General features: G+C 43.5%; 39 protein-coding genes, 1 tRNA gene and 1 pseudogene (1 of these 41 running past the window's edge). 18 read left to right on the top strand and 23 right to left on the bottom strand.

The features are described from left to right. Positions 1–197, bottom strand: a pseudogene (locus tag AC1DP6_RS09205) (hypothetical protein); the annotation flags it as partial. Between the two features lie 222 nt (positions 198–419). Further along, positions 420–818 (bottom strand): hypothetical protein, encoded by a 399-nt coding sequence (locus AC1DP6_RS09210; RefSeq protein ID WP_477054563.1) that lies wholly within the window; start codon positions 816–818, stop codon positions 420–422. Between the two features lie 251 nt (positions 819–1,069). On the opposite strand from AC1DP6_RS09210, the gene AC1DP6_RS09215 reads away from it, so the two are divergent. After that, entirely contained in the window at positions 1,070–2,020 is a 951-nt protein-coding gene (locus tag AC1DP6_RS09215; protein ID WP_477054564.1) for an amidohydrolase family protein, read from the top strand. A 16-nt stretch (positions 2,021–2,036) separates the two neighbouring features. Here the strand turns inward: AC1DP6_RS09215 and AC1DP6_RS09220 are convergent, their stop codons facing one another. From AC1DP6_RS09220 to AC1DP6_RS09230, 3 genes are all read right to left on the bottom strand, one after another. Beyond that, positions 2,037–5,483 (bottom strand): glycoside hydrolase family 38 C-terminal domain-containing protein, encoded by a 3,447-nt coding sequence (locus AC1DP6_RS09220; RefSeq protein ID WP_477054565.1) that lies wholly within the window; start codon positions 5,481–5,483, stop codon positions 2,037–2,039. 115 nt (positions 5,484–5,598) lie between these two features. Further along, entirely contained in the window at positions 5,599–6,975 is a 1,377-nt protein-coding gene (locus tag AC1DP6_RS09225) for a sugar porter family MFS transporter (protein ID WP_477054566.1), read from the bottom strand. Between the two features lie 46 nt (positions 6,976–7,021). Further along, positions 7,022–9,685, bottom strand: coding sequence for an ROK family protein (locus tag AC1DP6_RS09230; protein ID WP_477054567.1), 2,664 nt, complete (start codon positions 9,683–9,685; stop codon positions 7,022–7,024). A 561-nt stretch (positions 9,686–10,246) separates the two neighbouring features. Between AC1DP6_RS09230 and AC1DP6_RS09235 the strand changes: the two genes are divergently transcribed. After that, a complete protein-coding gene (locus tag AC1DP6_RS09235; protein ID WP_477054568.1) occupies positions 10,247–11,536 on the top strand; it encodes a GH36-type glycosyl hydrolase domain-containing protein in 1,290 nt (429 codons plus the stop codon). Between the two features lie 92 nt (positions 11,537–11,628). Here AC1DP6_RS09235 and AC1DP6_RS09240 read toward each other — a convergent pair whose 3' ends face one another. From AC1DP6_RS09240 to AC1DP6_RS09270, 7 genes are all read right to left on the bottom strand, one after another. Next, positions 11,629–12,345 (bottom strand): hypothetical protein, encoded by a 717-nt coding sequence (locus tag AC1DP6_RS09240; RefSeq protein WP_477054569.1) that lies wholly within the window; start codon positions 12,343–12,345, stop codon positions 11,629–11,631. Continuing rightward, entirely contained in the window at positions 12,342–15,515 is a 3,174-nt protein-coding gene (locus AC1DP6_RS09245) for a lantibiotic dehydratase (protein WP_477054570.1), read from the bottom strand. The genes AC1DP6_RS09240 and AC1DP6_RS09245 overlap by 4 nt, the downstream gene beginning before the upstream one ends. Positions 15,516–15,562: 47 nt before the next feature. Then, positions 15,563–15,754, bottom strand: coding sequence for a hypothetical protein (locus AC1DP6_RS09250; protein ID WP_441572906.1), 192 nt, complete (start codon positions 15,752–15,754; stop codon positions 15,563–15,565). A gap of 149 nt (positions 15,755–15,903) precedes the next feature. Further along, a complete protein-coding gene (locus AC1DP6_RS09255; protein ID WP_441572907.1) occupies positions 15,904–16,263 on the bottom strand; it encodes a LytR/AlgR family response regulator transcription factor in 360 nt (119 codons plus the stop codon). Positions 16,264–16,278: 15 nt separating this feature from the next. Then, a complete protein-coding gene (locus AC1DP6_RS09260) occupies positions 16,279–16,476 on the bottom strand; it encodes a hypothetical protein (protein WP_441572908.1) in 198 nt (65 codons plus the stop codon). 141 nt (positions 16,477–16,617) lie between these two features. Then, positions 16,618–17,352, bottom strand: coding sequence for a LytR/AlgR family response regulator transcription factor (locus AC1DP6_RS09265; protein WP_477054571.1), 735 nt, complete (start codon positions 17,350–17,352; stop codon positions 16,618–16,620). Between the two features lie 6 nt (positions 17,353–17,358). Further along, entirely contained in the window at positions 17,359–18,498 is a 1,140-nt protein-coding gene (locus AC1DP6_RS09270) for a sensor histidine kinase (RefSeq protein WP_477054572.1), read from the bottom strand. 270 nt (positions 18,499–18,768) lie between these two features. Between AC1DP6_RS09270 and AC1DP6_RS09275 the strand changes: the two genes are divergently transcribed. From AC1DP6_RS09275 to AC1DP6_RS09320, 10 genes are all read left to right on the top strand, one after another. Continuing rightward, the gene (locus AC1DP6_RS09275; RefSeq protein ID WP_477054573.1) at positions 18,769–20,964 is read left to right on the top strand and encodes a peptidase domain-containing ABC transporter; all 2,196 of its coding nucleotides are present in this window, start codon (positions 18,769–18,771) and stop codon (positions 20,962–20,964) included. Positions 20,965–21,113: 149 nt separating this feature from the next. After that, positions 21,114–23,513: an outer membrane beta-barrel protein gene (locus tag AC1DP6_RS09280; RefSeq protein ID WP_477054574.1), complete on the top strand. Its 2,400-nt coding sequence runs from the start codon at positions 21,114–21,116 to the stop codon at positions 23,511–23,513. A gap of 128 nt (positions 23,514–23,641) precedes the next feature. Further along, positions 23,642–23,842, top strand: a complete 201-nt coding sequence (locus AC1DP6_RS09285) for a hypothetical protein (RefSeq protein WP_441572913.1) — start codon at positions 23,642–23,644, stop codon at positions 23,840–23,842. Positions 23,843–23,991: 149 nt separating this feature from the next. Continuing rightward, positions 23,992–24,198 (top strand): hypothetical protein, encoded by a 207-nt coding sequence (locus tag AC1DP6_RS09290; protein ID WP_441572914.1) that lies wholly within the window; start codon positions 23,992–23,994, stop codon positions 24,196–24,198. Between the two features lie 95 nt (positions 24,199–24,293). Then, complete coding sequence (locus AC1DP6_RS09295; RefSeq protein ID WP_477054575.1) at positions 24,294–25,607, top strand: radical SAM protein; 1,314 nt, start codon at positions 24,294–24,296, stop codon at positions 25,605–25,607. Between the two features lie 18 nt (positions 25,608–25,625). After that, positions 25,626–26,786: a hypothetical protein gene (locus tag AC1DP6_RS09300; protein WP_477054576.1), complete on the top strand. Its 1,161-nt coding sequence runs from the start codon at positions 25,626–25,628 to the stop codon at positions 26,784–26,786. Positions 26,787–26,822: 36 nt separating this feature from the next. Continuing rightward, positions 26,823–27,698, top strand: coding sequence for a hypothetical protein (locus AC1DP6_RS09305; RefSeq protein WP_477054577.1), 876 nt, complete (start codon positions 26,823–26,825; stop codon positions 27,696–27,698). Positions 27,699–27,717: 19 nt separating this feature from the next. After that, positions 27,718–29,466 (top strand): galactosyltransferase-related protein, encoded by a 1,749-nt coding sequence (locus AC1DP6_RS09310; RefSeq protein ID WP_477054578.1) that lies wholly within the window; start codon positions 27,718–27,720, stop codon positions 29,464–29,466. A gap of 15 nt (positions 29,467–29,481) precedes the next feature. Continuing rightward, the gene (locus tag AC1DP6_RS09315; RefSeq protein ID WP_477054579.1) at positions 29,482–30,657 is read left to right on the top strand and encodes a glycoside hydrolase family protein; all 1,176 of its coding nucleotides are present in this window, start codon (positions 29,482–29,484) and stop codon (positions 30,655–30,657) included. Positions 30,658–30,672: 15 nt separating this feature from the next. Next, complete coding sequence (locus tag AC1DP6_RS09320) at positions 30,673–31,824, top strand: glycosyltransferase family protein (RefSeq protein ID WP_477054580.1); 1,152 nt, start codon at positions 30,673–30,675, stop codon at positions 31,822–31,824. A gap of 51 nt (positions 31,825–31,875) precedes the next feature. On the opposite strand, the gene AC1DP6_RS09325 is transcribed toward AC1DP6_RS09320, so the two are convergent. The 4 genes from AC1DP6_RS09325 to AC1DP6_RS09340 all read right to left on the bottom strand — a co-directional run bounded on the left by AC1DP6_RS09325 (position 31,876) and on the right by AC1DP6_RS09340 (position 38,864). Next, complete coding sequence (locus AC1DP6_RS09325) at positions 31,876–33,270, bottom strand: S41 family peptidase (protein ID WP_477054581.1); 1,395 nt, start codon at positions 33,268–33,270, stop codon at positions 31,876–31,878. Positions 33,271–33,411: 141 nt separating this feature from the next. After that, positions 33,412–36,606, bottom strand: a complete 3,195-nt coding sequence (locus tag AC1DP6_RS09330; protein WP_477054582.1) for an error-prone DNA polymerase — start codon at positions 36,604–36,606, stop codon at positions 33,412–33,414. Between the two features lie 19 nt (positions 36,607–36,625). Beyond that, entirely contained in the window at positions 36,626–38,128 is a 1,503-nt protein-coding gene (locus AC1DP6_RS09335; RefSeq protein ID WP_477054583.1) for a Y-family DNA polymerase, read from the bottom strand. A 1-nt stretch (position 38,129) separates the two neighbouring features. Further along, the gene (locus AC1DP6_RS09340; protein ID WP_477054584.1) at positions 38,130–38,864 is read right to left on the bottom strand and encodes an ImuA family protein; all 735 of its coding nucleotides are present in this window, start codon (positions 38,862–38,864) and stop codon (positions 38,130–38,132) included. 317 nt (positions 38,865–39,181) lie between these two features. On the opposite strand from AC1DP6_RS09340, the gene AC1DP6_RS09345 reads away from it, so the two are divergent. The 3 genes from AC1DP6_RS09345 to AC1DP6_RS09355 all read left to right on the top strand — a co-directional run bounded on the left by AC1DP6_RS09345 (position 39,182) and on the right by AC1DP6_RS09355 (position 43,573). Further along, positions 39,182–40,273, top strand: coding sequence for a glycosyltransferase family 2 protein (locus AC1DP6_RS09345; RefSeq protein WP_477054585.1), 1,092 nt, complete (start codon positions 39,182–39,184; stop codon positions 40,271–40,273). A 150-nt stretch (positions 40,274–40,423) separates the two neighbouring features. After that, positions 40,424–41,122: a dTMP kinase gene (tmk, locus tag AC1DP6_RS09350; protein WP_477054586.1), complete on the top strand. Its 699-nt coding sequence runs from the start codon at positions 40,424–40,426 to the stop codon at positions 41,120–41,122. Between the two features lie 183 nt (positions 41,123–41,305). Then, complete coding sequence (locus tag AC1DP6_RS09355; RefSeq protein WP_477054587.1) at positions 41,306–43,573, top strand: TonB-dependent receptor; 2,268 nt, start codon at positions 41,306–41,308, stop codon at positions 43,571–43,573. 59 nt (positions 43,574–43,632) lie between these two features. Here the strand turns inward: AC1DP6_RS09355 and AC1DP6_RS09360 are convergent, their stop codons facing one another. Next, entirely contained in the window at positions 43,633–44,523 is an 891-nt protein-coding gene (locus AC1DP6_RS09360; protein ID WP_477054588.1) for an amidohydrolase family protein, read from the bottom strand. Positions 44,524–44,873: 350 nt separating this feature from the next. Here AC1DP6_RS09360 and AC1DP6_RS09365 point away from each other — a divergent pair, with 350 nt between their 5' ends. Then, positions 44,874–46,055 (top strand): glycoside hydrolase family 76 protein, encoded by a 1,182-nt coding sequence (locus AC1DP6_RS09365; RefSeq protein WP_477054589.1) that lies wholly within the window; start codon positions 44,874–44,876, stop codon positions 46,053–46,055. Positions 46,056–46,141: 86 nt separating this feature from the next. Here AC1DP6_RS09365 and recB read toward each other — a convergent pair whose 3' ends face one another. Genes recB through recD form a run of 3 tightly spaced genes read right to left on the bottom strand, consistent with a single transcriptional unit; the run spans position 46,142 to position 54,645 of the window. Continuing rightward, positions 46,142–49,576, bottom strand: a complete 3,435-nt coding sequence (gene recB, locus AC1DP6_RS09370) for an exodeoxyribonuclease V subunit beta (RefSeq protein WP_477054590.1) — start codon at positions 49,574–49,576, stop codon at positions 46,142–46,144. Further along, on the bottom strand, positions 49,573–52,782 hold the full coding sequence (gene recC / locus AC1DP6_RS09375; RefSeq protein WP_477054591.1) for an exodeoxyribonuclease V subunit gamma: 3,210 nt from the start codon (positions 52,780–52,782) through the stop codon (positions 49,573–49,575). The genes recB and recC overlap by 4 nt, the downstream gene beginning before the upstream one ends. A 45-nt stretch (positions 52,783–52,827) precedes the next feature. Continuing rightward, the gene (gene recD, locus AC1DP6_RS09380; RefSeq protein WP_477054592.1) at positions 52,828–54,645 is read right to left on the bottom strand and encodes an exodeoxyribonuclease V subunit alpha; all 1,818 of its coding nucleotides are present in this window, start codon (positions 54,643–54,645) and stop codon (positions 52,828–52,830) included. Positions 54,646–54,815: 170 nt separating this feature from the next. Here recD and AC1DP6_RS09385 point away from each other — a divergent pair, with 170 nt between their 5' ends. Further along, positions 54,816–55,301: a hypothetical protein gene (locus tag AC1DP6_RS09385; protein ID WP_477054593.1), complete on the top strand. Its 486-nt coding sequence runs from the start codon at positions 54,816–54,818 to the stop codon at positions 55,299–55,301. A gap of 30 nt (positions 55,302–55,331) precedes the next feature. Then, the gene (gene pth2 / locus AC1DP6_RS09390; protein WP_441572935.1) at positions 55,332–55,727 is read left to right on the top strand and encodes an aminoacyl-tRNA hydrolase; all 396 of its coding nucleotides are present in this window, start codon (positions 55,332–55,334) and stop codon (positions 55,725–55,727) included. Here pth2 and AC1DP6_RS09395 read toward each other — a convergent pair. The 3 genes from AC1DP6_RS09395 to AC1DP6_RS09405 all read right to left on the bottom strand — a co-directional run. Further along, the gene (locus AC1DP6_RS09395; RefSeq protein WP_331957838.1) at positions 55,724–55,933 is read right to left on the bottom strand and encodes a YwbE family protein; all 210 of its coding nucleotides are present in this window, start codon (positions 55,931–55,933) and stop codon (positions 55,724–55,726) included. The two genes, pth2 and AC1DP6_RS09395, sit on opposite strands and share 4 nt — an antisense overlap. A gap of 98 nt (positions 55,934–56,031) precedes the next feature. Continuing rightward, the gene (locus tag AC1DP6_RS09400) at positions 56,032–57,126 is read right to left on the bottom strand and encodes a slipin family protein (RefSeq protein WP_477054594.1); all 1,095 of its coding nucleotides are present in this window, start codon (positions 57,124–57,126) and stop codon (positions 56,032–56,034) included. Positions 57,127–57,630: 504 nt separating this feature from the next. After that, positions 57,631–57,671, bottom strand: a tRNA-Phe gene (locus tag AC1DP6_RS09405) (it continues 34 nt past the right edge of the window).

Genomic DNA, 57,671 nt, shown 5'->3' on the forward strand with positions numbered 1-57,671 from the left:
AGGTGGGGGTAGAAAGCATGCCGGATAAAAGCGCCTTTCCTGCTGGCGATGCCAAAGCGCCGGGATGCGCGGCGGGTAGCAGCCGTTTGCTGCACGCTTTGCGGCATGGAGCGCAGGAAGTAGTTGCCATTGCGCTTATACCCAATGAGAGGGCCGAGTTTTCCCGTAAAGGGAATGATAGACATTTGTTTTGCCATGAGAGATAATTTTGATTACTATAAATATAACATAATCCGGCGAACCTGTTTGGGGGACAGATTGAAGATTATCTAAAGCCAGTGTATTGCGTATTGTATAATATTCAAAGCTAGTGCAGTGGGGATTTGAGAATGACAAACGCGAGTGTATGGGCATTTAGAGAATATTGAAAAAAGGATATTCCCCAGATTTTTAACCTGATCCGCTTAGTGGTATTGCAGTTAAAAAGTGTTCAAAATTTCCGTTGCTAGATTTGTCAATTCCGGGAAAGTGGCAACCTTAAGATCAACTATGTTTAATCCCGCAATGGCAGCCGAATACCAGGCGGGATAAGAATTTGTATGGGGTGTTAAAGCCCAGATCAAAGCACTGTACGGACTTACCTTCTCGTTCGGGAGTCTATTTTGTAGTTCCTCCTGGTAAGATTTACACTTTTGTAATGAAACATGATCTGATGTAAGTTGTTCTATAACTTTAAGCGCATTTTTACCAAGGTCATCCAAGTCCTTCTCCATTAATAAACAAAACTTATAAGCAATTATCCGCTGCTTCCTTTCGGCAAGAGGCTGAACTTTAGTCCTGAAAACTTCCCAATATTGGTCTACTTCTTTCTGTTCCATTGAATGAGAGTTGACTTTGCGGATGATCGATTATCACCTACAATAGCAGCAAGATACTATTTACTTTTTTTTAAGTAGGTGGGCTCAAGTTGCCATTCGGGTAAACCTGCCAGTAAACTTTTTGTGATGAGGCAAGAGCTAATTTGAAATGTTTTAATCCTTCGTCAAAAGATGTACTTTCATCTCTGTAAACCCAATTTGCGTCGAATGGTCGTTTCAATTTGGATTTTTGTCGTAATAGATTGTATAAAATGCGTACTATCACAATAGAAGAACATTTTGCCACCCCTCTTTTTCTTGCAGGGCCAGGTAACAGTATCACCCAATATCCCGAAATTGCTGAAAAATTGCTCGATCTGGGCGAAAAAAGGATCGCTGAAATGGATAGTGCCGGCATTGATATGCAGGTGTTGTCGATTACTCCGCCGGGGGTAGAGCAAAGTTCAGGCACGGAAGCCATCTCCTTAGCCAAAGAAATCAATGACAAGCTGGCCCTGGCCATGGCTGCCCATCCTGATCGTTTTTCCGGGTTCGCTGCTATACCAACTTCCGATCCCCAAGCGGCAGTTGCAGAATTAGAACGGGCAGTTGGATCACTGGGATTTAAAGGGGTTATGATTAACGGCCATGTGAACGGACGTTACCTGGATGACAAATATTTTTGGCCGATATTCGAACGTGTGCAGTCATTGGGCGTACCAATTTACCTGCATCCTACCAAACCGCCTAAAGCCATCAGCGATATCTATTACAGCGGTTTTTCACCTGTCATTGATGAATTTTTTGCAAGTGCCGGTTATGGCTGGCATATTGAAACAGGAATACATGTAATGAGGTTAATCCTGGGTGGCGTGTTTGACCGTTTCCCTGATCTGCAAATAATCATAGGGCACCTGGGTGAGTCATTACCTTTTATGCAGCAGCGGATGAACAGGCTGTTTACAACAGAAAGAACGGGACTGGAACGCTCCATAAGTGCCTATTTAAAAGAGAATATCCATTACACTATCGGCGGCTTTAATTATGAAGCGCCTTTCCGGAATTTATTTATCGAGGTCGGTGCGGAACGTATCCTGTTTTCCGCCGACTATCCCTGGGCTACTATGGCCAATGCAAAGGATTTTCTGAAAGCGCTTCCAGTCAATGATAGCGAGCGGCAAATGATCGCCTACCAGAATGCGGAGGCGTTATTGAAAATTTAGATCAGTTTGGGTTCTATTATTCTATTATTAATGTTGTTATTCCATATGGCAACATATTAATTGAATCGCCCACTTTTTCGCCAGGTACTTCGTCTGCAATGCAGGTTCGTATCGATGTTGGCATGAATGAAGGGAAGGTCAGCGTTACGTTTTCAGGTTTTTCAGATAAGGATCGAAGCCGGATAATCATAGCATTACCATCTGCGGATGTTTTAACAATCGATATGAAAATCTTATCATTATTTATTTTAACCAGGGGCTTGATATCTACCTTTTCTCTAACTGGGGTAGCTATTAGTGGTTGTGATTGTTCGAGTCCAAAACGATTAGCTTTAACAGCATCATAGGCATGTTGATGTGGTAAAATCCGGTAACGGAAATTCAGTTTTCCTTCCTGAAAAAGGGGGAAGTTTGTATGCCAATGATTATTAAGGGCCCACGAATATATCGTGGAACTTAAAGGCAGATGCTGAATCCATTGGGGGGAATGAAAAGCGCCTCCGATAATATTGGCGGTCATATTACCACTTTCAAAGATAGGGGCATCCAGTGAGCACCAGGTTACTCCCTTATCTTCATTTGATATATCAAGCCAACGTTGAAAAGCCATCCAATTACGGTTTGCAGCGGGGAGTTGGTCCGCTTCCATTTCTACTACGCCCCAGGGAATATCCATTTTCGTACGTCCGTCAGGGATATCAAAGGCAAAACCAAAATGAATGCCTTCTTTTTGAGTAGTTGCTATTTTATCTACCAGGTTATTTATTTCAATTTCAGGTTCATCTGCAATAACGCGAACTTCCCGTGTTAATGCATTGCAACCCTCTGCTTTTGATGTTATCAGTATGGATGCTACAAGCGGCCCGTTTTCTTTAATGACTGTTTTTACCATTGTTGGCCCCGAGGCTTTAACAGTATCCTTAGACAAACTATTAGCGGATGCATCGTTTGATGCAGCATACTGTGGTCCGCTGGCTGCTGGTTTCCCGCTTCCAGGCAGATATCGGAAGCTGTTTACTTTGCTTGCATCATTCCTGCTGACAAAATCGTTACCTGTTTTATCTTTTATACTAGTTATATCTCCGGTTACGGGATCTATCAAAACTTTAAACAAACCATTTTCCAGGGTATTTCCATTGGCCATTTTGGCTTTGGAACCCGCCACGGTTTTTGTACTTAATGTATAGTTTTTTGCTCCCAGTGCAGGTATGTCATTAGCCATAAACACTAATTCACCCGTGCTTAATCGTTGGGAGAGAACTATTTTATTATTTTCATCCATCACTGAGGAGATGCCTTTGCTTTGTTCTGCTGAAAGTGTAATTAACCCGCTTCGCTGCCAGCCGAGGGTATTAAATACCGCAACAGTATTTGATGTTTCAGTTGATAGCGGCTTTAGTGCGTGGGAAAGCAGGCGGATGCTGCTATCTTCGGCGCTCTTGAAGAAGTTTTGCTTTACTTTCCATATTTCATTCTGCATATCGGCCTGGTTGGGGTTCATATAACACCAGGTATGTTCTGAGCCCATCAACACATTCCGCCATGCTTCATTCAGTGCTGTGCGAGGTGCTTTTTCACCACGATGAAGCATAGACCAAAGCATATCGGCTTGAATTAACCGCTCTTTGGATTTACGGTTCATGGCTGTTTCTTTTGCTGCTGAACCCAGACCATCTGTCCAATATTCAGTGAAATCGCCTCTATAGGAAGGAATGATAGCGCCATATTTTTTTTCAAATGCAGACATAATATCTGTTGAACCTGAAATGATCAAATGGGGAAAAGCGTATTCTTCATTCCAGCTTTTAACGGCGTCAGGAAGATCGGCATCTATAGGGGTATTATCTGCCATCGCCCATGTCATTGGAAATAAATCATAGGGATAATCTCCATCCCCTTCCAATTCTTTGAGTTTTGACCACAAATAATCATCAATAAAATTTTCACGGGGATGATCCGTTTTAACAATTTGCAATAGTTTACCGGGATCTTTTTGACCCGCCATTAAAGGCCAGTATTTATATCCTTTTGCTCTTGCTCCGGGAGTGTAATCACCCGGTTGCAGGAACAATACTTTTGAAGTGCCATCCTGTCCAATCCACCAAAATGGTTTGAAATTAAGTTTGTCAGCTAACCCAATGCGGTCGGATCCGTTGAAATCTGCAAAGACATACTTTATCCCAAATTGCGCCGCCATTGGTACAATCCCCCATGTCATGCCGGGAACATCCGTTTGAACAATTGTTTTTACTGGTATGCCTGTTAATTTTTCCAGGCTCTTTGCATCTCCAAAATACCTCGGAAATTCTTCGTCCGCCGTAACACTGGTATTATCATTTATATATCCGGCATCCAGATGTATATAACCTTTCCGGATAGCCTCCAATAATTCACTTTTTTCGGTTGGCGTTGCATCTTTTAAATAACGTTCCACCGGCCAGATAACTTCCGGGTTCCAAACATACCTTGCTCCTTCCGGATAGTTGGACGTTTCTTTTGCCAGCCTCATTCCGTTAACAAGATTCCGTTTATGAATGATCTCTACATTGGCCTGTGTGTTTGTATATCCTATATCCACATGGGAGTGAGGATAAATATAAACAGTCCATTGTCTTTGTTTAGGTAGCATAAATGATTTTCTTATGACCCTGCTACCTGATTTTAGTTTTATGAACGCCTGTATCTCCTTCTCTACACCCACTTCAGAAGGGAGTAGCACTTTTGCTGTTTCATAGCCATATTTGTTGAATGGAAGTAAGGTAGTTTCTGTACGGCCATCAACAGTTACTTCGATTTCTGAAGATTGATATAAATTGTTTCCCTGAAATGTGAGTATTATTTCTCTTCCTGGTTTGCCATCTTTGCAATGCCGGTACACACTTGTAGAGGCACAGGTTATATCGAGGGGATGTGGAAGTTGGGCATCTTTTAATTCAAGTTTAGAGCTAAATTCCACTTCACTTAATCCATATACATCGCCTCCCCAGTTAGATTGGGCTGCGATAATGACGGCTGTCAACGGTTTTTTTTCATCAATGGCAATTTCAGTTGCCTGACCATTCAGCTTCCTGGCATCTGGCAATTCAAGTTGTTTCAACATAAACCAATTGATCCCATCAGTTGTTCCATATATTTTTGTTGACCGGAAGCCACGGTTGGACAGGTTATGTTGATTGTGGTTCCAGATTAATATAGTGTTGACAGATGTTGACGTTGAAAAATCAAACCTCACCCAGGCCGGAAATGCCGGTAGTCCTTTAGCCGGTACACTTGGAGCAGGATTCAAATGAGTATGCCACATGGTACGTGCGCTGCCATCATTATCATGCAGGTTATCATGAATACCTGAACCATCTGTTAAATGGTTAACACTTTGATCCGGACCAAAGCTGCCGGATGCAGATAAGCTGATTTCACTGGCCCTGATATTTTTAACTATCCTGAATGCAGCTTGCTGCGCCAAAGTGTTAAGGCAAATAAGGGTAAGTAATAAACTGAATGATATGCAGGGCTTGAATAGTTTCATTACCGTCTATTTATTGAGTTATTATGCTGAAATATTGCTGCTCCGGCTTATGCTAGGCGAGCATTTTTTCAATCTCCTCCAGACTTTTTCCTTTCGTTTCCATCAGTTTACTTTTAGCATAGAAAAAGGACAGTAAACAGAAAAAGGCGAAAATGAAAAAGGTTACCGCTATACCCAGGCCGTCTCTCATGACAGGGAACAGCAGGTTGACGAACCAATCCGATATCCACATAGTCATAATGCAAACCGATACCGCCGTACCACGTATATGTGTTGGAAATATTTCTGTAGAGATAACAAATTTTAAAGGGCCCAGTGAGAGCGCAAAAAAGAGCAGAAAGAGAATAATAGCCCCGAGCATTAACCACCCTGTTATGCCCATTAAAAAGCAACAACCGGTCAATAGCAATGCCAGTGCAGCAAACAAGGAGCCATACAGGTATAATGGACGGCGCCCCCAGCTATCTACTTTCACAATGGCAATAATGGTAAAAAGGGTGTTCGCCAGCCCCAGTATTACCTGGTAAAACAGTGCATCACTGGTAACGATACCGGCCGATTTCATGATAGTGGGGCCATAAAAGATAATACCATTGATGCCGCTGAGCTGTGACAAGGCTGTGAGTATCATGGCCAGTGCCAGCAATTTTCTTAAGGGCAAACGCATTAGCTCGGCAAAGCCACCTTTTTGCCTGGATGCCGCTTCCTGGATGGCTTTTAGCTCGGACACGGCCTCCTGTTCACCGCAGGTTTTTATTAACACCGCCATCGCCTTTTCTGTTTGTCCATACTGCACCAACCACCGGGGACTTTCCGGTACTATCAACAGTAATAGTGCAAATATCATTGCGGGGATCACCGCCACCAGGAACATGCCACGCCACACCTCTTTTATAAACAGCCAGTGTAACAGGCTTTCGCCAGCACCTACGTAGGCAGCCGCATTCCTTTGTATAAAGAGATTGCTCAAATAGGCACATAGCACGCCAATGGTGATGGCCAGCTGGTAAAAGGTGACCAGGGCCCCGCGTTTATGTCCGGGAGCTATCTCTGAAATGTATAGTGGCGACACGTTGGAAGCTACGCCTACTGCCATCCCTGCCAGGATGCGATAGAAGATTAATACAGCATATTCTTTTGAAAACGCAAAACCGACTGCACTGATGAGAAAAAGAAAAGCGGCAATAAACAACACCTTTCTCCTTCCTATCTTATCACTGAGATAGCCGGAGAATGCCACCCCGGCAATACAGCCCAATAGTGCACAGGAAACAAACAGGCCTTCCTGCGATGAGGATAATCCATACTGTAATTTAACAGGTTCAATAATGCCACTCACCACGGCCATATCAAAGCCAAAAAGAAATCCTCCCAGCGCTGCAATAAGCGTGATGAATGCAATAAACCGGCTTGTTTTTACCTGCGTCATATATTTTGGTTGTCGGATGATGAATTATATTTTTTTAGAAACCAGTTCAGCAATATTCATCTTTTACATGTGCCACTACTACAAATGCACTGCCATTACCCTTATTGGTTATTTCATAATTTCCAGTAGCAGCGGGTACTACAAACGTTTCGGCATAGTGAAAGTCAGCAAATTTTCCATCGCTGCCAACCGATATTTTTTCTCCTTCCACCAACATACAAATATGACATTGGTTATTGGTATTGATACGAATGCTGCCTGTAAATTCATACCGGTAAACGCTGTAAAAATGCTCCTCATGCGTAGGGAGTTGTATTTTTCTGCCACCCTCCCATTCTTCTTCCACTACCGGATGAGATATTAATTTATTGGCTACATAATCACCTTTCCTGTCGAAGCAAAGGTTATTCATGCCATGTTCGATGTTAATCGGGCGGGGTTGGCCATTGAGCCCTACCCGCAGCCAATCGTATTGTTTGAAGGTAAAAATATACGGGGTACTGCTGATCTCAAGCACCATGTTGTTTTTTCCGGAGGCGTGTATGGTGCCACTGGGAATGAGGAACAAATCATGTTTATGTGCAGAAAACTTTTGTACATACTTCTCCACTTCCATCTCGATACCGTTTTCCTGTGCATCTACCAATGCCGTTTTAAATTCTTCCGGATCGATCTGATCCTGAAAACCCAGGTAAACAGCAGCATCCTGTTCACAATCGAGGATATAATAGGTTTCGTCCTGTGTAAAATTCTCTCCGAAATGTTCTTTTGCATATGCGGGTCTGGGATGGCACTGAATAGAGAGATTACCGCCATCAAAGGTATCCAGGAAGTCAAAACGGATGGGAAACTCGGTTCCAAATCTTTCAGCAGCCTTGCCTAGTAATTTTTGATTATCTGCATAAAGGAGGTAATCAAAAGATACTTCCAGTAAATTATTTTCACCTTCTATTACAATGCCATTTTCAGGTGTAATCAGTTCAAAAGACCATGCATAGTTAATCTCGTCCTGATTCAATTGGGGAATATGTTTTTTCATCCAGTCACCTCCCCAGATGCCCGCTTCAAACCAGGGTCTTGCCCGGAAAGGCTGTTCCAGCATTTGATTCAGCGTGCTTCTGAATGCATCTCCGCTCATCCAGGTAATCTCCTGTATACGTTGTTCGTCAATAATAGTGTTTATATGAGGGAGTAGTTTGGCTTTATGGTGGCTCAGCACGGGCCAGTCAACAAAATAAAACCTTTTATACATCTGCGAATGCTCTGCTGTATTATTGGCGCCAAGATTGGTAATGCTGCCCGCCCGCATACGATACTGGATTTCATTCTTGGGTACATCTGCATAAAGCAGTTTTCCTTTGACACCGGCTAATGCGGCCCCTGTTCCGTAAACAATCGAAATGTCTGCAGCCGGGTCAGGACTGATCAGTTTTAATTTCTTTTCATCAAAGAAATCCGACAGGTCACCAGTGTATCTTTTCCCAAAAACCGGATCATCTCCATTCAGGCTGGCTGCTATCATGATATCTATTTCACTGGCCGGTTTCAGACAGGTATTGATATCATACCAGAATATATTTTTGTTTTCGGCCTTCAGTGCCGCATGCAACTGCTCCCTGAATTCTTCCCACAATACACCGCCATAACCATCAATAACTATTACCTTTTCGTTACGTACATCTGCTGCAAGCGAAGCAAATCCTTTATAAACTTTTTCGCCTGAAGAAAAGGAAGGATATATATCGTAGATGCCCGTATCTGTTGATGATGCACTTGATGGTAGTAGTTCCTGCGAAGTTTTTCTCATTATCTTGTTACTATTTGAAAGTTGATCGTTGTCAGCTAGAATAGCTGCACCGGTAATAATACAGTTCTCTGTGTCTTCACACAATTCAATATGTATGCTCTCTGCGAGAGATCCTATTTCTCTTTTTATGGAAGGTCCGAACAATGGAAAGGCTTTGGCAATATTCCCGCCAATGACCAGTTCATCACATTGAAATTTTTGTAACCAGGGCAACAAAAAACGTCCGATATTTTCGCCATACTGGCTTAATATAGTATGGGCAATGTCTGGATCGCTTTCCACTAAATCCTTTACAGCCGAAATAGTTGTTCCATTGATTTCCGCATAGGTATTTAGTATCCACCTGGTAGAAAAATAATCATCGGCTTTGGCATCTGAAAAATCCTGGTCATAAAAGCCGCCCRAGGAGGGGATGTCAGGATGGTTGTGTAACAATACGCCATCCAGCATGAAAGCGGAGCCAAATCCTGTGCCCAGTGTAATGAAAATCGTTCGTTTGCTTTTAAGCTGGTGTAGTTGGTAAGCGCCGGCTGCAAAACAATGTGCGTCATTTGAAAATTTGAAGCGTGTATTGTGAAGACCGGTAAAGTCTTTTAACGCCTGTTCCATATGCAGGCCAAATGTTTTCTCAAACTTCCCTCCTACATTCATAACAGCGCAAATGCCTTTCTCATAATCGAAAGGGCCCGGGAAAGCGATACCCACTGCTTCCATGTCATTTTTTCCAGTAAGAAGTTCTTTAATACAATTTCCCAGGGCAACAATAATATTATAGGCGCTGTCGTGAGAATTAAGCGCTATCCTGGTTTTAAGAGCAGGTTCTCCGTCTATTTCACTGATAAGGGTTGCCGATATATGACTGCCACCCACATCCATTCCTATTTTTCTATTCCTCCTTTTCATCTGTTTCTGAAGGTTTAATGCTATACAATAGGTAACAAATCCGGGAATCCTGTTCCTTCGGGGAACAGCTCACCTTCTCTCATTTGGTTCGTTTTGCCTGTAAGTAAGGCAGAACGGAGCAATGGGTATTCAGTGATAGGAATATGTCCATATGTACAAACATATTGCTAAATTAATAATTTCCAAAATACTTCCTCAAAATTGTTATTTAACTATATGAAAAATAATGATGTCCTGCATGTTTCAATTTTATCCGAAAATTCTTTGTATTTCCGCTACTGTGGCTACTTGATATCTTTACGGGAAGATTTGCTGTCCGAATATGCTTAAAATTGCCTCCCTATGGCCTGCTCTAATGGTCACATAGATGGAATAAGGCTACCAGGTTACTTTTTTCAGATGGTTTTGATGGAAATGTAGCTATTTCCTCTAGATGCGAATAAATTTTGTCATTATGTATATATGTATATACATTTGAGAAATTGTTTAGGTTAGTTATATTGTTTCGATGGGTATGCTAACCCTTATTGATATCTGTTAATTAAACTAATAGACATATAGATGAGAAAGTACTATTCACTGATGTTGCTGTTTCCTGGTTTTCTTGCCACCGCACAGGTAAAAGAAACAAACAGCAACATACTTACGGAAGAAATAAAGAGCAATCAATACTTCGCCTTTACAAAAAACAAGGCACTGGAAGTAATGAAAACAGGGTTCAATGCCGGTGATGGCTACCGCGAAGTGTGGATACGTGATTACAACACATTTATTGAACTGGCAGCACAAGTGTATCCAAAAGAAGTGCTGAAAGAAAACCTGCTTGTTTTCTTTAGAATGCAGGGAGATGATGGGAATATTATCGATGGCTTTACTCCGGCAGAAAAAATCGGTAAAGGCGAAACCGATTTTTCCTACTCAAAACTGGAGCCCCGTTATGCCGGGCATAAAAACACGGTAGAAACCGACCAGGAAACCTCCCTGGTGCAGGCAGTCTATAAATACATTCAGCTTACAGGAGATAAAACTATCCTGGATGAAAAGATTGGCGATAAAACTGTTGGCAAAAGACTGGAGTGGGCAATGGATTTTCTGATGAAACACCGGTTTAACAAGCAATATGGATTAATTRTAGGGGCTACCACGGCCGATTGGGGAGATGTGCAACCAGAAGCCGGCTGGGGAGTTGATCTGGATGCCAATACACATCCTGCGATCGATATCTATGATAATGCCATGTTTGTCATCGCACTGAATAACCTGATGGAAATAATGCCTTCCTCAAAACAACAGTGGAATGTTATCAAGAACAAGGTTGCAGCGAACTGCAAAAAATATTTATGGGATAGCCAGCAACAGAAATTCATTCCTCATATTTACTTGAAAGGCTCTCCTTTTCCTGCTGATTTTGATGAACGTAATATCTATTATTTCGGAGGAACTGCCGTTGCCATCGAAGCCGGATTGTTAAACAAGGCAGAGATCAAAGCATCCCTGGATGAAATGGTGAGTAGAGTGAAACAGGCTGGTGCCCCTTCTATAGGTCTCACCCTTTATCCACCCTATCCGGACGGTTATTTTAAGAATAAAATTATGAACCCGGTTTACAGTTACCAGAATGGTGGCGACTGGACATGGTTTGGAGCCAGGATGATACAACAATTGATTAAATACGGATTTACAGCAGCGGCATATGAACAGATACAGCCTATGGTAAAACGTGTAAAAGACAACAATGGCTTTTACGAATGGTATTCAGTGGATAATAAACCCAGAGGTTCGGGAACTTTCAGAGGAGAAGCCGGTGTTTTATATACTGCCATTGTGATGTTGGAGAATTTAAAAAAATAAATACCACGATTCGGAAAATATTAATAGCATCATACATAGGTCTACTCTTGCAGGAGGGCTTATGTATGATGTTATCCGGGGGAAATTCACCATTATAACCGGAAGGTCTTTTCTACAAATGTGGTGAAAACACTTTTTTCGGATAACGTTATTTCCAGCATGCCTTTACAAGCAGGAGTAAACGTAGTATCGTTCGCCAGCTGCCGGTTGGACGAAGGAGATAGTATACCACTAAAAGCACAACTGCCATTTATTGCAATAGCCGCTATTTCTGTAAGATCGCCTTGCAGGGTAAGGATATTGCTGGTAAGATTGTTCTCCTGCACCAGTAGTTTTACTTTTATAGGTTGTTTACCTGAGCTTATCAACCTAGCAGGTAGGTTGCCATTGAATGTATAGCTGGCTTGCTGAGGAATAAGAATCGCCAGGGTATCAGGAGTTGCAGCCCCTTCACGTTTTACTGATTTAATGGGCACAATAGTGCCGGTGTAGGCAGCCGTAATGATACGCGACTGGCCACTGTCTGCCGATGCAACAGCAATAGTTCCATTTCCTGTTATAGGTCCGGTAGATTGCTGAAATGAAATCCTTTCATTTCCGGATTGTATGATGTACTGTGGTGGGGTATCCAATGAAATATGTACCGGGTATTGGGCTGTAACCGGATAAACGATGAACATACTTAATATCAGCAATAAACACATTGTAATAGCAAAAGCAAGAATTCCCCAACGCACCATCCACGCAGGAGCTTTCCCTATTATTTCCTGTACTTCGAAAGAATGCTGATAAGTATGATTGTCTATCATGATAGCAGGTTATTTGTTGTTTTTGTTTTGTTTCTTGCCAATACAGAAGTATAATGTTTCATCAGGTAATGATATATCACGAGCTCGTGTAGCCGCTGGTTAGCTACGAATAGCCTGTTCAGGAACAGATGTATATAATCTGGTACTAAATGTCTTAAAGCTTCTGTGGCAGCCTTTTGCTGTTCATTCGACGGATCGTTATGCTGGCGGATAGCATTAGTGGCAATGGATCTTGCATGGAATATATCAATCACCGTTGCAGGTATCAGCAATGATTCGGCCAGCAGTTTGTCAATCGCTTTGCTGTTGTCCCGGTATTTATTATTCAACTGGTACAGGAGTGATCCATCACCATTAAATTCCCTGAAGAAATTTTGTTGAAGCTGTTGTAATAAGTGTAATTTTTGTGCTGTTGTATAGCCAAAATCATTTAGCAGGCAGTCCACTCCTTTCAACGCAAACAGCCAGCGATGCTGTTCATTTCCACTTGATTGTATGATTGGCAGCAATTGTATAACGGCTTCGCTGTCGTGAAAAAAGAATTGCTCACTCAGTTCAATATTCACTTTCCCATATCGTTCTATTTCCCGTACATAGGTATCGAACTGTATCTTATGTACAATATCATTTGCTATATAGTCTTCAAAAATTTGATGCAGTCTGCTGATTACCTGTTGACTGAATGCAGGATCTATGGTGTTTCTAAAGCGTATCCGCAGGTGACTGTCCGGATCCTGGTATCGGATATAAAACCACTGCGTAATGATTTTTTCCTGTTTTAACTCCGTCAACAGTGGTAGCAACTCTTTTGTTAATAACTTATCCATCCACTTTGCACCGCAATATATTTTAGCATACAGCCATTCGCTGCCTGCCGCAAAAGATCTGGATGCAGTGAGGGGCTGATGTGTTTTATATGCCGTTAAGGGGATTTCATGGCTGGTATAATAGAACGGGATCACCATTTCATTACAGTGGCTGCCCTCTGAACCCGCTACCAGGTTATTGTTTTCATTCACCAGCGATTCATACAAAACTACATTGTCTTTATGCAGCTTATCTGTTAGCAGTTCCTGTGCATATTCGCAGGAAAGATCCAGGAATAATTCATTGTCGCCTTCTGCCATTACTACCTTTTCCGGCAGATTATATTTTGCCAGCAGTTGCTTCAAACAGTCCGCAGCCGGCGCCGTGGCCAGCAGATCATTAAATTCATTTGAGAACAACAGCCAGCGTGCCCGTTTTAAAATCAGCTGTTTGTAGCTGATACGTGGAAGAAAAGGGGTATTCAAAAATATGTTCCAGTCCCACGTTATATTGAATGGAGCATATTGATTTTGCAGATCACATAAGAACTTATAGATAGACAGGCTTTGCGTATAATTATGCGCACTGGTAAGCCGTGGTATAATTTCCTTGTTGAGGCTTTTGGAACGCAGTATGACCGTATTATTTTTCACCGTCACATACAAATCACTTACCGATAGCTGGTATTTTTCATCCACACTGGCGGTTCCGAGGAAAGGAATTTCGTAGTCATACAGTTGTGGTCTTAGTAATACGTTACCGGTACGGCCTTCAGGCAGGTGTATTACTTCTGCAATGATTTTATCGGGAGATAAGCTTTGTTCATAGTCTACGCATGCTTTCATCTGTTGGGCCAATTCACTGTTTCCGGCTGCAAAGCGGCCCATTAAGGCTAATGCGCCGGGGCCACCGCATGACTTCATGATAAACTGAAAATTGCCTTCGTCCAGTTGTTCATTGTCTGTTGCCAGGAGCGTACCCATTAAGCAGGCGGTTGCGGGCACATTGCTGGTATGACCTGTAGGGGTTATTTTTTGGAGATCTGCATCTGTTATTTCAATGGTGTAAGCGTTTTCTTTCTGGGCAAGTGTAAACTTTTCAAGCACCAGTTTATTATAAACATTCCATACTATTTGTGCCGGCGGCGTATCGCCAGGTACCACCAGGTCGTCTACCAAAGGGGTATAGCAGGTTTTATCGCCTGCAATCATGCCATAGCCTATACCACTTTCACTGTCTAATACCGTCATAAGCGGCATTTCTCTTTCTTCGTAGCGCTGATAGAATTTTTTGCAGAAGTTTTGTAAATCAGGGGGGATGGCAGCCTGGTTTAATACCGTTAGTTGTTGCAGATGACCGGTAATGGTTGCAATTGTTTTGGCTGAAATGTTATTGGCCGTGGTTTTATAGAAAAGATCTACCTGTACCGCATCCTTGCCGGTTATGACAGGAAATTGCTTTTGCAGGATATCACGGATGCCGGCATAATGCCGGGTACCAATACCTGGCTGGTCCAGTAAATATTGTATTTGTTTAAGTAGTAGTGTAAGTCCCGTTTCCCCACTACCTGCTTCCAGTTGGGAAGATAATGTCCTGAAATAATCAGGGCCTGTAATGGTAGGCTGCCACAGGGATACCAGTATCTGATTTTGAATGAGTGCTGTTATAAAATCAGCCGCATCTGCTGCGGGTATTGACATATTGGTCAGCACTTGTATCAGCTGATGCAAACTGGCTCCTTTGCTGGCGGTAGCAATAATTTGTTCCAGGTAAGGCGTATGGGAAAAGGTGCTGAGAAAATAATGCCTCTTCTTATCTTGTAACTTGTATTCGTAGTACCGGTAGGTAGCTCCTGCAAGATATAAGCTGGTGTTGGATTGATATTGCAATTGTGTGCTGATGGTTTCGTCTTGTAGTAGCTCATCTGCCAATGCCGACAAATAATGCATATCCAGACGGGTTACTTTGTGATGAGGATCAGTTGCCAGTGCAATATGGGTGGACTCCTGGCTGATAGTACCAGGTGTACATCCCGCAAATAAGCCATAAGGTGTGCAACGGGTGCACATTCTTACAAGATATTTATAGAGGGTGAGTGCTAACTTATGCTCCTTTTGAGGACGAAGGGGAATCGTGCCAAGCAGCCATTGCTGTAGTGTTGTATACAAGTCGGGACTGGCCAGATAAATGGCCTCCTGCAACAAAGGATCTGCAAAGCGTTTTTTTATGGCTGCAGTTAACTCGTTTGTATCGTTCCTGTAATTGGTATGTAATGATAACAGCGTACTATATGGCAACAACGGCACTCTTAATAGATAAAAATCAAATGCTTTCAACTGGTTATGAGGTTTGTTGTCGTACATATCTTTAGCTTTTATCAATCTACCCTTCCATCAGCCCCGACAGCTTATTACTGCTCGCCGGGCTTTTGGGTACTGTTGTCTTCCAGACCCAATTGCATAGTAATATATGGCCTTGTTTCTTCGCCACCTCCCAATACAGCGGCCATTTCAGCTTCGCTGAAAGGAATGAATCCTCCTGTGGCCGGAATGTCTGTCATGTGGGGTATCCTTTCGGGATGGCTAAAAAGTTGCTTCAGCATACTATTCATTTTTTAATGTTAATGGTTATATTATTTGCCATGAACTTTGAGCTATGTGCAAAGTGCTTACTATTGTACGTTTACGTGTTTTTTTTCGATAAGTATTGTTCTTAACACGACAAAAAGCACATTTTGGTTAATATTTACACCTATAGCCCCAATATTTTTTGCACTTCCTGTTGGAATCTGGTGAAGCTTACGGGCTTGATCAGGTATCCATGGTTCGGGCCTATTGCTATATCTTTGATATGTGATAAGGGGTAGGCCGTAACAATAATAAAATGGCAATTTTTTGTTCTAAGCAGCAGGTTAATACTGTCTCTCTTAACCCCCTTTATATTCACATCCAGTAGGATTAAATCAATCTTATTCTCCAAGATTAGTTGCTCTACGCCTTGCAGTTTATCTGTAGACATGATCAGCTCTACCCTATCTATGCTGCCCAGATAGTTACTGAGCAACTCCACAGCCAGGGGTTCATCGTCTACTATGGCGCATCTGTAAGACATATCAATAAACCTGGTTTAGTGAGCAACGGAAAGGGATAGTGTAAGACCGTTTATGGTAGTGAAGATGGTATCATGGGTATTGGTGGTATCGCTTCCTGAGTTCATCATTTTGGTAATGCTCAGGTTATTAACAGTGCTCATGTCTGTTTTTGCCACGATTTCTTTATCGAGGCTGAGTTTCACGTGGTGCAGGGGAGATGCTGGATGTTTCATATTTGTATGGATTAATGGGTTTTAGTTTACCATACAAAAATGCAATAGTAGAAACAGACACGCGTTTTTTTTAGATAAAAGGGGGAACTGACACGACCAATTCAAATTAATAGGTCACTTTTAGTAATTGCCGGTAGTTTATTACTCCTCATCCGCGCTATCCTGGGCTATTCCCAGCCGCTTATTCAGCTCCTGTTTGTATTGTTTGGAGATAATGATAGAGTGATTATTCAATAATTCGGCCGTGTTACCCATTATGTTTTTAATCGCATTTAATTGTACAATATAGGATTTGTGCGCTCGTGTAAACAGGCTGGTAGGAAGCACGCTCTCCATATATTTCATGCGCTGGTAGATGATATATGTCTTTTGCGCGGTCACAATTTTTATATAGTCTTTCATTCCTTCCACATAGTAGATATCATTAAACACCAGCTTGCACAGCTTCTGTCCATCTTTAATGAACATATAGGTACTGGGTATGGTCTCTTTAACAGGAAGTTGTTTTTTCTGTTGTAGCAGGATTTTCGCTTTATTGAGCGCTTTCAAAAAGCGGTCAAAAGAAAAAGGTTTCATCAGGTAATCCACCACATCCAGCTCAAAGCTTTCTAGTGCATAGTTAGGACTTGCCGTAGTAAATATGACCAGGGGAGCAAAATGAAGGGAGCGTATCATTTCCACGCCATTAATAATGGGCATCTGGATATCGGAAAACAGCAGATCGATAGGTTGTTGCTGTAATACATCGGATGCCTCAAAAGCACTTTCGCAGGCTTGTACCAGTTCCAGCTGGGGTATTTTGGCGATATAGGTGGTCATTAATTCACGGGCAATGGGCTCATCGTCAACAACCAGACATTTAATTTTCTGTTCCATTTGGGTTTAATTGGCAAGTGTTAAGGAGAGGATAACTTTGTAATAGTCTGTTGTATCTTCGATATGGAGCGTATGGCGTCCAGGGTAAAGTAGTTCCAGGCGCTTGCGGGAGTTGGATTGTCCTATCCCTCCTACATCGCTTTTTACCATCGTTTCTTCATTTTTGCTATTGCCGATCTCTATTTTTATTTGCGGGCCTTTTGCCTGAATACTTATCAGTATCTCACATTTCCCGAGTGCATTACTTTGTCCGTATTTAAAAGCATTTTCTACAAATGGAAACATTAAAAGGGGGCCAATCTGTTGATCACTTATTTCATGTTCGTTGCATTCAAACCGGATATCGGCATTTTTACCATAACGTACACGCTCCAGCTCTGTATAGTTCCTCATGAAATCTACTTCATTCTGTAACAGCACTTGTGGTGTATCAGATTCGTAGAGGGTGTAGCGCATCATGGAAGAAAGGTGGAGTATTAAGTTGGATGCCTGCTCATCCCCTTTCAGGGAAAGGGTATAAATATTATTCAGGGTATTAAACAGAAAATGCGGGTTGAGCTGGGCTTTCAGAAAGTCAAGCTCCAGGTCTACCTTATCTCTTTCCATGTTTAGTCTGCGGATAGTAGCTCTGATAATGTCCAGCACCAGTTTAAGGACCGCGCTGGGTGCGGCGGCAGAGGCGAAAAACCAGGCTCCTTTGAGTGTACGGTGAAGTAAGGATACGCCGAATATTCCTTCGTTTACGATCGTCTCAACACTTTCTTTGGTTACCGGGTCATGGACAACCAGGTTGTTGTGAATAAACAGACAGGTGAGGTAATTGAGCAGGCTATGTACGAAGAAGGGGATGGTAAAACATATCACTCCCAGTATAAGCCGGCCTTTTAAAATAAGGGATGGAACTACAAAATATAGTATAAAGTAGAAGAAGAACATGATACCCAGCATGTTCCTTGCCCCAAACGCCAGGCAGGTGGCCAGAGATTCATTGTAATTGACGTAAACAAGCGTAGTCTGTAAAATCAGTATTAACAGCCACATAGTTGCATGCGCTGCCAGCCTGACTCTTTGGGTATAGAACTTTTCAAACTCCCCTGAAATTATCCAGTTCAATATCGGGTTACCTCGTACAATTGTGYTCTCCATTGCGTTACGTCTCGTAGAAGTTGGTATTGGTCGAATAATGTTTCACTGTTACCTAAATTTTTCGTGCTTAGCAGCTAAAATAGGGAAAAAAAATTATCGGCAAATTTTTTTTCTCTATAGGAACCGGGCGCATGGTGTTTTTTATACTTTTTTACCGCAAAAGTCGCATTAGATAGCACTTTAACGACTATAAAGACCAATTCCCGGCCAATGAGAAGACCCCGTAAACAAGATGAGTTTACGCCATTTTAACTAAAAATAACTACCAGGATGGCCATTTTCCCGCATTATAAGCAGCATGATATGATGGACTGCGGTCCCACCTGTTTGCAGATCATAAGTAAGCATTACGGTAAGGTACTTAATATAGAACGTATTCGTAAGCTAAGTGACATCGGTAAAACCGGTGTGTCCCTGCTGGGCATTTCCAGAGCCGCAGAGGCATTGGGTATAAGAGCTCAGGGTGGGAAGATTGCCTTTGAAAGCATTGCCGGTAAATCGGTACTCCCCTGCATTGTGCATTGGCGCCGCAACCATTTTGTGGTAGTATATAAAGTAAGCCGCAACAAAGTATATGTGTCTGATCCCGCCAGTGGCCTGATAAAATACTCTCAGGAAGAATTTATTGAAAACTGGGCTTACGCCTGGCAGGGCAGTAAAGCCATGGGCGTTATTCTCCACCTGAACCCTACTCCTACCTTTTACCAGCAGGAAGATGATATTCCTGTAAAGGGAATGGGGATGCAGTACTTATGGGACCATGTCTGGCATTATAAAAAACTGCTGCTGCAGATAGGGATTGGCTTAGTGGCTGCGAGTGTGATTCAGTTAATATTTCCTTTTCTGACGAAAGGCATTATTGACGTGGGCATACAAAATAAGAGCGTGCACTTTATTTATCTCATGCTCATAGGACAACTACTACTGAGTGCCGGCCAATTCTTTATTGACTTGCTGCGGGGTTGGGTGTTGTTGCATATTACCAGCCGTATCAACATTATGGTACTCAGCGACTTTTTGCATAAGCTGATGCGGTTGCCGTTATCCTTTTTTGATACCAAGCTAACCGGTGACCTGCTGCAACGTATCGAAGATCATAAACGCATCGAAAACCTGTTGACTGGTAATACCATCAATACCTTGTTTTCCCTGATAACGCTCGCATTATTCAGTGGTTTGATGCTGCACTATAGCCTGGATATTTTCATGGTGTTTGTTGTTGGTAGCGCGCTCTATTTAGGTTGGCTCCTGATATTTTTACGCAAGCGTAAAAAGCTTGACTTTAAACGCTTTGAAGCCCGCGCACAAAATCACAGCAAAACCCTGCAGATAATAAACGGTATACACGAAATAAATCTGAACGATAACGGCACGCAAAAAATATGGGAATGGGAAAGGCTACAAGCCAAACTGTTTAACCAGAATATAAAGAGCCTCACCCTTAACCAGAACCAGTCTTTAGGCGCCTTGTTTATTAACCAGGCAAAAGATATTCTGATCGTTTTCCTGGCTGCCAAAGCCGTGCTGGAAGGGCGGGTGAGCGTAGGTGAGATGATGGCGATGCAATTCATAGTTGGTCAGATGAACGGACCGGTGCTGCAGATGGCAGGATTCTTACAAACGTTACAGGATGCCAAAATAAGCATGGAACGTTTGGGACAGATCCATTCCCTGCAGGATGAAGAAGTACCTGAAATGCACCAGCAACACCACCTGCCATCTGCCAGGAGCATAGCACTACATGAAGTGTCTTTTGCCTATCCCGGCGCCGGCAATCAGCTCATATTGAAAGATATCAGCTTTACCATAGAAGAAGGGCATACTACCGCCATTGTAGGCGCCAGCGGCAGCGGTAAAACGACCCTGTTGAAGTTGTTATTAAAAATGTATCCGCCGGTAGAAGGGACTATGCAAATAGGTGGTAACACTGACTTCCGCGGCATCAGTCCTAAATTCTGGCGCAGGCAGTGTGGGATTGTAATGCAGGAAGGATTTATTTTTTCTGATACGATTGCAGGCAATATTATTATGGGCGATGAACAGCCTGATATAGCCCGACTGGAACATGCATTGGCAATTGCCAACCTAACGCAGTTTGTAAACGACCTGCCACTGGGCCTTAATACAAAGATAGGTGCCGAAGGTAAAGGGATCAGTGGAGGGCAAAAACAACGTATACTCATCGCAAGAGTAGTATATAAGAACCCTGAATATATTTTTCTGGATGAAGCTACAAGCGCGTTGGATGCCAATAATGAAAAAATGATTATCCAGCAGTTGAATGAGTTCTGTAAAGGAAAGACAGTAGTGGTGGTAGCGCATAGACTAAGTACAGTTAGGAATGCTGATAACATCATTGTATTGCATAAAGGAGAGATAATAGAGCAGGGATCACATCATGATCTGGTGAATCTGCGCGGTCATTATTATGAGTTAATTAAGAATCAACTGGAGTTGGGAAATTAAAAAGTTGATGAATTTTTGATTTCATCGTGTCGCCTCAGGATTTGGTCTAATAATTTCAGAAAACAAAAGCAGAAATAACAACTTTGAAATAAGCAATGAGACATACAAATAGACGCTTCGTTTCACTGTAAATAAAAACACACTGGACTATGAAATGGTTAACTACAATCCTTATAACGCTTGTCACAGCGGTTGCTGCCAATGCACAAAATGCAGCCATCACCGGTTGGGTTGTAGATAAAACCAATGCGCCGATACAATTTGCCTCTGTTGTATTGCTTTCTCAAAATACTAATAAACCAGTAGCGCAAACTACCTCTGATGAGAAAGGCGCATTTAAACTGGAAGCACAAGCAAGTGAAGCTTATGTGTTGAAAGTATTCCAACTGAATTATGATTTGTACAGCGTAAACATTGCTTCTTTTACAAATGCTGACATGGGTCGTATCACACTTAATATCAAGTCTGATAACTTAAAAGAAGTAACAGTAGTAGGTAACCCTCCTTTAATTACCCGCAAAGTAGACAGAGTAGTGTTGAATGTGCAGAATAATCCGCTGACTGCAGGTAAATCTTCACTGGAGTTATTTAAACTGGCACCAGGCGTATCTGTACTAAACGGCAACATCAGTATCAACGGCATCACACATGCCAGGGTGATGCTGAATGGAAGGATGTTGAATATGGGCGGTGCTGAGTTGATTAATTTTCTTACAACGCTGAGGGCAGAAGAAATAGCCACCATAGAAATAATTGCTAATCCACCGGCGGAATATTCAGCATCGGCGGGAGGCCTCATTAATATCGTGTACAAAAAGCAACGAAAAGACGGATTGAATGGTTCCATCAGCAGTAGCTATGTGCAGGGAAGGTATGCAGGAGCAAGTGAAAGTGCATTGTTGAACTATAAACAGAAAAAGGTGACCCTGTTCGGCAGCTACAGTATGAACTGGGATAACGGATACGGAAGTGACTGGACCACCAGAACAAATGAAAAGGGAGAATTTAATTATAAAGAAAGTTCATTCAGAAAAGATACTTATGCTGGTCGCAGGTTAAGAGTGGGTGGAATCTACGATGTTAATAAGAACCAGTACATGGGAATTGAATATTCCAATTCCACCTGGAAGGATAAGTCGCCCTATCAAACGACTACTACCCTTGGGGGGACTGGCGCCAAAGACATTGTATTGAATGGTATATTCCCTCAGAATCAAGATGCATCATATAACAATCTTGGCTATAATTATCGTATAAAGTTAGACTCACTGGGCACGGCGCTGACCTTTACAACAGACTATACCTGGAATACTTCTACCAAAAAGAACAGTGCAACTTCCAATTATTACGATGAAGTAAACGGAAAATTTGGAGATACCTTATATCGTAATACGATACCGGCTAACTCTCAGGTATATTCGGCCAATGTGAAATTGGAAAAGCCATTATCAAAATCGGCCGCTATCAGCTTGGGAGGCAGGTTAGTAAAGGCTTCCATTGATAATGATGTACAATTCGAAAACTTTAGAAATGCTGCCTGGACAAAGGATCTCACCCAAAGCTATCAATACCGGTACAAAGAAGATATCTATGCGGGGTTCTTAAACTATACAGGCAAGGTTTTTAAAACGGATGTCAAAGTGGGATTACGTGCGGAGTATACCAATACAGACGGACATCTGTTGACAGCTGATACTATCAGAGATAACCGCAAAGGCTACCTGGGATTGTTTCCTAGTCTGTTTATGCAGAGAACCCTGAATGCAAAAGCTGGGAATAGTATTGAGTTCTCTTTCAGAAGGGGTATTGACAGACCTTCTTATACACAACTGAATCCATTTGTAATATATATGGATAACTATACTACGCTGGAAGGGAATCCGTATCTGAGGCCTCAATATGCCAGTACGTTTCAGTTGACATATGTCCATCACGAAGATTATTCCGTATCGTTTATTTATCAGAGAGCCAACGATGTCATCTTCAATATTTTACATACACGTCCCGGAGATGCCCTGTCAGTATATTATGCGCCGGAAAACCTGGACATACGGGATAACTACATTGTTATATTGAATGCGCCACTGGAGGTAGCGAAATGGTGGAGCATGTACAACACTTTTGTGTTTAAACAGGAGAAGATGAGGTTCCAGGACTTCCAGTATAATAAGCCGGTAGTATTTGTACAAACTGCTCAGGATATAACATTGCCGGCTGATCTGAGATTAAGTGTAAATGGATTGTATTATTCAAGCATGATGCAGGGTAATATATCAGTAGATGGGTTTTACAGAATAGATCTTGGATTGCAGAAGTCATTCATGAAAGATAAACTCATAGCCAAAATCAATGTGAACGATGTGTTTAACACAGAAAGAAGCAGAACAAAGACGATCTACCAACACTACATTCAAAATGGTCTGGAAAAAAATCAGACACAAAGCATCGCTCTTCAGCTGATATATAGCTTTAAGCTTGGGAAAGCATTTACTGTAAAGGAGATGGATCGTAGCAACAGTGATGAAAAGAAGCGGTTGGGAGATAAATAAATGCTCCATGACCTCCTGAAGAAGCTTTGATAATAAGTATTAATAAAAGCATTGTTATAACAAGAGGGGGAAGCTGAAAACCCTTGGTAAGAGTAAGCACTAAAACCTTAATTGAAAATCAAATTAACATGTCTACAGAAAAAAAAGACCTGGGCTTAACCCCTCTGAAAGAAAATGAATTAGGGCAAATTGAAGGCGGCTTCGCTGAAGTTGATGGCGCTGAAACTGAGTCACTGGACGATACAAACGTTCTTTGTGGTATCAATATCAGCAAATGTGGTAAAACTACTACTGCCACTCCTCCTCCTACCACTCCTCCTGCTGAGTAATCAGTCATTATTTTTTCAGCATCCCTCTGAACCGTCATTCACCCCTGGTTCCCTTATGCAATATATTAAACCTATTGTTATAGCAAGAGAGGGATGCTGAAAACCCTTCATCAGAGTAAGCACAATCCTTAATTGAAAATCAAATTAACATGTCTACAGAGAAAAAAGACCTGGGTTTAACCCCTTTGCAAGAAAACGAATTAGGCCAGATCGAAGGCGGTTTCGCTGAAGTTGATGGCGCTGAAACTGAGTCGCTTGATGACACAAACGTTCTTTGTGGTATCAACATCAGCAAATGTGGTAAAACTACTACTGCTGCACCTGCACCTACCAATCCTACTCCTACCGTTGAATAGTCGGGTTGTAGTTTTTCAGGTAAATTTCAAATCAAAACACAATAGGATAGGGGTAACTCCCTATCCTATATTTCCGGACCGATAAGAGATGATATATGAAATTAAGCCGTTTTAATAATGCCGTAGGATACAAGGACAAGGTTGTTCTGTATAATTCCCGCAGTAATAATTTCCTGTTGGTAGATCCTATGTTGCAGGAGCTGATGGAGGCCGGCAAAACGTCATCCAATATAGAGGAACTGGCGAATTATCATCCCCAGTTTTATAAAGCACTGCAAACAAAAGGATTTATTGTAGAGGAAACACTGGATGAAATACAGGCAGTAAAAGACTGGAGCGCTCGCGTAGATGGGAACGAAAGTACCTATCACCTTGTGATTAACCCTACCATGAACTGTAATTTCAAGTGCTGGTATTGTTATGAATCCCATATCAAGGACTCCAAAATGTCGGAGTTTACCCTGGATAATATCCGGAAGCATATAGTATCAGTTTTGCAGAATAAACCCGGGTTAAAGTTTTTCCATATAGATTGGTTTGGCGGAGAACCGCTGTTGTTTTTCGACAAAGTGATAGATCCTATATTGGATTATGGCACTAAAATATGCCAGGAATACGGCGTAGCATTCAGCACATCGTTCACTACCAACGCATTTCTGATCAATCCTGCAATGATCGAGCGTTTTAAGTTGTACAAGATAACTGACTTCCAGATTACGCTGGATGGTAACCGTGACACGCACAATAAAGTACGCTTTGTTAACGCCAAAAGAGGCTCCTATGACGAAATAGTAGCTAATGTTGCCGCCTTGTGTACTGCCGGTTTCCATGTAACACAAAGGATAAACTATACCAAAAATACCCTGGATAACCTCGAAAGCATTGCTGACGATCTGCAACAGGTACCAAGAGAATTCCGCCGTAATATTTCTATTTCCCTTCACAAGGTATGGCAGGTAGAGGATGAAACCCTGAACGACCGTGTTACTGAACTGATACAATACTTTATCAGTGCCGGATTTTATGCTGCTTATGGGGGAACGCCTGATAACGTAAAGCACTCCTGTTACGCAGATAAGAAAAATCATGCTACCATTAATTATAACGGAGAAGTGTATAAATGTACTGCCCGTAATTTCTCCAGCGAAACCAGGGAAGGCCTGCTGAATGACGATGGAAGCATTACCTGGAATGAGAAGTTTGAGGAACGCATGAACATCAAGTTTAAAAATAAGCCTTGCCTGAGTTGCCCGATTATGCCTATCTGCAATGGTGGATGTTCTCAGGTGGCATTGGAAAATAAGGGCGAAGATTATTGCGTATATAATTTTAAGGATTATCTGAAGAAAGAGATGGTACTGAATAAATTCCTGGAGACATTAAATTCAAAGGCATTAAAAATTGCTTAATACCATAACCTGCGTCATATGGAACTTAAACTTTCCCGGTATATCGTAGACGTGACTATTCCGCAGTTCGCATCGGAACCAACCGCCGATCGCTTGCTCTACTCTACACGTAGTGGTAAAACAATCCGGTTAAGCCATCGCTATCTGGACATATTGTACACCGCTAACTTTAACCTGCTTCCGGATAAGCTATTTACTATATTGTTTGATAACGAAATACTGATACCCGCAGCTGAAGAAGAAAAAGAAACGCTGTTAACCCGCAACTTATTAGCATTGGAAGATGTAACCGGTAATTCCGCCACGCTGTTGGTACCGGTAAAAGCGCCCCCCGATAATAGTTTCTTCGATGTGTTGATGGTTCARTTGGACAATGTCCTCGCAGCTATCAAAACGAATAATATAAAGGGTTTCAAATATACTGTCCGCCTGTTGTTGGTCATTCAGTATCCTCTTTCGGACCTGGATTGGTTACTTGTGTTGGATACCCGCTTAAAGGAAATTAAATCAACGGTTAAGCTCACCTTTACGTTAAATATGCTGTATGACACCATGGACTATGATAACCTGGTGATCCCTCCCCTGCAGGTATTGACAGTAAACAGGCTCTTTTTTGTTTTCAACGAAGAAAAATACAATCATCTTCAGCATTGTACTGCAGATATTGAAATCATCCAAAGAGATCTCTTAACAGGTCAGCATCACCCAGGCATGAAGCTGCAAATGATATTCAAGGTAACCGGTAAAAGCTGGGACAGCTGGAGAATACCATTTATCTATGTCATCGCCACCAGCGCCAGACACAAGAAAGTAACGATTGAATTTGCCATTGATAAACCGGCATCAGAGATGAAGGAGCAGGAAAAGGAATTAATCTATCTTCTTTCCGATTACAAGATTAAGTGTAAATGGTTGCCCCGGCCCTATCAAATTGGTTTTGCGCCTGCGTTGCAACAGGAAAAATTATCGCAGTCTGGTATACAAATAATTAATACCGACTTAAACCTGGATGGGGAAGAATTATTACAGCTAATCTCGTACTTATCGGAAACAACACCGCATCCTTATCGCCAGCAATTACCGCTGCAGGAGCAATTCGCTGCAACTTATCCCGTTAGCAATATAGAGGAACGGATACTGGCTACAGCTGGCATTCCTTTGCGTGCACAAGAAGTGTAAACCCTACAGAAGATAATACTGATTAAATACTATCATATGCTGCTTTTAACTACAGGCGCTTCTCTCACGCAGGCTGCTGAGAGGCTGGAAGCTTTTTTTAATGATGTATTGTTAGCTAAGCTAACGCCGGAGGATAAGCATACGCTATATCCATTAAATTCCTGGTTTATGAAGGGGCTTAACTATAGTAAGTCCGGAAGTATGGTATTGGCAAAGTATTACTTTGAACAGGGAGAGCGGTATGAACAGTCACTGGCCAAAGATACCTTGCTTTGGCAGGCAGTACAAAATGAATATCTACCTAAAAAAGCCTATTACTTATATAAAACCGGTGAAAGAGACAGCGCCGAAAAAATGCTGCATGAAGTGATGCTTAATATGCAGGCAATGGAGCAGCAAGGATTTGAGTACCTGGTGTTTGGCCGTATCCAACAGTATCATAACCTGGTAAGGATGTATTTTGCTTATGGACAAACAGATGAAGCCGTCGGACTTGCATCGGAAGTAGTTGCATATTTGCTGAGCGGGCATTCCGATAAATTAACAGACCTGAACGTCCCTCTGGCACAACATCCTGAAGAATACGATGTATTTAAATACCTTTTTATATGCCAGGTATTGTTTGAAACATTGAACGTGATGATCGCGTTCCTAAAGGCTCCACAGTTGACGATAAAAGTAAACAGGCTATTAGAAATAATTTTGCCGGCGGCAAAACAATACCAAACATATTCTGACGATGCTCATCTAATAAAACAAACGATTCTCCTTTTTGAATCATTTTATGCAGGTAACTATCAACAGTTTTGTGAAGAAGCTGATTTATTTGTAGCAAATAATCCGGAACAATATATACCGGCAAAGAAATGCCTTGAATTATATGCGGATGTGTGCCGGAAAATAACCATGTAGTCCGTAATAAAATGTATCTATGATATTTCTCTCCGCACAACCTGATGACGTGTTTTTCCTCTGGCAGTTGGAGGTTCTGTTGCATAATTTTAAGCAGGTAGGCATAGATCCGGCCTGTATCCATATATTATTGGGTGTAGATCCACGTGTTGGGCTAAGAGTGGAATATACAGCACTGGTGGCCAGGGAGGACCTGGCCCAATTTTTCATTTACCCGGATAACCGGGCAAATCCCCGGTACGTATCAGGAATAAGACCGCATATCATTAAGCAGCATTTTAATAGTAATCCGTGGTTGGAGCAGGAGACCTTGTTTTACCACGATTGTGATATTATTTTCCGTGAGCTGCCGGATATGCAGGAAATGGAAGCAGGTAATACCTGGTATGTTTCCGACACCAAAAGTTACCTGGACACAAAGTACATACTGAAGTACGGCACTGCAATATTGGATAATATGTGCAGTATTGTAGGCATTGATAAGAACCTGGTAATAGCGAATGATGAAAATGCCGGTGGTGCACAGTATATACTGAAAGGAACAGATTATGCCTTTTGGGATAAGGTGGAGAGCGATGCGGAAAAGTTATTTACACAGCTGGAGGAAACTAATGAAAGCTTTGCCAGATCCCATGTGCAGGAAACCGGAGAAGACCCCGATGCATATGTTGGTATTCAGGCCTGGTGTGCTGATATGTGGGCTGTATTGTGGAATGGATTGTTAAGAGGGAACCCGGTAAATATCAGCGGGGAGCTTGACTTTTGCTGGCCTGTCAATAATATTGAAAGATGGGATGAATGTAAGATATTTCATAATGCAGGCGTAGTTGGAGGGCAGGCGAGAAGGTATTTCTGCAAAGGTACCTACGAACATAAAATACCCCACTTCGAAGTATTTGGCTATGTGGATAAGTCGTCTTGCAGTGTCAAATATGTAGAAGCCATATATAGCTATATTAAATCTACCAAAATAGTTCTCAAAGACACTACTATATTAATACCGGTAAGAATTGATTCACCTGATAGAATGAATAATCTGCATACTATCCTCCGGTATATTGATACTTATTTTGTAACTAATGTAATCGTCCTTGAAATTGATAATTCCCCCAAAGTGAATAGAGATATTATACCATCCTATATGAGGTATAGTTTCCAATATGAGGAGCGTGCTATCTACTATCGCACTTATTATAACAATTTATTGTTGAACATGTGTGAAACTCCTTACGCTGCAATATTTGATACAGATGTTGTAGTGCCTCCCAATCAACTATCCTGGGCAGTGGAATATCTCCGTCATAAAGGAATGTCGCTGGTATATCCTTTTAGTGGCGGCTGCTACTTCGTGGATAATAACTTCAGCAATCTTTTTCGCAGGCAACTGGATTTTGGTGTGCTTAATAATTACAAGGACTCTTTCTATGAAACACCAGTGGATAGCTATGGGGGTGCTTTTGTAGTAAACCTGGCCACTTTTAAAAAGCTGGGTATGGAAAACATCAACCTGGTAGGTTGGGGCCCGGAAGACCAGGAGCGGTATAAGCGCTTTAAGATAGCCGGAGAAAAAATAAAGAGAATTGACGGACCATTGTATCATTTGCATCATATCAGGAAAGAGAATTCAAATTTTCATAATAGCCAGTTGGAGTTGAGCAACAGGCATGAGTTTTTGAAGATATGTAATATGTCCCCGGCGACCTTGCAGGAGTATATTCATGAAATGAAGAGTGAAGGTTATCAACCGCCTGCCTTACGATACATTTAAAAGAATAAATTCATTATGAATACAGTAGCAACAAGTGAAGCCAAACAAACACGGGAAGAGCATCTGGACAGAATTGCCAGATACTTGTTGTTAAATGGCGGGTTTACAAAAAGCATTAGCTTAAACGCTGGTAAAACAGGCATATCATTTTTTATGCTGCATTATGCCAGGTATAAGCAGGTGAAAACATACGATTCCTTTGGAGAAGATCTGCTACAAGAGGTTTTTAGCACCATGAATTTTAAGTCAGGTAAAGGGTTTGGATCCGGACTACCTGGAATAGCATGGACGGTAGAATACCTGTTGCGGCATAACTTAATACGCCTGAATGATTCCTCTCTGGCGATATTAAGCGATATAGACGAAGCGGTGTATTCCTGGAATTATGAGTTGAGCTGGGGATTTTCCGAGGGCTTAACAGGACATGTACTGTACCTGCAAAACCGCATTGATCGTGAAGGATACAATGCCGAGGATCTGGATAAAATTATACGGTATGAGGTGTATATTGGTATGATAGACCGGCTGGAAAGAATTTTCCTGAGAAAATTCAGTGAAGATAGTAATGCCCTTGCCAAATTTATTACCGATAAAAAGTATACCCCTACCGAAAAGAATATAGAGACCTGCCACCATGCAAAAGTAGTTACCGTTCTGGCCAGGAGCCTGCAGTATGACATCTATCCTGTAGTTACAAAGCGTTCGCTGGAAAGAATGGTAGCATGTATCCCTGCTGCTATTGCCGCTATGGAACAAAATATTCCAGGCAATATGCACGATGCATTTATGTATTTTAATATACAGGTAGAATTATGCAGGTCTTGTTGGAATGCCTGGAAGTATACGGGCAATGAAAGTTGGAAAGAGACCGCCAGACAACATTTGTTGTCGGCTATTGATAACTATCTGCCGCTGGTAGGTGCTGCATTTAAGAATATCATCTATCTGCAGAAAACTATTTTTATAGCACAGGTGTACAGACGTGCTTACCTGGAAATGCAGGAACCTGCCTTTGAGCGTGTTTATGACGAAATCACTGATCATTTAATTGGTCTATCATACGCTGCTATTGCAAAAGAAAGCGATAAGTGCATGGGTATAGCAGAAGGCTTGGCGGGCATTGGCCTGGTGCTTTTATCAGGTATAGATGAAGAAACCTGCTGTTGGGATGAATGTTTGTTAATCAGTTAAGATAATCAGCGCTATATGCTATATATTGTTAAAATATTTGACACCACCACTGCCGGTCCATCAGTATTAGATCATCTCCTTACTCCATCATGGAAAAACGGGGAGTACTTATCTTATAATATATATATCGGCAGCAATAAATATGCGGAGTATACAGAACAAGAGATAAATGGCGAAGTATATATTTATATTCCTTTTCCGTTTGCAATAAAATACCTGGCAAACATACCAACACCGGAATTTAAAAAATACTCTCTGCGGATTGCTGACCTGCTGGAACAACGTTTCAGCGGAAAGAGCAACCTTCTTTTCCATTTTGAAAGTTGCAATTGGGGTTACCTCGCACAAAGTATTAAAACAACATTGAATGCTATTATTACATGCGGGTGTGATGGCGCCATATTAACCAACAATGCCATGCAGCAGGCCATGATAAACGCTGCCGACACCATACTTTGTACAAGTCAGGTTGCCCGGGAACAGTTACTGTTGGTGTATCCTCATATTATGGAAAAGGTGTCCGTCATATATAATGTTATCTCTCCTATTAGTAAAACAGCGATTCTTCCGGAGCAGCGTACTGCGTTTCGAACCGCCTGGGGGCTTCCCGCTGAAGAGGCTGTATTTGTGTTTAACAAGCAAATAGCCGGGGAGGAATATGATATGCCCTCCCTTATTCATGCATTTACCGCTTTAAAGAGGGAGATACCGAAGGCGAGGTTGTTTATTCTCCATGAGTCGGATATCATGTTATATCCGGCATTCATAGAGAAGCACATATGGAGCAGTATAACTTTTGTCAGTAGCCTGGCAGAGGAAGATGTAATGGAATTATATGCAGCCGCGAATGGGGTTATCATGCCACCGCTGAGGGAAGATAATTTTCTTTGCATCATACAATTATTGCAAAACGGGATCCGGTTTATTTATGATGACGCTCCGAATGATAACAGCTGGTTTAATGAGCTGGTAAATATGGAAGTGTTAAAAGCGATAACAACCGATAATAATAACACGAACTATTTGTTGCATCAGTTAAAACAGGTGCTTACTCAAAATAATAATACGCCTGGAAAAATGCTGCCGGCGGCCTTTACAGCTGCATTTATACATAAACAGCTGGATGTTGTTTACGAGAAGATGTTAAGCTTGGAGGCAATCAGCTGAAGGTTACAGTCAATTAGACAAGCAGCATTTTAATGTAATTAAAATGCTGCTTTATTTTTTCTCCAAATATTGTTGCGCTTCAATAATCCAATTCTGTGAGGGTTTCAGTTTTATCGCAGGTTGCAATCCTACGTTGTCAATGCCTTTTCCCATATCAATTCTTCTACTTCTTGTGGTAGCATAATACAAGGTATATGGCATGCACGGGAGTGCCACCTGCCTCATATTAGCGTAGTCCAGTACACCTGCGGTCGCTTCACCTATTACGGTTACTTTCTTACTTTGCATGGCATCCATTAGGAACTCCTCTGTGGTGCTGCCACAGCCTCTGTTGACCAGGATGGCTACTTTCTGTGGGTAAGGCGTAATACTGTCTAATACCTTTTTCTCATCTTCCACCACGTTTACAAATCCTCCCTTCCCGCGTTCCATTGATTCAATCATGCCGGTGATTTCTTTTTTCTGCTCAGCAGGAATATCCTCCATTTTCAACAGGGGTTTCCACCCTTCAATATTTTGTTCTGTTGCTAACGCATCTACTCCAATCTTTTTAATAGTATCTGTATAAAGATAGGGGGTGATAGGCGCATAGGCGAAATCGGATCCTCCCCCATTGTCCCGCACATCTATGATCAGGTTAGGGGTTTTATCCAATAACGCTTTATATGCTTTAAATAAGGAATCAATATTGGCGGCGTTGCTTTGATCGAAGGATTTTATTTTAAGATAGAGTGTTTTATCAGATAATAGTTTGCCTGCTACGTTTTCGGCAGAGCCGTCGTCATTGCTATTATTCACAGTGCCTTCCCGTTGCCAGGTTCCCAGTGTATTGGTGGTAACAGGAAATGATTCACCATAAGGCGTATGATCGGTATCATACGTAATCCCTAATAATTCGTTCTTCTTATTGGATTTTCGTAACTCCAGTTTTACCTGTCCGGGTTTCCAGGCATCCACTTTTGAATAGATAATCACACCTGCATAATCCCGGAAATTTTTGACACTTTTAACGATAGCTATGCGGAAAACGGAATCACTGCTCCAATAGATGCCATCAATGCCTTTAGTGTGCTTCAGCTGATCTAATTGTGGTTTGGTGAGCTTTATATTTTCCGTTTCTGAAACTATTTTCTGCAAAGCTGCTGCTGATAAAGGATTTTCGCCAAAAGCCACGTGCCTGTCTTTAAAGAAATTAAGCCAGTCATTAATCAATAGCGCACAATGATGTGGGCTTGTGATTCCTTTTGTTGCTTTAAGAATCCGTTGTGTATAGGTGGTGTACGCCACATTTGTAGCTCCTGTTACTTTGTCTTTGAATCCTGCATAGTTATGTGTTATCTGATCTTTAACATGTAAAAATTCAGTGGTGCAATTGCAGGTTTGTCCAATAGCGTGAATGCTGATTAATAAACAAATAGACGGAAAAAGTAAATGCTTCAAATTCATAAGACAGCCATTTCGTCAATGAACAGTATTAGGACTGTTCATTACTGGGTTTTTTAGTGAGCCTAAGATAATTGAATTCCGGTAAAATGAAAGACCTTATCGGATAGAAATGTAAAATGGCTATTTAATCGTGAAATTTTTCTATCTGAAATTCCTCGCTTCCGCAAAAATGTTTCCCTGTGTTACTTCTTTTTTCTGTTCCTGTTGCTGCTCTCCCACTACCTGCGCTGCCTTTGCTTCTATCCTGGATGGAATGAGCTGCTGCAATAATCTCGATATATTATAACAACGTTGTACCACTATATGCACTACTTCTCCTTCGCGTTGCAGCTTGCCTTCTACCATGAGTAAACGTGATTGCACAATTTCTTTTCGAAATTTGTCGAATGTTTTTTTGAAAACCACCAGGTTACTGCATCCTGTTTCGTCTTCAATAGTAATAAAACAAACGCCGCTCGCTGTTCCGGGCCTTTGTCTTACCAGCACCAGTCCTGCTACTTTTACAGGTTGCCCATCGAGAATGGTGTCAAGGTCTTTTGTGGTGGTAATGTGGAGCTGCTGAAGTTTCTCACGTACAAAGCTTACCGGATGTGCTTTTAAAGATAGTGTAGTGCTGCTATAATCGTGTACCACATGTTCTGAAGTAGTCATTTCAGGTAGCTGTATCTGTGCTTCGGAGGTGCTTTCAGATGGCTGGCCGGTAAACATGCCGGTGGGGCGGTCGTGAAGCGCGGATACCTCCCAGAGTGCGCGGCGCCGGTCCAGGCCCATAGATCTGAAGGCATCTGCATCGGCTAGTTTTTCCAGCGTGGTAAGCGGAATGCCGGCATCGCGGAGCGCAGGTATGCTGGTGTAGTGGGTGGTTCTGTTGGAGAGAAGCGATTGCAGATCATCTTCCTTAAGCCCTTTCACCTGGCGGAAGCCCAGGCGGAGCGCATGATATTTCCCGGATATTTCTTCCAGTTTATTATCCCATAAAGAAAGATTTACATCTACGGGTCTTACTTCCACACCATGATTGCGGGCATCAATTACAATCTGTGCCGGGTGGTAAAAACCCATGGGCATACTGTTTAATAAAGCACACGCGAAAACATCGGGATAGTAACATTTGATCCAGGAAGAAACATATACCAGCAAAGCAAAACTGACGGCATGACTTTCGGGGAAGCCATAGCTGCCAAAGCCTTCCAGCTGTTTGAAGATACGGTTGGCAAAATCCTCTTTGTATCCATTTTGTGTCATGCCGGTAACCAGTTTTTCACGAAGCCGGGAAATGGTGCCGACAGATTTGAAGGTAGCCATACTGCGGCGCAGTTCATCTGCTTCAGTAGGTGTAAAGCCTGCCGCAACGATGGCAATTTTCATGGCTTGTTCCTGGAATAAGGGAACGCCTAATGTTTTGCCTAAAATATCTTCCAGGTCTTTAGAAGGGTAAGTAACGACTTCTTCATTATTACGGCGCCGGAGATAAGGATGCACCATGTCTCCCTGGATAGGCCCGGGGCGTACGATTGMCACCTCAATCACCAAATCATAAAAGCATGTCGGTTTTAAGCGTGGTAGCATAGATTGCTGTGCCCTGCTTTCGATCTGAAACACACCGATCGTATCTGCATGTCCTATCATTTCATAAACGGCCTTGTCGTCTTCTGGTATATTGGCTAAGGTAAAGTCTTTGTTGTAATGTTCTCTGGCAAGGTCAAAAGCCTTGCGGATACAGGTGAGCATGCCTAGTGCGAGCACATCAATTTTCAGAAAGCCTAAAGCATCGATGTCGTCTTTGTTCCACTCGATGTTGGTTCTGTTTTCCATACGTGCATTCAGGATGGGGCACAGATCAGATAATTTTCCCTGCGTAATCACAAAGCCGCCGGTATGTTGACCAAGCTGCCGCGGAAAGCCGATCATCTGTTCTGTGAGTTCCAGTACTTTGCTGAGATGCGGATCATTGGGATTTAATCCCTGTGCAGCAACCTGGTCGCTATCAAATGAATCATCGGTGTATTCCCAGATAACACCCGACAGGCGGTTGATCATATCCACAGAGAGCCCCATGGCTTTCCCCACATCGCGGATGGCGCCCTTTTGCCGTTGCTGGGTAACGGTGGCAACAATAGCTGCCCTGTCGCGACCATATTTTTCATAGATGTATTGAATGACTTCCTCCCTCCGTTCGTGTTCAAAGTCTACATCAATATCCGGTGGCTCGTTACGTGCGGAAGAAATAAACCGTTCGAACAGCAAATCAAATTTTGTTGGATTCACAGACGTGATGCCTAAACAGAAACAGATAGTGGAGTTGGCCGCGGAACCACGCCCCTGGCATAGGATGTGTTGTTTCCTCGCAAATCTTACAATATCATAAACTGTTAGAAAGTAGGGAGCGTAGTCCATCTCCTTAATAAATCCCAGCTCGTAGTTGATGTTATATATTATTTTTTCAGGAAGATGATCACCGAATATTTCTCTGGCGCCCTGCCATGCGAGAAAAGTCAGTTCTTCCTGTGGTGTGCGTCCTTCTGTAGTCAGTTCTTCCGGATAAATGTATTTCAGGGAGTCGAGCGAGAACTGGCATGCTACAGCTATTTCCTTTGTACGTTTGATGGCATCCCGGTATTGCCGGAATAAACGATGCATTTCAGCCGGCGGCTTCAGGTATCTTTCTGCGTTAAGATGCAAACGATAGCCGGCATTGTAGACGGTGCATTTTTCTTTGATACAGGTTAATACATCCTGTAATTGCCGGCGTTCCGGATGATGATAATGTACATCGTTAGTAGCGACCAAAGGAATGCCCAACGCTTCAGATAACCGGGAAAGACGGTATAGTTTTTTTAAGTCATCGCCCTGGTAGGAACGGGTGGCAGCAAGATAGAGATGGTCCTTGAAGGCATCGCGGTATTCACTTAGCACCTGTTTGAATGCATCATCATAGTCAAATAGGGCATTTAATGCCGGTGGTGGAATCACGATGAATTTAATGCCTTCCGCATGTTGATATACATCTGTTTTATATAAATGACATTGCCCTTTTTCTGCCCGCAGATTACCTTTTGTTAACAGTGCGGATAGCCGCCCGTAGGCATCTCTGTTGGTGGGATAAGCCAATAGACTGGGGCCATCCAGCAGATCAAGGCAGCATCCGGGAATGATGCGTATCCCTTTTTGTTTGGCGGCAACATGACCGCGAACGATGCCTGCAAGGGTGTTATGATCTGTAATAGCTATTTCCGTGTATCCTAAAGTGGCGGCCTGTTCTACCAGCTCCTCCGGATGGGAGGCGCCCTGTAGAAAGCTAAAGTTGGAGGTTACCTGTAATTCTGTGTAGTACATACTTCATCATTTTCATTCTTCACGCAAAAAAGCCGTGAATAAACCAGTGTTGAGGTTTATCCGCATCATAATGTCCCAATCTGAACAGCCAGTAACGCCGGCCTTCTTCATCTTCCACGCTGTAATAGTCACGGTGTTCGCCTGCTTCCAGCCACCATTCGCGTTCTATCCGTTCCGGACCATCTGCTTTTTTTATCCGGTGGAGCTGTCCTTTGTAATGGAATAACATGGGGGGATAATCAGGTATTGGTGCAGACACTTGCACTACTTCCGGGTTTTTTAAAAGCCGGATGGGCCGGGGCCTGTCTGTGCGCCAGTCTATCGTTGGTTTTTCCTGTAAGCTGGCAGCGATTTTAATAGAACGTTCCGGCCAGTGGTGCTGATCCGGTAAATAGCGCTGTACGGTATGCGTACCCATTTTCCCGGTAAGTCTGTCCAGCAATTCAGCTACGATTACATCTTCCAGCCCGCCGGGTGTTACCCATAATACTTCCTGGGAAGGCAGCGCGTCTTCTACTTTAGGAGCTTCCAGTACAAACAGTTCAATGCCTAACGCGGGTTCGATCATCTGGATCTTCCCATCGAACAGTTTGAAAAGATGAATGGGATTATGCGATGCGCGGTTGGTGCCAATGTCAATCTGCTGGATATTACCATCTACCCGGTAGCATTTAAATACGCAGGTACGAAGTCCTTTTCCTTCCCTGGTTAGTCGTTGACAGAGTGTGTCCAGAAGCCGGTTCAGCGCAATTTCAATACCCGTGGCGGTCATGATAGGCTCCATGCTGGGCAATCGTTCCTGGTAGGGTTCGGGGGGCTGTAATGGTTCAATGGCCTCTTCTTCCAGGCCCAGGGCATAATCCAGTCTGTGCAGCATCTCCTGGCCGAAACGCCGGCGTAAAGCAGAGCGGGGCATGCCAATAAAATTGGCTACCTGGTAAAGTCCGAGTTTGTGCAGCCGTTCAACAACTGCCGAATCCAGGCGCAGTGCTGCGGGCGGCAGTGATAGCAGGTAGGCTGTTTGCTCACCTTGTGGTATTATGGCGGTGCCTTGTCCATAGCGTGCAATGGCCCATGCGGCGCCAATGGTATCGGCTATTCCGGCACGCACATCATAGCCGAAATTTTTTAATCGCGAAAGGATGTCTTGCAGATAGGGAGCTTCGCCTCCCCATAGGTGTGCACAGCCACTTATATCGAGGATCAGTCCATCGGGTGGATCAATGGCGGTGACGGGAGTATAACGGATGCACCAATGGCCGAGTGAGGTAAGTAATCTGATGGGTAGTTCCGGTACTTCATCAAATACCTGCAGGGAGGTAAAGAGGGCCCTGGCATCGGCTACAGATATGTCCGCATTGATGCCATGCCTCTGTGCTGCTGCATTAGCGGCGGTTACTTTCATACGGCCATGATCTGGTGCGGCCAGTACAAAAGGTGTGTTTCGCAGGTGGGGTTGCCGGCGGGTGAACCAATCCGTCAGTAAATGACGGAACCATATCGTTACAAAGCGCCGGGACATATCAACCTATTTTTCGGATGGGCTGCTGTGGTACTACTGCAATATGTTGGTGAACAGGCTGGAACCTGCCAGCAGACCATTCCACCTGCCATATGCCGGGTTTGCCATTACGGATCTTCTCTAACTCCACATTCCAGCGGGGAAGGCCTACGCCGGGCATATGATCTTCCTGTTCACTGATCATCGGAGTGATTCTCCATCTGGAAACGCAGGTGGTGGTACCGACGCTGCGGGGCTGATGCCGGTGAATAAATCCGGTTACCCTGCTTTGTTCCACCGCTAACTGAAGCCTTCTTGAATTGGCGAAACTGATCTCTCTTATTTCACCGATAACGGCTGCCAGTCCTTCACATTTGAGTGCTTCCTCCATGGCCCAGAGTGCGTCTTTATCACGCTCCAGGTCAACGAAAATGATTTGATCAGGTGCTATACCAAAGCTTTTTAAGGCAGGAGGAAAAATGGTGCGGGAGGTGCTGATCCATAAACAAATGCCGCCTCCTGTCATCAGACAACCCAATAATCCGCTGATGAAACCAGCAGTAGCTGCTGCATCTTCTGTGGCGGTGCTGAGGAATTCATGCACGGCACCAGTGGGAAAGGAACGGTTGGGAAATGCATCTTTTATCGGCCCAAGCCCTACATCTACGGCAGCACTGTTTAATGTTGGTTTGAGCCCTTGTAAAAGAAGGATATCTTTTTGCAATTGCGCGATGATATCTGCTTTTTTTGCGGGCATCGTTATGAATTTTAAAGCTAATATATTTAGCAATTATACTAATTTAATTAGTATTTATTGCATATTATTTTCCCTATTCTACTACTGGTTCAGGGACAGAACGTTAGCTGCCAGCGCAATTGCAGCTGTTTTCTATTTTCTGTAGCACGTCACCTATTCAACAAGATTTTCTTCTCTAAAAGTCAAAAAATAGCACTTGATAAACATGCGCTATTTATCTGCCGAAGGCGCTAATTCTCCTGGCCCATCAAACAATCTTCTTCCCATATTGTTATACTACCCAGCACCTCACTGAATGCACCATTAAAGAAGTATCTATGCAAAACCGCATATCCTGCTGTACAGTATGTATGAACCGGACCATACACCTGAAGCAAACCCTGAAACGTAATATCCTCGACAATGCAGGGTATAATAATATTGAATTTATCATCCTCGATTATGGCTCCCGCGATGATTTATATGACTGGGTCCAAAAAGAGTTGCAACATGAAATAGATACCGGTCTCGTGGCCTATTTCAGAACAAAAGATCCTCAGTTTTTCCACATGAGCCATTCCAAGAATATGGTATTCAGACTCGCCACCGGTGATATTCTATGCAGCATAGATGCTGATAATTTCACCGGCCCCGGGTTTGCAGCATATGTCAATGAACAGTTCAATAAAGAGTCTGATATCTTTTTAATGCCTCCCCGTATTGGCGCTAACAAAAAGTGGTGGGATGTACAGGGACGGGTATGTGTGAAGCGGGACGATTTTTATACAATGAGAGGATATGATGAAAAAGTAATGGATTATGGTTATGAAGACCAGGACTTCAAATGCAGAATGGAAGCCTATGGACGCAAAAGTGTTATTATTAAAGAGCCTGTATTTTTAAATGCCATTACCCATGATGATAATATGCGGATAGCTGATGGCTTTTCAACAAAGAAAACGAAAGACGTACTTATTTCCACGCCAGGAGAAGATTTAACGGAGATTATTTACCTGGAAGAGCATAATGTATTTGAAATATTTTATGTGAGCAGTGATTCATTGGCAAGTGGAAAGCTAAGCGATTGTGTACTGCATCCCAAAAAGAGATATGTCGGCGTGTACAGACAAGAAGGGAAAACCTTGCAGCTGTATAAAGATAATGGTATCCTGTTCCAGACCTTGACTTATACAGGTAATGACCAGCTTATGTCAGATGATCACCGGGGCTTTAACCGCGTTAGTTCTGACTTGTTGCGGGAAAATTTCTTACTGAAAAGAGCAATTTATGTAGGAAAGAAAATCTTCTCCAATAACAAAAACAAAGGCGGCATCGTGAATGAAAGCGGTTTCGGACAGGGCATTGTTTATCCTAACTTTTCTGATATCAGCATTCATCTGGGGGAAGAAGTAGCAGCAGGCCGAATTTGATTTTGGGCAAAACTTTGCTACCTTCGCTCCAGGTACGATAAAAGTCTGCAGTAATGCGGACTTTTTGTATTTAAAGCGTAGTCGTATTCATTAATAAATCAAAAGAGCAGGAGATTTTCATTAATTTCCGACTTCAATTCAGGGATCATAATGATAGCAAGTAGCAAATTTATAGCGGTGGAAGGTTTAGATGGCGCCGGGAAGTCTACGCAGATAGAACTGCTGACAAAATACCTGGAGTCAAAAAATGAGAAGACCAAATTCGTACACTTCCCCCGGAGCAACCAGGGCGTTTTTGGTGAACTAATTGCTAAATTTCTCCGTGGTGAATTTGGTGAGGTGAAAAATGTACACCCGCAACTGGTGGCGTTATTGTTTGCGGAAGACCGTAAAGCATTTGCTGCTACCATCAATGAATGGCTCCGTGATGGCTATTTTGTGCTGGTAGACAGATATGTACTTTCAAACATTGCCTTTCAATGCGCTAAGCTACATACCGATTCAGAGAAAGAATACCTGCGCAACTGGATTAATGACTTCGAATATAACTGCAACCAGATCCCCAAACCACAGTTTTCTATTTACCTGGATGTACCGTTTTCTTTTGTTGAATCAGCGCTGGCCAAAAGACGCGTCAATGAAGACCGTGACTACCTCCAGGGGAAAGATGATATCCACGAAAAAGATACTTCCCTGCAACAGGCCGTAAAGAAAGAGTATGAAGCGATGCTGTTAGCTGATGAAAGCATCAACAGGATTGTTTGCGCCAATGAAGCCCAGGGCATGAGGTCTGTAGCAGACATTCATGCAGAGATCATACAACTGGTCAATAGCCGTCTGCAGCTCTAACCCCGTAAAATTCCGCTTTCGATCATTATATTTCCCTTTTTCGCAATCAGGGATAAATTGTAGCTGCTAGCTTTGCGCTTCAAATTTATCAGCCTATATATGCGTAGTATATTTTTATTAATTCCCGTCCTATTGGGAGTTACGCTATCAACCAATGCTCAGCAAGGTGTTTTAAAAGGTACCGTGAAAACTGAAACCGGTGATCAGCTGCCATTTGCAAATATCAGCATCCCCGGATCAAAAACAGGTGTGGTAGCCAATAAATCAGGTGCTTTTATACTCACACTGGCCAAAGCCGGTACTTACAAAATAAAGGTGACCAGTGTAGGATATAAAGGACTTGAACAAACCGTTACGCTGCTTCCTAACGATACCACCCACCAGGAAATAACATTATCATCGAATGGCGACCTGCAGGAATTTGTAGTATCTGCCAGCCGTAAACAGGAAACACTGGACCAGGTGCCTTCTTCCATTACTATTTTAAGCGCTAAAGATTTAGCTATTCAAAAAGGAATCAGCAATAATATTTCAGACATCCTGGCTAACAGTGTACCCGGACTGGGTTTCAGCAGTAATACTACCGGTAATTCCGGACAAACGCTGAGAGGCAGAGAGATATTGGTGATGATTGATGGTATTCCACAGTCAACACCGCTGAGAAACGGCGGTCGTGATATCCGCAGCATAGATCCTTCTGCTATTGAAAGAGTGGAAGTCATAAAAGGTGCTACCGCCATTTATGGTAATGGCGCTGATGGCGGATTGATCAATTATATCACCAAAAAAGCTACCCCGGGACAGTCTTTGAGTGGACAAACCTCTATCGGCGGCAATACCCAGCTAAAAAATGCACAGCATACCGGTGGCTGGCAGGTAGGACAACTGTTGTCCGGTTCTTATAAGAAACTGGATTATGTAGTTTCAGGACACTATGAACAAACGGGTGTATATAAAGATGCAAAAGGTGTAGTGCTTTCTCCTGATTATGGTCTGGGAGAAACACAGCTATGGAATGCTTATACAAAAATTGGTTACAACATCAATCCCCTCAATCGTGTGGAAGTGATGTATAACTTTTTCGGTAGTCAGCAACGGAGTGATTATATCCTGAAGAAAGGCCACTATCGCGATACGGCAGCTACCGGCGTTTTTGGAACCCGCCCCGGCAATCCGGAGGGAACACCTTATAACCATAATGTAAACGTGCATTATGGTAGCCAGAAAATTATCGGTAATACTGATCTGGATATCAATGTATACTACCAGAAATTTTATACCGTATTCTCCTGGGTAGATTCCTTTGTAGGTGGTGGTCAGTCAACCATCTCTTCGGATAAAAAAGGTGTACGTATTAATTTATCTACTCCATTCCAGGCTGGTGAAAACATAGATGGTGACCTGGTATACGGATTAGATATCTTAAATGATAAAACAGCACAAAAGCTGACGGATGGAAGAACCTGGGTACCGGAAATGAGTATGCGCAACCTGGCCCCTTATGCACAACTGAAGACTACCTTCTTCAAGCATCTGATATTTAAAGCGGGTGCGCGCTACGAAAATATTAATATAGATGTACCGGATTATACTACCATCATTTCCCTGAATACTAAAACAGGTCTATATTCTGAAGGCGGCAAAAGTGTAAAAGGTGGTGCTATTGACTACAATGCCCTGGTATTTAACGCAGGCTTACGTTATAACCAGCTGAAATATTTCAAACCCTTTATCAGCTACTCCCAGAGCTTTTCTGTGAATGAGCTGGGCCGTACTTTACGTACTGCCAGTGAAAGCACTGTATCCCTGCTAAAAACAAAAGCTATCATTGCCAATAACTACGAAGCGGGCTTTAACAGCACTTTAGGTCCTGTAGAACTGGAAGGTAGCTATTATATCAGCTCCTCTAAATTAGGTGCCAACTACACACTGGTAGAAGGCCGGTTTGAAATAGCTAGGGAGCCGATCAAGATCCATGGTTTCGAAATAGCTGCTGATGTGCATATCCTGAAAAATTTAGGTGCAGGCGCCTCTTATTCCTATATCGAAGGGAAGATAGATGCTAATAAAAATGGTAAGTATGATGATAAAGAAGATACTTATATCCTGGGAGATAAAATTGCTCCGCCAAAGTTAACCGCCTACATCCGCTACCAGCCGGTGAAACAATGGAATTTACGTTTGCAGATGCTGCAAGCCGGTGCGCGTAATCGCTTTTCTCCGGATGCTACTGGTGCATACACTTATGGAAAAGGACCGATAGAACAGTTTACTTTATTCAGCTTCTTCTCTGATTTTAATATAGATGGTCATAGCAGTGTGCAGCTCGGGCTAGATAATATTTTCAACAAAGACTACTACACCGTTACTTCTCAATGGAATGCCCGGAATGAGAATTTCATAAAAGGATCAGGTGCGCGTGTTAGTATTACCTATAACTATAAGTTTTAAAAAAGAAAGCCAGCTTCTCTGTTAAAGAGAAGCTGGCTTTATCTGGTATAAATATCTTATCAGGGCTGTAGCTGCAATAACCTCGCGGCATTGCTATAAAATATTTTCTGTTCTTCTTCCTTCGTAAATCCCATCACCTCTATTCCTTTAATTGCTTCGCCCGGCGTAAATACAGGGAAGTCAGAGCCAAACAGGAACTGGTCCACACCGATTTTCCGGATAGTCCATACCAGCTGGTCCCGATAGGGGGAGTCACCGAGTAAAGGTGCAATCGCCGAGAGGTCCATCCAGATATTTCCTTTGTACCAGGGATATTTCTTCAATGCTTCAATAGCAAGAAGTTGCGGGAAATTTATCAATCCCGTATGCGCAAATATGAATTTCGCTTCCGGGTTGGTAACGGCCAACATAATCAGCTTACCAATTTCACTGTTATCCAATAGGCTATAGCTGTCAAACAACAAGGTCATATGCAGTTCCCCGGCTTTTTTGGCAATAGCAGCTACTTCTGGTGCTGCTACATCAAAACGCTGGGTGTTGGGATGTAGCTTTATTACCTGTACTCCCTGTTGGTGTACCCGCTCCATTTCTGCAAAGGCATCTGCGCCATCCATAGGATGCACGGAGCATACAGGTATCAGAGATGGATGCTTTTTGCTAAGCGCTATAATGCTATCATTTCTCCAGCGGGTATTCACCATATCTCCTTTCCAGGCCATGGTGATAATTGCCGCTTTAGTAATAGGAATAGCTGTCATAAAGGCTTGTATGTCCTTTAGGGAATTGGTGCGATCGGCGCTCAGGCTATTGACTTCCTGTTCGTTCAAACCGATATGCACATGCATGTCTATAATTTTTCCTTTATAGTGAGGAGCGGAAGACTGGCTTATTCCTTTGATGGTGGTAAATAACAATACCAGGCTGAAAACAGGGATCAGGAACTTTCTCATAATAGCAGATCTTGGGTGATGTTTTTGGCAAAAACGGTGTTCTAAATTACATTTATTTTTACAGGTTGTAAGACAGAAAAAAATAATGATCGTTTAGTCTTCACCGAAAGGCCTCCCAAAATATTTTTTGTGTTTGTAAGGAATTCTGCCCCGTTTACCTGTCCTCCGGGTGTAGGATATCCGTGTAAACCCGGTTCCACTGTTATGAGTCCGCATTGTTTGCACAACCAACAAGCAATAGCGGTCCCTTTGTAGTAATACGGCTTTCCATAAGACAGGCACAGATCGGCGCGCAGCAAACAGTTTATTCCACAAAAACAGTATTCCTGATTCCACAAAAACTGAAAAACATGAAAACTCCATCGGGCGCAAAAGCGCTTACCCGCACCCAGTGTGTAGTGGCCCTCTTATTGGCACTGATTTTCGCCGGCTGCCAGAAAAAAGAGATGATAGCAAAAGATCCGGCTTCTCTCTCGGGAACAAAAGCTAACGTGGTCACTATCAATTCGGTACAACCCGTAAAGTCAGAAGCATTGCTGGCCATGCAATGCTATAACAACGCTTTCTACCATCAGTATGGCACCTATGGCCCTTCCTTTAAAGCGTACTACTATTCTGATGTAACCCAAAGTGGCCGCATGGATTTCTGGCGACAGGCAGAAGCCATTGAAATGTTGATTGATGCGTATACCGTCAACAACGACATAGATCTCAAAAACAAGATGGTATACCTCTACAACGGCATGAGAGACGCCTATGGCTTACTCTGGACTTCCAACATCTATAATGATGATGTTATCTGGGGCGCCCTGATGTGTATCCGTGCTTTTCAGATTACCAATGATGGCGGCATGAAAGACATGGCGAAAAACAATTTCGATATGGTATGGGCCCGTGCCTGGGATACCAATCTGGGCGGCGGCTTATGGTGGACTACCGCCAATAACTCCAAGAATGTGTGCGTAAACGCGCCTGCAGCCATTTGCGCCATGTACCTCTACCAGGCTACCGGCGATATCGGCTACCGCACCAAGGCAAAGCAGATCCTCGACTGGATGGTCACTAAGCTATATGTGTCCGGCACCGGTGAAGTAAAAGGCGCTATGAATTCAGCCGGCACTATTACAGAAGGTGCGCGCACCTATACCCAGGGCACTTTTATTGGCGCCTGCAGTATGTTGCATAGCTCCTACCCTTCCAATGGATACAAAGCCATGGGTGCTAAAGCTATGGACTATACGAAAAATACCATGAGCAATGCACAGGGCCTGCTGCCTGATGAATATGATAACGATGACTGTCAGGGCTTTAAAGCTATTTTTGCACGTTGGGCCTGCAAGTTTGTACACGATCAGAACTACCAGAGCACTTATGCTGCCTGGCTTAACTACAACGCGGCAGAAGCCTGGAATTACAGGAACTCCAATGGTTTGATGTGGGGGCAGTGGTGGCATAGAACACCGGATAATTATGTGAACTCATTTGAAACTACCTGCGGCGTAGCTATGATGAATGGGGTATGGCTTTTTTAGCTGTTAGGTATTAGCTGTTAGCTGTTAGCTAAGAGCGAGTGGATAGCAGCATATTAATGATATGCCCGTAGCCGTTAGTGATAAGGTTAACGGCTATGGGTATTCTTTTTTGTTAGCAAAGATTCTAACAGTTCTATCTTTTTCAGATTGGGCTTGGTGGTGAAAATGCCTTGCCCGCTGGTGTTTCTTACGCCACGGACAAAGCAGTAGATAACGCCCCCAAACTGTCTTTCGTAATCAAAGCCAGGGATGCGGCTTTCCAGGTATTTTTTTACAGCTACCGTGTATATGAAATATTGCAGGTGATAATTACTTTCATTCATCGCCGCTGCAAGTCCTTCTTTGTCGTAATCCGCCACACTGTTGCCCAGGTAGTTCGATTTCCAGTCGAGGATGTAATATTTGCCGTGGTATTCAAAGAACAGGTCAATTTTCCCGTTCATGATTCCTTCCAGCTCCTGGCTGCTGTATTCAGAAAAACGTTTTACACTCACACTCACCTGGTCATCAGAAAGATTATTAAGCAGATTTGCCTGAAACACCGGCACCGGGAAATCAAATTCAAATTCTGCCAGTCGCTGCTGACGCCCTACAGATGCCAGCTGGAAAGTATTGCCTGCTATGTGAATAGGAGTATACATCACGTGCTGCAACATTTCGTGTAGCCGTTCGAGGTATACTTCCCTTTGCCCTGGCACAAATCGGCGGATGGCTTCTTCCAGCCAATGTTCCCATCTGCTGTTATCGGAGAAATTGATGCTTTCAAAAATGAAGTGCAACAGGTTCCCTGTTTTAGCGCCGCGGCGTAGCGTGGTGAAAATGAAATTATCGTATGGGTCTGTTTGTTGGAAAGAGCGTACTCGTGGCCGGTGTTCGGGTTTGGCGGCCAGCATGGTGTAGCTCATCTTGCGCCAGTTTTGTTCCAGCAAATGGAAGGTTACCGGAGCACGGTTGACCGCCAGTTTGCCTTTGGTGGTTTGCTGCCGGTAGGTTTGTTCTGTGGTAGCCGGTATGGTGCCCTGCAGCTGTATCAGCGAAGGATCCGGATTCGCCACGGCTAATGCTTTCAGGAAAAATGCCAGCGAAGAATCTTTGAATTTGGTGAAGTTATTTTTAAACAGGTAACATTTATACACCGCGCGGGTGATGGCCACATAAATTAAGCGGCGGTTCTCTTGCTCTTGTTGTTGCTGGTAAGCCTCCAGTTGATCTTCTGAGAGACGGGCACGCTGTGTGCCCAGGTAATCGCCGCTTGCCGGGTCGCGGAAGCTGACAAATTCAATGTTTTGTGATTCCACGAAGTCCAGGAAAGGAGCCATTACAATTTTGTATTCCAGCCCTTTACTTTTATGGATGGTGACAATATTCACAGCTTCTTCATCGCTTTCTACCCGCTGGGCGTATTCATCACCATCGGTGGTCATGCCGTCAATGCCGCGTTTGAGCCAGGAAATAAGATCTCGCATCGACAGGTTTTTCCGGCTTTGTACCTGGTGTACAAGTTCCGATAGTTGATATAGATTGGTGATGATCCGTTCTCCATTTTCTGTATGTCCATCGAGTAATACGTGGCGTACGTTGAAGTCCGTAATGAACTCCATCAGCGCAGTATAGGCGCCATCGCGTTGCCAGAGATTGCGGTATTTGCCGAACAGGTCCAGCATGGTTTCATCGTCCAGCTTTAAAATGGTGCTGGTATTGTATCCGGTGAAAGACCCTAACAGCGCGCGGTTAATAGACGATCGGTCCGGTGTTTCCATGGCTTCCAGGATATGCAGTAGTTGCTGCGCTTCTCCTGATCTCAGCACCCTGGCTTCATCGATGGTTACGGCGGGTATGCCCAGTTTTGCAAGCGCATGTTTAATATCTTTCCCTTCCTGGCCGGTGCGCACTAATATGCCTATGTCTGAAGGGGTAATGCTGCGACTGCCTTTTTCATTTTCAATGCGATAGTCTTTGTCCAGCAGTAGTTGTGCTATCTGCGCTGCTACCGCTTCGCAGATGGTTTCTTTTTTATCGCCCGCAATCACCTCTATGGGTACTTCTTTCCTGCTGCCTTTAAACAGATAGCCTTTGGTATTATTCTCCGGACTGTTCACGGGGATATAATCAATGCTATCGCTTTCTCCACCAAAGTCGAAGGTGTCGAAGCCAGGAGTAGGTTCAAAGAAGATGTTCATGGCACGGATCAGATTTTCCGCAGACCGGAAATTCTGATTCATGTCATACACTTGCTGCACGCCGTTGCGGGCATTGAAGTAAGTGAAGATATCTGCTTTACGCCAGGCGTAAATACTTTGCTTTGGGTCGCCGATGTAGAACAGCGTGGTGTTTTGGCCGAAGGCCTTATCAAATACCTCGAACTGTTCACGGTCGGTGTCCTGGAATTCATCTACAAAGACCGCCTTGTATTTGTTTTGCAGATTAGCGATGAGATCGGGATTTCCATTTTTCACGAGAGCCGTATGCAGGTTGTTGATGAGGTCATCATACCCCATCATATTGCTGCGTTCTTTGAAGAGACGAACCTGCTCTCCTACTTCTTTAATGGCCGTATAGAAAAGGTGACGGCGTATTGATTGTTGATATTCGGTGAGCTGCTGACGTATTTCTTCTACTTTGTCCAGTTCTTCCAGGATGTCCGGGAAAACGGCCTCAATATATTTGGCGTCTTTTCTTTTGGCGAGGATCTTTTTTACCAGCAATTCCGGCTGTGCTACTAGTTCCGGCCATTCCTTTTTGGTGTACCGGTTAGTGGCGCAGGCAGCGATTAGCTGGGCGCTGTTGGCGGTAATGCCTTCGTACAGTTTTTCTATGGCGATTTGCACATTGGCAGCCAGTTGATCCATTTCCTGGATCCATTTGTCCTGTTGTTCTTCGCTGATGGTGTCCGGAATATCTTCCCGGTAGCCTATATATTTTTTTCCGCTGAGATGCTCTTGTATGACCTTCTGCAGATCGGCTTTCATTTTCTCCTCCCAGATACTTTCCAGTAAGCTGGTTTTGAGGGTGGTGATATTTCTGCGCCAGAATTTATTCAATTCATTTTCCACTACCGGCGTAAGGTCCGGCACCATCTGGGCGCCAAATAGCTGGTTGGTTTCAAAAGCGTATTCATTCAGTGTTTGCTGGCAGAAGCCATGGATGGTCAATACAGAGGTTTCATCCAGCAGGAGAATAGCATCGCGCAGCAGTTGTTGCACAGGTAGCGGATCTTCCGGATCTATCACTTCCAGTACCAGGTCCAGTATTTTTTCATCGGCGATGTCCTTACCCATACTGGCTTTATACGCCTGCCGGATAAAAAGACGAATCCTTTCTTCCAGTTCCGCTACGGCGGCCCGGGTGAAAGTTACCATCAGTATTTCTTTGACAGACAGCTTTTGCTCCAGTATCAGCCGGAGTACGAGGATAGCGATGGAATAGGTTTTCCCTGTTCCGGCGCTGGCCTCAATCAGATTGCTGCCCTCCAGTGGTACTGTAGTGGCCTCAAACTTTTTATATATAATGCTATCGATCATTTCTCTTTGTCTGGTTTTTCAAAATACGCCGGCAGCAATGTTGTCAACGGCGCTATCAGCAAGTCGTATACATCGAGGAAACTGGTCAGTGCTTCTTCTCTGTCAAAAAATCCCTGTTCATATACCTGCACGATATAAGGATCCGGCGCTTCATGCCGGTCAATCAACCCGGTAATTTTACTTTTAAATTTCTTCAGATCTATGGTGAGTATATCTTTCGCACTAATTTCCAGATCCGGATAAAAAGAAATGATATGCGTAAATCCGGTTTTGTATACTTTAATAATTTCTGTTAAGCGGCGTGTAGCTTCTTCCTGTGTGAGTGCCACCGCCTCAAACGCGTCTTCTTTTTTAGTACCTGAAATGTAGCAGAGGTGCGTGATCACTCCCGCCGCCCTGCCCGCGAGATAGCGGATATAAGCTTCCACCAGGTACTTACTTTCTCGTTTAGACCACGACACCTGTAACACCGTATGATCAAATGTCCGGATATTTCCTTTCAGTAAGCTGTTATCTATAATTAGTTCTATCGGTAACTTTTTTTCTGTTGTGCCTTGCGTACAGGCTTCGTATAAATTGCGCACGGGTACCACCAGGTCTTCCATCCGGTGAATGGCCACCGCAGCCATATTGCGGAGTGGTAAGCGACCTTTTTTCACCATCACAGTTTGCAGCGTACCTTGTTCAGAGGCAGGAACGGGCAGCAATTCATTTTTGACAGACCATTGCTGTAATTTATTCAGATCAAAAATTTCTGTTTCGTTCAGCAGCAGCTGGCTATCGTTATACCGAATCCCTAACACCTTATTGTAATACGCTCTAAAGGGATTTTTGAAGAAGCTGATTACTTCTTCAAGGGTAATTTCTTCAAAGGTTAAAGGGGTAGTGATTTTATTTTCATTGAGAAAGGATGCAGTGGCGGCTTCTTTCGTACTTAAATAAGAAAAAAGACGTTCATCTGTGCCGGCATATTTCCTGCTGAAACTTTGCAGCGGTTGCAAGGTCACCAGCTGACTGCGCACCGTTTCCGGCGAAGCAGTACCGGCTTCTATATAATCTATCAGTTCGTCTACCAGCGCTGATGGCGGCAGGTCGGCGTTATCTTTTGCATTTTTTCCGAGATAGCTGATGTATAGATATTCCCTGGCAGAAAGCAAAGTTTCCAGAAACAGGTGTTTATCATTCTCTTTCACATTACGATCGCCTTTCTGCCGGTTGTCTTCCATGATGTTGAAACTGGATTTATTTTCCCGGCGGGGGAACTTATCGTAATTCAATCCCATCAGCGCTACTACCTTAAAGGGAATACTACGCATGGGGATGAGAGAGCAGAAAGTAATACCTCCGTTTACAAACAAACCAGCGCGGGTGCTGCCGGTGAGGGTATCCAGGAAACTGTGGCTAAACACCTCAAACGTTACTTTTTCACTCATAAACTCATTGAGTGCATTGTAGGCGGTGAGTTGTTTTACCAGGGTGTTATAGTCTTCATCAACATCTTCCACGGGTTCAAATACCATGTTGTGCAGTACTCTTTCCGTATAGGCCACCCACTCTACAATGGTGCGTGGACGGCGCCTGTCGAGGATAGACGACATGAGCACTTCTGCGAAATGACAAAACCGGATGACATCATGGGCATCGCTGCCTTCGGTGATATCCAGTGGGAAAAAGCTGTCTTCCCCGCTGCCATATTCCTCTTCCCCGCTCATGCAAATGCCGTACATGATCCGTTGAATGCCGTATTGCCAGCTGACAAAATGTGTTTCATCTTTTTTGTGACCGTTGATGCCGAAACGGATATTGGCCGCTTCAATAATCCGGCGGATGAGCACGGGATCCTCCAGGTTAAAGCGTTTACGGATGTACGAAAAATCCAGCAACTGCATCACTGCTTCTGCCTTAAAATTCTCTTCGTTCATGGTGAGAATGGCATGCAGGGCATTGAAGAGGTTGTCGTTGTCCGTATAGCTTTCATCGGCGATGGTATACCTGAACGGATAGGGCGCATTGTTGAATACCGCCTTGATATAAGGTGCGTATGCATCAATGTCGCTTACCATCACCACAATGTCGCGGGGCGATAGTTGCTCCTGCCGCCGGGCAACCAGGTGTACCAGGTAGTTATAGAGTACTTCTACTTCGCGGGCAACGGTATAGCAGGCATTGATGGTAACGGAGCCATCATTGATATCATGTTGGGAGATGCGTTCCCTGTCTGCCGTGGTAGCGGCTATAAAAATGTCGTGTTGTATTTTATGTAGCAGGGTGTCGGTATCGGGTTCCACGGTTTCAATTTCTTCGTAGGCATTAATGAATGCATCGTACGCGAAGAAAAGGCCGAAACTATCCTGTATTACCCTGCCCCAGCCGGTGAGTAAGGCGTTGCCGGCTTTGGATTCCTCCAGTTCTTTAAGACCTTTCTGGCGCCAGCGGGCCAGTTGTTTTTCATTGCGGTCGTCGAACCAGAACACTACCGGTGCGGGGTTGATGATATGAAAATGTACATCTATGAAGCTGGATAGTTCATGCAGGATTTTCACGTGGTAGGCCGTAATAATGGATAATCCAAACAGGTGGATCACCGGCATACGGGAAGTGAGGGCAGCTTTATTATGCCCGGTATTGCGTAGTGTATCCAGGATAAAGTTACCTACGATGGTTTTATCCGGGAGGGCGCCGCCGGACAGCTGTTTTACTTTTACCCAGAGCCAGTGTTGCCAGCCGGCGCCGGACAGTTCCGGAGTGTTGGTATTGGTCCAGGCCTGGATCATTTCCGGGCGATATACCTGGTACTGGTCAAACAAATCGGCTACTTTTTCCGCGAGGGCCATGCGTTTCAGGTCACTTTCTGCGTGCTGTTCTGCATAGTAGGCCGCTACTTTCGGAAATTTGGCGATGAACTCCTCCTGCCCCAGGAGTTTAAATACCAGCCAACTGAGGTTTTGAGGGGACAGTACTTCTGAGAAGGGCCCGCCCAGCAATACATACAGCTGGTAGAGCAGGTCATTTGGCTTCATGAAGCGGCAGTTGGCCGCAATGCCCAAACGGTCTGCCAACTGGAGTTTCAGCCAGTTGTTCATACCTTCCGTCTGGGTAATAATATAGTGAGGCTGGAACACACTGTTGCCTGCATCCTGCAGGTCTTTTGCCAACCCGGATGATAAGCTATTGAGTGAGTTCGAAACTTTTAAAAACAATGCCATTGATAAATCCTTTGTTTAGACTCCGCCATTCCCGAAGCATGTTATTTAATTTGCATGCGCGTCTACTTCTCTGAATCTGGAGGCAATGCCAGAAGCTCTTTCTACAAAGCGTTCTGCCGCCATGAGGATTACTTCCGGTGTTCCCTGAACATACACTTTCTGTTTGGCACGGCTTACCGCGGTGTACAGCAGTTCCCGTGTAAGAATAGGTACGTCTGTGGTATCCGGCAAAAGTACCAGTACTTCTCCGAATTCGGAGCCCTGGCTTTTATGGATGGTCATGGCGAAGGCCGTTTCCGCCTGGGTAAGATAGCCGGGTAATACCGCTTTCAGCGCCCCGGTGCTGTCTTCAAACCAGGCCATGAGCACCCCGTTTTCATCTGTCCGTATAATGCCGGTATCTCCATTAAACAATCCGTGTTCATAATAGTTACGGGTAAGTATCACCGGACGGTTTTGATAAAATTCCGTATTGGCCTGAATGAGCCGTTTATCGTGTAAATATTTTTCTATTTGTTTGTTGACGGCGTACAGCCCCTGCGGTCCTTCTCTCACAGCAGTGAGTACCCGTTGAGCATTCAATAGCTTCAGTGCCGTAGGAATATCCTTTTCCTTTATAAATGATTCGTAACCGGCAATAAAGTCTTCGAATAATTTTACAGACGCAGTAGGGTCAATGACTACCTGTTCATCTGCCGAAGGCGGAAAAAAAGAATGTATTACCGGTACATTATTGGCGATGATGGCCTTACTAAATTTACCAATGCCCGTGTTGCCGGTAAAACGATGACTGCGCCTCAGTTCCACCAGGTGCTGAAATAGTGGATGGCGACTATCCGCGGTTTGACTGGTAGGGATATGGCGTTGTTCATCTGCAATAAAACTATTGATAAACTGACGCCGGGCAGCGGTAAAAAGGTTCAGTTTTTCCTGTGCCTGGCAGAGATCTCCAAACAGGCTACCTGCTTCTACGGAGGCCAGCTGGTCTTTATCTCCCAACAAAATGAGGCGGGTATCAGGATGGATCGCTATCATCAGTTTAGCAAACAAGGCTACGTCAATCATGGAGCACTCATCTACAATGACTACATCGTAGTTGAGCGGGTTGTCCTTGTTATGCCTGAAATAGGGGCTGCCATTGATAGGCTTCAGCAACCGATGAATAGTGGCTGGTTGCAGTAGCCGGAACTTTTCGGTAAAGGCGGCATCTACTTCAATGGTGGTGCTACGTAAACTTTCCGCCATGCGGGCGGCAGCTTTACCGGTAGGTGCGGCCAGCGCCACTTTCAGCGCCGGGTCGGTGGCAAACAGGATGGCCAGAATTTTGGCCACTGTAGTGGTTTTACCGGTACCCGGACCGCCGGTAATGATGGTGAAATTATTTAATACACCGGTGATGGCAGCAGCCAGTTGCCAGTCGGCCGGATCGTTATCGTCGTGGGTAGTGGTAGCCGTGTTAAACAGTTTGCTGATCAGTGGTTGCTGGCTTTGCAATAATGCCATTCTTTCGGGCAGTAATGCCTGTTCTGTTACCAGGAACTGTTTGATGCGTTGCAGAAATTCCGTTTCATACCTGAAGTATCGTTGCAGGTAAAGCCTGTTCTGATAAATAACGAAAGGTTGTTTGTCGTTGCCATGCGTGCCTACCACTGGAATGGTTTCCAGGATGCTGTTGCTGGTTTCTATTTTCTGGTAAGACTCCGGCAGGTTTTCCTGTTCTTCTTTTATTTTATCGAGATGCAGACAGATGTGTCCTTCGCTCCCTTTTTTTGATAATAGATAAGCATACGGTTTCAGCGCCGGTATATCAAAATACTCGGCAAATTGTTGATGTACATCGTTCAGGGTGGGTATGTTTCGCATTCTTATCCGGACACTTGAAAAGATTAAAGTACGACTTTTTCCGCTTCAGTAGAAAGGCATTATATTGCTTTTAATCTATAACCTATATACTGTATACTATGTTTAAGAAATGGCACTTGTTAAGTGCGTTTTTGTTAGTCTCCTTTTTACATGTTAACGCCCAGCAGCATTTGGAAAGAAAGCCGAGCCAACTGAGAGCAAATCTTTCCGTTCTTGGATTGGGTGCAAATTACGAATTGCGATTGTTAAAATTCACCACACTTAACCTGGATGCAGAAGTTGGAATGGGGGTGAGTTATTCCTACAGTGATTATAAGGGATCTGATTGGGGATATGCTATTGTACCAGATTTTTCGGTAGGGATAAGACAATACTATAACATTGCCCGCCGCGAAAGGAAGGGAAAACGCATTGACAATAACGCTGGCAGCTTTTTTACGGTGAGGGGTGGTTACGTGACTAATCCTATTGCCGCCAATGATTATTATGAAGGTAACTATGCTTACTGCGTGCCCGCCTGGGGAATGCAGCGCAGTTGGGGTAAGCATTTTAGTTTTGAAGCCCAATTTGGTATCAGGTTTAGCCCGGTAGAATATGAAAATGGCGCTATTAATGCGCTGGATGCACGTTTAAAGGTCGGGTATGTAATTTGGTAATGTTGTAAATTAGCTGCTAAACGGAGTTATATGTCGTCCAGGATAATTAAGCAGGTAATAGTGATGCGCAAGGATCTGAATATGCGCAAAGGAAAAATGATAGCGCAGGGAGCGCATGCATCTATTGCGTTTTTGACGCGGCATGCTACCATCGAAGGACATACGTTGCAAACCAATCTGAGAAATCCAGAAGAAGTATCTGAATGGATGACGAAAGGGTTTACCAAAATTTGTTTGTCGGTGGATTCGGAAGAAGATCTGGACCGGGTATACCAACAGGCGGTTGAGGACGGGTTAAATGCTACGCTGATAACAGATTCGGGGTTAACAGAATTTGGAGGGGTGCCTACTAAAACCTGTTGCGCGATCGGACCTAATTTAAACGAGGAAATAGATCGTATTACAAAAGATTTGAAATTGCTTTAGTCTTCGTCCCCTACTACATCGGTTTCTACGACTCTGCCAACCTGTCCATCYTCCAAACGTACTTTAATACCGCGGGAATGATAGGCGGCAGAGGTCAGTAAATCCTTTACGATACCATAGGTTTTTTTACCGCTGCGTTGATCTTTTTTCAGTATGATGGCCACCTCCAGGCCAGGGTATACATCTTTTCTATATTGTCCGTCCATTACTTTATTTATGCTTATGCTGCAAAGCTAGAAAAATTATGCTAGAAGGTTTCAAATTAATGGCTAAAGGCACTACCATTACAGCAGTGCCTTTTCGCTTATTTAGGGATAAATATTTGCCTTAGCTGATCAATCAGTACACCGTTTCCGCTTACGCTGATGTTGTTGATCTTTTCTGCGATCTTTTCCACATATTCCATTTCCTTTAGCTTAAACAGCATCGGGTTATCTTCCATCAGTTTGGCGGTATTCAGCAAACTTCTGGTGCTGGCTGTTTCTTCTCTTCGCATAATGATATTGGCCTGTGCCTTCTTTTCGGCTACCAACACCTGGTTCATGATTTCCTTCACATCGCCGGGCAGGATGATGTCGCGGATACCAAAGCTGGCGATGGTGATACCCAGGCTTTCCGCCTTAGGCGTAACGGTCTGCATGATATAAGGCGCCAGTGCATCTTTCTTTTCCAGCAATTCATCAAAGTTCAGTACAGCGATGTATTCTCTCAGCGCCAACTGAAACAGGATGTAGAGCTGTCGTTCGTAGTCCTTATTTTGCAACAGGGCCTTGTTGATATCTACCACCCGGTACTGTGCCCATGCGTTGATTCTCAGTGCTGCTTTGTCTTTGGTCAGGATTTCCTGACCATTGATTTCTGCCTGCAGTTGCCTGGTATCAATTTTAGAGATGGTGATAGAGATGTTATTCCTCCACCAGAAATAGATGCCAGGATACAGCGTCATAGCATATTTACCATCGATGAGCAGGATCGCCTGCTCGTGACTTTCCACGCTATAGCTCCTCACATAAGGGGCTACCAGCCGGTGGCAAAGTGTGGACCGGTCTATGTTTTCCGTGATGGCTATCTTGGAGATATCCGCGTGGATAAACTTATAGTCGATCATATTTTTCCAGAAGGTGTATCTCCCTGCGGTCAATACCTGCTTCAGCAATCCGTTTTCGTAGTGCAATACAATTTCTGTTTCGCTTACTTCTACTACATGCAAAGCGGATCTGATTTCAGGATCTTGCAGGAGTATGTTCAGCTCCAGGGGAGCAATAAAAGGTTTGTTGATGTCGAAGATTTCCACGTCTTCGTTAATCAGCCAGTGTCTGCCTTCCTGCAGCATTCGCTGATATGCTCCGTTCTTGAATATCAAGCCTCTTTCGTAGGCGTTGATGGTTACTCTTTTCATTTTCATTTTCTTTTTGGGGTTGTTAAAAAAGCCAGTGCTGTTGTCCATTCTGCCTGCACGGAAACAGTTGTCAATCTACCGTTATTCATCAGTTAGGGCGGAAGTGCTAAGTGATGGTAATGGTATGATGTATATACCTGTTTTCTGGTGTTGGCAAAGCTGCCGGTATCATCCTTTTGATGATGCGGCTGGGCCTACAGCCTGGCTTTTGTTTGTTGTTTGTTTGCTATTTTCAGTAGCAGTTTTAACAGTTTTTTAGACTGTCTCCTGAAAGGGAGTTGTCCATTGCTCTGCCCCTGAGCTACCGCTTTACAGTCGGACGGGATTCGAACCCATGACCCATAGACTATTTGGGCGAGAGCCGTGTCTTGAGGCAACAGCATACAGGACGTTAGCACGGCTGCACTGCAGGGCTTTATGAAACCCATGCCTGGTTTGCGATCAACGACATCAATTCTCGTCTTCCCGTTGGGGAAGGATTTTAGTAAATGCTTTTCATTTACCTGGTGGATGAAGCAGGATTCGAACCCGCACTGGCGGTGCTT

The sequence above is a fragment of the Chitinophaga sp. 01L420 genome, assembly GCF_056399985.1.

Coding starts and splice junctions, on each gene's coding strand:
- AC1DP6_RS09210 (WP_477054563.1), bottom strand. CDS start 818: ATGGAACAGAAAGAAGTAGACCAATATTGGGAAGTTTTCAGGACTAAA.
- AC1DP6_RS09215 (WP_477054564.1), top strand. CDS start 1,070: ATGCGTACTATCACAATAGAAGAACATTTTGCCACCCCTCTTTTTCTT.
- AC1DP6_RS09225 (WP_477054566.1), bottom strand. CDS start 6,975: ATGACGCAGGTAAAAACAAGCCGGTTTATTGCATTCATCACGCTTATT.
- AC1DP6_RS09240 (WP_477054569.1), bottom strand. CDS start 12,345: ATGATAGACAATCATACTTATCAGCATTCTTTCGAAGTACAGGAAATA.
- AC1DP6_RS09245 (WP_477054570.1), bottom strand. CDS start 15,515: ATGTACGACAACAAACCTCATAACCAGTTGAAAGCATTTGATTTTTAT.
- AC1DP6_RS09250 (WP_441572906.1), bottom strand. CDS start 15,754: ATGCTGAAGCAACTTTTTAGCCATCCCGAAAGGATACCCCACATGACA.
- AC1DP6_RS09255 (WP_441572907.1), bottom strand. CDS start 16,263: ATGTCTTACAGATGCGCCATAGTAGACGATGAACCCCTGGCTGTGGAG.
- AC1DP6_RS09260 (WP_441572908.1), bottom strand. CDS start 16,476: ATGAAACATCCAGCATCTCCCCTGCACCACGTGAAACTCAGCCTCGAT.
- AC1DP6_RS09265 (WP_477054571.1), bottom strand. CDS start 17,352: ATGGAACAGAAAATTAAATGTCTGGTTGTTGACGATGAGCCCATTGCC.
- AC1DP6_RS09275 (WP_477054573.1), top strand. CDS start 18,769: ATGGCCATTTTCCCGCATTATAAGCAGCATGATATGATGGACTGCGGT.
- AC1DP6_RS09280 (WP_477054574.1), top strand. CDS start 21,114: ATGAAATGGTTAACTACAATCCTTATAACGCTTGTCACAGCGGTTGCT.
- AC1DP6_RS09285 (WP_441572913.1), top strand. CDS start 23,642: ATGTCTACAGAAAAAAAAGACCTGGGCTTAACCCCTCTGAAAGAAAAT.
- AC1DP6_RS09290 (WP_441572914.1), top strand. CDS start 23,992: ATGTCTACAGAGAAAAAAGACCTGGGTTTAACCCCTTTGCAAGAAAAC.
- AC1DP6_RS09295 (WP_477054575.1), top strand. CDS start 24,294: ATGAAATTAAGCCGTTTTAATAATGCCGTAGGATACAAGGACAAGGTT.
- AC1DP6_RS09305 (WP_477054577.1), top strand. CDS start 26,823: ATGCTGCTTTTAACTACAGGCGCTTCTCTCACGCAGGCTGCTGAGAGG.
- AC1DP6_RS09310 (WP_477054578.1), top strand. CDS start 27,718: ATGATATTTCTCTCCGCACAACCTGATGACGTGTTTTTCCTCTGGCAG.
- AC1DP6_RS09315 (WP_477054579.1), top strand. CDS start 29,482: ATGAATACAGTAGCAACAAGTGAAGCCAAACAAACACGGGAAGAGCAT.
- AC1DP6_RS09320 (WP_477054580.1), top strand. CDS start 30,673: ATGCTATATATTGTTAAAATATTTGACACCACCACTGCCGGTCCATCA.
- AC1DP6_RS09325 (WP_477054581.1), bottom strand. CDS start 33,270: ATGAATTTGAAGCATTTACTTTTTCCGTCTATTTGTTTATTAATCAGC.
- AC1DP6_RS09335 (WP_477054583.1), bottom strand. CDS start 38,128: ATGTCCCGGCGCTTTGTAACGATATGGTTCCGTCATTTACTGACGGAT.
- AC1DP6_RS09340 (WP_477054584.1), bottom strand. CDS start 38,864: ATGCCCGCAAAAAAAGCAGATATCATCGCGCAATTGCAAAAAGATATC.
- AC1DP6_RS09345 (WP_477054585.1), top strand. CDS start 39,182: ATGCAAAACCGCATATCCTGCTGTACAGTATGTATGAACCGGACCATA.
- tmk (WP_477054586.1), top strand. CDS start 40,424: ATGATAGCAAGTAGCAAATTTATAGCGGTGGAAGGTTTAGATGGCGCC.
- AC1DP6_RS09360 (WP_477054588.1), bottom strand. CDS start 44,523: ATGAGAAAGTTCCTGATCCCTGTTTTCAGCCTGGTATTGTTATTTACC.
- AC1DP6_RS09365 (WP_477054589.1), top strand. CDS start 44,874: ATGAAAACTCCATCGGGCGCAAAAGCGCTTACCCGCACCCAGTGTGTA.
- recB (WP_477054590.1), bottom strand. CDS start 49,576: ATGATCGATAGCATTATATATAAAAAGTTTGAGGCCACTACAGTACCA.
- recC (WP_477054591.1), bottom strand. CDS start 52,782: ATGGCATTGTTTTTAAAAGTTTCGAACTCACTCAATAGCTTATCATCC.
- recD (WP_477054592.1), bottom strand. CDS start 54,645: ATGCGAAACATACCCACCCTGAACGATGTACATCAACAATTTGCCGAG.
- pth2 (WP_441572935.1), top strand. CDS start 55,332: ATGTCGTCCAGGATAATTAAGCAGGTAATAGTGATGCGCAAGGATCTG.
- AC1DP6_RS09400 (WP_477054594.1), bottom strand. CDS start 57,126: ATGAAAAGAGTAACCATCAACGCCTACGAAAGAGGCTTGATATTCAAG.